Below are 57,671 nucleotides of genomic sequence, written 5' to 3'. Positions count from 1 at the left end.
TACGCTGACAAAAGGAAAACAGCCTGAGAGAGATGGATTTAGAATCCGTCGGGAAGCGGTTGAGAATGGGGTTCCATGCTTAACATCATTAGACACAGCAGATGCTATATTAAAAGTGGTTGAGTCGATGAATTTTTCCGCAGAAGCGATGGGTGCAGCAATTAAGGAGGCGGTCCTTGTATGATTCAAAAAGAATTTTGCTCCATTATCAGCCAAACAGAAATTGCTGAAGATATTTTTGAATTAACGGTGAAAGCAGAATTTGTAAGTCAAATCAAAGCTCCGGGGCAATTTGTCCATATTCGGGTTGCGAGTGCTTTGGACCCGCTGCTTAGGAGACCGATCAGCATTTCATCGTTTAATTCCGAGAAACAGCAGTTTACCATGATTTATCGCAGGGAAGGCAAAGGGACTACCAAACTTGCGGAAATGGTACCAGGAATAGAACTTGATATTCTTGGTCCATTAGGAAACGGCTTTCCAGTTGAAGAAATGGAATTTGGGGAAACCGCACTGTTAGTGGGTGGAGGAATTGGTGTACCGCCTCTTTATGAACTATCCAAGCAGTTAATTGCTAAAGGGGTAAAAGTTATACACGTTCTCGGGTTTCAAACGGAATCAGCTGTTTTCTACGAACGGGAATTTTTACAAAATGGTGAAACATACGTGGCCACGGTTGACGGAACCTATGGAACAAAAGGGTTTGTAACAGATGTAATGAAAAATTTACAGTTTGATTGTATTTATGCCTGCGGCCCGACTCCGATGTTAAGGGCACTTGAACAACAATACTCAGCTAAAAAGATGTTTTTATCATTAGAAGAACGAATGGGCTGCGGCATTGGCGCCTGCTTTGCCTGCGTCTGCCACAAGGCAGATGATCCAACAGGATTATCCTATAAAAAAGTTTGCAGTGACGGCCCTGTTTTCCGTGCCGGGGAGGTAGTAATATGAATCGACTAAATGTTGCATTACCTGGATTAAACCTAAAAAATCCGATTATGCCGGCATCGGGTTGTTTTGGATTTGGCCGTGAATATAGTCAATTTTATGATTTGAGCAGGCTTGGTGCTATCATGATAAAAGCGACAACCGTTGAACCGAGATTTGGAAATCCTACCCCTAGGGTGGCGGAAACGGATGCTGGAATGCTTAATGCCATTGGTCTGCAAAATCCCGGATTAAAAAAGGTTGTATCCGAGGAATTGCCATGGCTTGCGCAATATGATGTCCCGATCATTGCGAATGTTGCCGGTTCCACAGAAGAAGACTATATTGAGGTAGCGCGTGAAATATCGAAGGCAGCGAATGTTCAGGCCTTAGAATTAAATATTTCCTGTCCGAATGTAAAAACAGGCGGAATCGCATTTGGAACGATTCCTGAGGTGGCCAAGCAATTGACCAAAAGTGTAAAAGAGGTGTCCGAAGTTCCGGTTTATGTTAAGCTTTCCCCGAATGTCACAAATATTGTCGAGATGGCAAAGGCTGTGGAAGAGGGCGGTGCAGATGGACTGACGATGATCAATACATTGGTCGGAATGAAATTAGATTTAAAAACAGGAAGGCCGATTTTAGCCAACAGAACTGGCGGCCTTTCCGGCCCGGCAATTAAGCCAGTGGCCATTCGGATGATTTATGAGGTTAGCCAAGCCGTTTCTCTCCCAATTATTGGGATGGGCGGTGTGCAATCAGCGGAGGATGTCATTGAGTATTTTTATGCGGGGGCAAGTGCCGTCGCAGTGGGAACAGCAAACTTCGTCGATCCATTTGTCTGCCCAACCATTATTGAAGAACTGCCGGAGCTTTTAGAAAAATTAGGGTTTGAACATATCAGTGAATGCAAGGGAAGGAGTGGGAAGGAGCATGGACAACTCACTTATCATCGCGCTTGATTTTGCGAACAAAAGTGAAATTGAACGTTTCTTGACACCGTTTGACGATCGAAAACTTTTTTTGAAGGTAGGCATGGAGCTTTTTTACCAGGAAGGCCCTTCTATTATTCATCAATTAAAAGAAAAGGGACATCAGATTTTTCTCGATTTAAAGCTGCATGATATTCCGAACACCGTGAAAAGTGCTATGAAGGGACTGGCACGACTTGAGTGCGACTTAGTCAATGTTCATGCGGCCGGCGGTAAAGAAATGATGGAAGCAGCGGTAGAGGGATTAGATGCAGGAACGGCGGCAGGACAAAAACGTCCATATTGCATCGCCGTTACACAATTGACGAGCACTTCTCAGGAGCAAATGAATAAAGAGCAGCTTATATCTGTCTCGTTGAATGAATCAGTCCTGCATTATGCCGCGCTTTCAAAAGATGCAGGTTTAGACGGGGTTGTATGCTCTGCATGGGAATCTGCAGCCATACATGCTCAAACTGGCAGCGAATTTTTAACGGTATGCCCGGGAATCAGAATGGAGTCTGACCAGGTTGGAGACCAAAAACGCGTGGCTACACCTCAATTTGCAAGAGATGCAGGTGTCAGTTCGATTGTAGTTGGACGTTCGATTACTCGGTCAACGGACCCAGTGAAAAGCTATAAACAATGGATAAATGCATGGAGGGGTTAACATCATGAAACAGAAAATAGCTGAAAAATTATTAGATATCAATGCCGTGGCATTAAGTCCAAGAGAACCATTTACTTGGACATCGGGTCTTAGATCACCAATTTATTGTGATAATCGCCTAACTTTATCGTTCCCTGCAGTAAGAAAAGAAATTGCAGCAGGATTGCAAACTCTTATCGAAGAAAACTTTCCGGAAACAGAAGTCATTGCTGGAACGGCTACAGCAGGAATTCCGCATGCTGCCTGGGTCAGCGAACTCATGGATCTGCCAATGTGCTATGTCCGCTCGAAAGCAAAAGGCCATGGCAAGGGAAACCAGATTGAAGGCAAAGTGGAACAGGGTCAAAAGGTTGTCGTTGTGGAAGACCTTATTTCAACAGGGGGCAGTGTCATCACAGCGGTACAAGCTTTAAGGGAAGCTGGCTGTGAAGTGCTTGGAGTAGTATCTATTTTTACATATGGGTTAGAGAAGGGAAAAGAATTGCTGCAAGGTGAAGAAATTAAGAGTTTTTCACTTACTGATTTTCCAACCTTAATAGAAGTGGCCATCTCAAAGGGGTATGCGGGCGCAGATGATCAGGAAAGTCTATTATTGTGGCGGAAAGATCCTTCTGAATGGAGCAAACAGTTCTAAGAAACTGATTCGCTGATAAATTTCAAAATTCGCCGATACATCATACGTATTCGCTGATAAATTGAAAAAGAGGGTGTCCAAAATAAATCGGACATCCTCTTTTCGCATTATTTCTTCAATTTCAACACTATTTCTTCATCGGGTGTGACATAAACTGTCTGCTGGTTGTCATAAATGACAAAGCCCGGCTTCGCACCGCTAGGTTTTTTCACATGGCGAACCTTTGTAAAATCAACTGGAACTGAGCTTGAATTTCGCGCTTTGCTGTAATAAGCCGCTAATATAGCTGCTTCATTGATTGTTTCATCGGAAGGATCTTTACTGCGAATGACTACATGTGAGCCGGGAATATCTTTCGTATGGAGCCAAATTTCATCCCTTGCCGCCAACTTATTAGTTAAATAATCATTTTGCTTATTATTTTTTCCGACGATGATTTCCGTGCCATCGGAAGATATAAAGTGATCCAGCACCGGCTTCGTATTCTGTGCTTTCTTACTTTTCCGTTTCTGCCGCTCTCTGACATAGCCTTCCTCTACAAGCTCCTCGCGAATTTCCTGTATATCCTTCGGAGAGGCAGACTGTACTTGCTGTATTAAATTTTCAAAATAAATTACTTCCTCACGAGCCTTTTCAATTTGTTCAACCACCACGGCAACCGCATTCTTCGCTTTTTGGTATTTGGAGAAATACTTTTGGGCATTTTCAGATGGTGTTTTCCTTGGGTCAAGCGGAATGATCAGTGAGCCGCCCATTTCATCATAATAATTAAGGACCTCGATTTCCTTCATGCCCTTTTTTGCCGCGTAAAGATTGGCTGTTAACAGTTCCCCAAAACGCTGGTACTGCTCTGCTCGTTCTGCTTCTTTCAGTGTATCCTCAAGCTTAACAATCTTTTTTTCATTTTTTTCCTTTTCATTACTGATAAACCGTTCAATATCATTTCCCTGCTGTTTGACCCGGTCGCGTTCGGCTTTGCCAAAATAATAACGGTCAAGCAGCTCACTTAGGGAAGGGAAGGTCTTGCTTTCTCCCGCTACATGCTCAAGCGGAAAAAGATAGAACGATTCTTTCCCATTTGCAGACATGATAGCTGGGGATATCGTGCCTGCTGCTATTTTTTTAATCAAGTGCACAAATGCCCCAGGCACAGTGGTTCGATTGGCCAGGCCGCTTTGGAAAATAACTTCCTTTGCAAAAAGCGGTGATATCCCGGCAAATTGCTCAACTAGCTGCCTGTCCAGATTACCGCCAATAAAATCAACCGACCGTAATACATCCTCTTCAGTAGCATCAAAAGGATTTAGCTTATTTTGTGCCGGTGGGAAGATATAAGGCTGCCCCGGTAAAATGGCTCTGTGGCTGTTCAGCGCAAATGAAACATGCTTGATGCTATCTAGAATAATATTCCGTGTTTTATCTACTAAAACGATATTGCTGTGCCGGCCCATAATTTCAATGATTAATTGCTTATAACTGATATCCCCAATCTCGTTACGGCCTTTAATTTCTAAAATAATCATCCGGTCGTTGTCAACCTGATATAAATCCTCCAAAATATAACCCTCAATATGCTTTCTCAGCAGCATACAAAACATTGGAGGTTCGTTCGGATTGTCATAGGCTTCGTTTGTGAGCTGCACCCGGGCATAACTGGGATGAGCAGATAAAAGAAGTTTTTGATTCACTCCATTGGCACGGATAGTAAGAATCACTTCATTTTTATAAGGCTGATGAACCTTGTTTATTCTTCCACCCCTCAGGGCAGAAATTAGTTCATCGACCATTGCTTTTGTAAATAAACCATCAAATGACATCGAAAACATCCTTTTCTTCAAACGTATGTAAACTTCATTATATCCTACTATTTTATCATCTGCCTTATTTTACTCTGCAATGACATTTTCAACTAGCATTTTTTTGGACGACCCTGAATAAGCTTTCTTTAGAGCTAGTCTGAATGATTAAAGGGGGAAGTGAGATGGTCGGATGAAATTCCATGAAATGAAGATAGATCAAGTAGAAAAGGCCTTAGAAACCGACTTTTCTTCTGGATTGTCACAGGAAGAAGTAAAAAAAAGGATCAAGCAGCACGGACTAAATGAATTAGAAGAGGGAGAAAAGCAATCTGCTTTACTCTTATTTTTTAGTCAATTTAAAGATTTTATGGTCCTGGTGCTTCTTGCTGCAACTTTGATTTCCGGGTTGCTTGGAGAATATATTGATGCCATCGCAATCATCGCAATCGTCATTATTAACGGCTGTCTTGGCTATTACCAGGAGAGGCGGGCTGAGAAATCACTGCAGGCCTTGAAAGAATTATCTGCACCACAGGTATCCGTACTAAGGGATGGAATATGGTTGAAGATTCCATCAAAAGAAATTGTGATAGGCGATATTTTAAAGTTTACCAGCGGCGACCGGATTGGCGCCGATGTTCGTGTCATTGAATCAATAAGCCTAGAAATTGAAGAATCCGCCTTAACAGGGGAGTCTGTCCCGGTTTCTAAACATATTGACAGTTTAACCAACCCTAACCCAGGAATAGGGGATATGGAGAATATCGCTTTCATGGGCACGATGATAACAAGGGGAAGCGGTATTGGCGTAGTCATCGCAACCGGAATGAAAACGGCAATGGGTCAAATTGCTGATCTGCTTCAAAATGCCGAGTCGCAAGAAACCCCCTTGCAGCGCCGTTTAGAGCAGTTGGGAAAAATTTTAATCACAGTTGCTTTGCTGTTAACCATCCTCGTAGTTGTTGTTGGAGTGTTGCGCGGTCACGAATTATATGAAATGTTTTTAGCGGGAGTTTCACTTGCGGTGGCTGCGATACCTGAAGGGCTGCCTGCGATTGTGACCGTAGCCTTATCCCTTGGTGTTCAGAAAATGATTAGGCAAAATGCAATTGTCAGGAAACTGCCTGCCGTCGAAACGCTTGGTTGTGCCTCGGTTATTTGTTCTGACAAAACAGGGACGATGACACAAAACAAAATGACCGTTACCCACCTTTGGAGTGGCGGTCATACTTGGACAGTCGAGGGGGTGGGATACCAGCCGAAAGGAAAGTTTTTATCAGGGCGAGCGAATAGTTCTTCCGAGAGATGAAAAAGCATTGCAGCAAATGCTGATTTTTGGGATGCTTTGTAACCACTCGGATTTAGTTTTAAAAGAGGATGATTTTATTCTTGACGGTGATCCGACAGAGGGTGCCTTACTAGTTAGTGCAATGAAGGCAGGCTTTAATCGCCAAAAATTATTGGATGAGTTTACTATTATAAATGAATTCCCATTTGACTCTGCCAGAAAAATGATGAGTGTGCATGTGAAAGACAAGCAAGGGAAGCATTTCATTGTAACCAAAGGGGCACCTGACGTTATTTTAGGAATTTGTGAATCGATTCTTTGGGATGAACGGACACAATATATGAATAAGGAAACACATGTAAAGGTTCAGGATGCCGTAAATGGTCTTGCCTCACAGGCGCTCAGAACGATTGCGATTGCCTTTAAGCCAATCCCGGCTAATACCGTTATTTTGAGTGAGCAGGAGGCCGAGAAAAAACTAACCTTTATTGGTGTCCAGGGCATGATTGATCCGCCAAGACCGGAAGTAAAAGCCGCTGTTAAGGAATGTAAAGATGCAGGAATAAAGACCGTAATGATTACCGGGGACCATGTCATTACTGCAAAAGCCATTGCCACACAGCTTGGAATTTTGACGAAAAAAAGCAAGGTGCTTGATGGGAAAGCATTAGCAGATATGTCGGTGGATGAGCTTGAGGAAGTCGTTGAGGATGTTTCTGTTTTTGCCAGGGTTTCACCGGAACATAAGCTGAAAATCGTGAAGGCCTTGCAGAATAGAGGTCATATCGTTGCCATGACGGGTGATGGGGTAAATGATGCCCCTGCCATCAAAGCGGCAGATATTGGTGTGGCGATGGGGATCACCGGCACGGATGTCGCGAAAGAAGCATCGGCCCTTGTCTTGTTAGATGACAATTTTGCCACGATTAAGGCAGCAATTAAAGAGGGCAGGAACATCTATGAAAATATCCGTAAATTCGTCCGCTACCTATTAGCATCCAATGTGGGTGAAATATTAGTTATGTTATTTGCCATGCTGCTCGCCTTGCCGCTGCCGCTAGTTCCAATCCAAATTCTCTGGGTCAATTTAGTAACAGATGGGCTGCCGGCAATGGCGCTTGGCCTTGATCGTCCGGAGGAGAACGTAATGAAACGGGGGCCGCGCAGTCCAAACGAAGGGATCTTTTCCCGCGGTCTCGGCTGGAAGGTGGTATCACGTGGATTCCTGATTGGAATTGTCACGTTATTAGCCTTCATTATTGTCTACCATAACGATCAATCGCAGCTGACATATGCGCAGACTGTTGCCTTTGCAACCCTTGTCATGGCCCAGCTGATTCATGTGTTTGATTGCCGCAGTGAAAAATCGGTCCTTTCTAGAAACCCGTTTGGGAATCCGTATCTTGTATGGGCAGTGATTTCTTCTCTTGCGTTAATGTTTGTGGTTATTTATTATCCGCCATTACAGCCGATTTTCCATACCATGCCGATTGCTGCAAAAGACTGGCTTCTAATTGTCGGACTTTCCTCAATACCAACTTTTTTACTAGCAGGAACATTTTTGTTAAGAAAAACAAAATAAAGTGTGTTATAATCCAAAAGGTAATAGAAACCATTCTATTACCTTTTGTCTTTTTTACATACATTGAAAGCCGATCATTTTTAAAAGATTGGATGTGCACGATATGGTTATTAGTATGACAGGCTTTGGCAGAGGAAAGGCCGTTTCCGGGTTATCCACAGTAAATGTAGAAATAAAAACAGTCAATCATCGATTTTCCGAAATAAATATACGGATGCCGAGAACTCTGTTAAAAATAGAAGATAAAATGAAAAAGAAACTAAACCAGCATATTCGCCGCGGCAGGGTAGAGGTTTATGTAAGTGTTGAGGGAGAAGGTACTGTCACCCGCAATGTTCAAGTAGATTGGAAACTGATTGAAGAATATTATCAATTCATCGAACAGGTACGGAGCAAATATGGGATTGAAGATACCATCACGTTAAAGGATTTGTTGAATCGGACAGACCTTTTACATATTGAAGAAAGTGAATCAGGGAATGAAGAGATTGAGAATCTAGTTCTTACCGCTGTTGAAGAAGCAGTGATCTTATTAAAACAAATGCGGACGGCTGAAGGTGAAGAAATGAAAAAAGATTTGCTGGCTATTTCTTCGCAATTAGAAGCAAATGTTTTTGACCTTCAGAAATATGCCCCACTTGTTGTCCAATCCTTTAAAGAGCGCCTAACGAAAAGGATGCAGGAGTTCGTCAATGGACAATTAGATGAAACGCGAATTTTAACAGAAGTAGCTGTTTTTGCAGATAAAGCAGATATTAATGAAGAAATTACCCGATTAAAGAGTCATATTCAGCAATTCTTGCAAACTTTAAATGACTGTGAGCCAATTGGAAGAAAGCTTGATTTTATCGTTCAAGAAATGAATAGGGAAGCGAATACGATCGGATCCAAAGCAAATGATTCAAACATCGCTAAAAAGGTTGTTGAAATAAAAAGTTTACTTGAAAAGCTGAAGGAACAGGTTCAGAATATCGAGTAGGACTTGTTTAGAAACTGTTTAACACGGTCAAAATATATTATTAATGATTGGATGAGTAACCATGTCGATTAAATTAATTAATATTGGATTTGGAAATATTGTTTCTGCCAATCGAATTATTTCCATTGTCTCCCCGGAATCAGCACCAATTAAAAGAATTATTCAGGATGCCCGGGATCGGGGCTCGTTAATAGATGCTACATACGGACGACGTACCCGTGCAGTGATTGTTATGGATAGCGACCATGTGATTCTCTCAGCTGTACAGCCTGAGACCGTCGCCCATCGCTTGACGGACCGTGATGAAACTATTGATGAAGGGTAGGATTTTTGAATGCAAGAAAAAGGATTGCTGATTGTACTATCCGGGCCATCCGGGGTTGGAAAAGGAACGGTGCGAAAAGAAATATTTTCTCATCCCGATACCGCTTTTGAATACTCGATTTCAATGACAACCCGCGCACCGCGCGCTGGAGAAGTGGATGGGGTCGATTACTTTTTTAAGTCAAGAGGAGAATTTGAACAATTAATCGAGCAAGGCAAGCTCCTGGAGTACGCCGAATTTGTCGGCAACTACTACGGAACCCCTGTAGATTATGTCCGCGAAACCCTTGATGCCGGGAAAGATGTCTTCTTAGAAATAGAAGTAAAAGGCGCCCGTCAAGTTCGTGAAAAATTCCCTGAAGGATTATTTATTTTCCTGATGCCGCCAAGTCTTACCGAATTAAAGAATCGGATTGTGACGAGAGGTACGGAAACGGATGATATTATCCATAATCGGATGTTATCTGCCCGCGAAGAAATAGAAATGATGGAATTATACGATTACGTCGTTGAAAATGACCAAGTAGAGCTGGCCTGTGAGCGTGTCAAGGCAATTGTAACAGCTGAACATTGCCGTAGAGAACGAATAGAACATCGTTATAAAAAATTGCTGGAGGTTGAATAATATGTTATATCCGTCAATTGACTCATTGTTAGAAAAAATTGATTCAAAATATTCACTTGTGTCCGTGGCTGCAAAACGTGCCCGTGTCATGTCACAGGTGCACGATGAAAGATTGCCTAAATATGTTTCCTATAAACATGTTGGGAAAGCATTAGAGGAAATTTATAGCGGTGAGCTAACCTACCGGATTTCACAAAAAGCTGAAATGCAAGAATAATTAACGGTTATAAACAAAAAAATGAAAGAAGGTCTGACAATTGGAAATCATCCTGCATGTCAGCCTTTTTTATTTGGTTTAACAAAATTCGTTGAAAATTGTCGATTCTAGATAGGAAAAAGATGAAAAAATGGTTTTTTTCTAGCATAATAAGAAGATAAGAGTGGTCGAGAAGTGAGGGATAGCAGGTAATGGTGGAGAATAAAAAAATTTTATTATGTGTTACTGGAGGAATTGCCGTTTATAAGGCTGCAGCTTTAACAAGTAAACTAGTTCAAGCTGGAGCACATGTGAAGGTTATATTAAGTGAATCTGCTGGAAAATTTGTTACCCCTTTAACCTTTCAGGCATTATCCCGCAATGAAGTATATACTGATACATTTGATGAAAAGAACCCCCAAGTCATTGCCCATATAGATTTGGCCGATTGGGCTGATTTAATTTTAGTTGCGCCTGCAACGGCGAATACAATTGCCAAGATCGCCGGTGGAATGGCTGATAATATGGTTACAACCACCATGCTGGCTGCAACTGCACCTGTTTGGATTGCACCTGCGATGAATGTACATATGTATGATCATCCTGCTGTGAAAAAAAACATTGCCATCTTGGCTGAGTATGGGTATCAATTCATTGAACCAAGCGAAGGTTATTTAGCCTGCGGGTATGTTGGCAAGGGACGCTTGGAGGAGCCTGAAAAAATAGTCGAATTGATCAAAAGGTTTTTTGCAGGCAGTGGCCGAAAACAGCTTGCAGGAAAAACAGTGTTGGTTACAGCAGGACCAACCAGGGAAAAAATTGATCCGGTCCGATTTATCTCCAATCACTCAACCGGAAAAATGGGATATGCCCTGGCAGAAGAGGCGAAGAGACAGGGGGCGGATGTGATTTTAGTTTCCGGCCCAGTCCAACTGGCTGCACCTGCTGGTGTAGAGCTAGTAAAGGTTGAGAGTGCGGAGGAAATGTATCATGCCGTGCTGAATCGGTATGAAGCAGCGGATGTGGTCATTAAAACAGCAGCAGTCGCTGACTATCGTCCAAAGGTCACCTTTGAACAGAAGGTGAAGAAACAGCCAGGGGATGCAACAATTGAACTCGAAAGGACAAACGATATTTTATTCGAGCTGGGCCAGCGAAAAAAGAACCAAGTGCTGGTTGGGTTTGCTGCTGAGACGGAGAATCTAGAAGAATATGCAAGAAATAAACTAACAAAGAAAAATGCCGATATGATTGTCGCAAACAATGTAAAAACAGAGGGTGCAGGTTTTGGATCAAATACAAATATTGTCACCCTTATTAAGCGTTCAGGCACGGTGACGGAAATGCCGATTATGTCAAAAGCAGATGTTGCCAAAAGAATTATCGAAGAAATTACTTCACTATTGAAGGATATGGGCAAAGATGGAAATAGCTAGTGTGATTGTGGATGTTCCGACGAAACAAACGGATCGGGCTTTCGATTATCTGATTCCGGAACAATGGCGGGGAGTTATTCAGTCGGGAATGAGGGTCATTGTTCCGTTTGGACCTAGAAATATCCAGGGATTTGTCAGCGAGTTAAAGGCAGAGTCAGAATTTAAGAAGTTAAGAGAGATCATAGAGCCAATGGATTTAGAGCCCGTTTTAAACCCTGAATTATTGGAGCTTGGCTCCTGGCTAACTGAAAATACACTCTGTTTTAAAATTTTTGCATATCAAGTGATGCTCCCAGCCGCATTAAAAGCTAAATACGAAAAAAAGGTGAAGCTTGCCTCCCAATTCACAGCGGACGATTTGCCATTGCCGCTGCAACCATATTTTAAACACGCTGATTCCCTTAATTGGGAAGACGCTTTAAAAAATAATATAGTCCCACAGCTACAAAGAGAAGCAGCCAAAGGACATCTTGAAGCGCTTTATTATGTCAAGGAACGTGTCAAGAAAAGACAGAGAAAATATGTCCGCCCCGCTGTAACACGAGATAAATTAATAGAAGAAATAGAGCGCATGCCGGTAAATGCGGAAAAGCAAAGGCAAATATTACAGTATTTTTCCGATAACTACCAGGAGATTGAAGTAAAGAAGCTGGTATCAGACGTACAAACATCCACTTCAACCGTTAAATCCCTTATTGGAAAAAAGCTGCTGACAGAATTCAATATGGAGGTTTATCGGGATCCGTTCGAAAATCGAACATTCGAACGAACGAAGCCATTACCTTTAACGGAGGCACAGCAATCCGCAATCGGACCTATTCTTAATGCAATTGAACAGGATCAACATGAGGTGTTTTTACTTTATGGTGTCACGGGAAGCGGAAAGACGGAAATCTATTTACAATCAATCCAAGAGGTAATTGAAAAAGGTCAGGAAGCCATTGTTCTGGTGCCGGAAATTTCGCTTACGCCGCAGATGGTCAATCGTTTTAAAGGAAGATTTGGAGACTTAGTGGCTGTATTGCACAGCGGCTTGTCAGCGGGGAAAAATATGATGAATGGCGGAAAATTCAGCGCAAGGAAGTAAAAGTCGCGGTAGGAGCCAGGTCTGCGATTTTTGCTCCCTTCGAGAATATCGGCATCATTATTATCGATGAGGAACATGAAACAAGTTATAAGCAAGAAGAAATGCCCCGCTATCATGCAAAAGATGTGGCGGTTGAACGGGCGATTACCTATAACTGTCCCGTAGTACTTGGCAGTGCCACCCCATCGCTTGAGTCATTTGCCAGAGCACAAAAAGAGGTGTACCATCTATTATCACTGCCGAACCGGATGAATAATCAGGCCCTGCCTTCCGTGGAGATTATTGATATGCGAGAGGAGCTCCGTGAAGGAAATCGCTCCATGTTTTCGCGGAAGCTGTTTGAAATGTTAAAAGATCGAATTGAGAAAAAACAGCAGTCGGTTTTATTCCTGAATAAGCGCGGCCACTCCTCCTTTGTGATGTGCAGAGATTGTGGTTACGTAGTGAATTGCCCGAACTGTGACATCTCACTTACCTATCACCGTATAAATGAACAGATGAAATGCCATTATTGCGGTTATGAAAACATTGTCCCGAAGCATTGCCCTGAGTGTAACAGCGAATATATCCGCTATTTTGGAACAGGAACGCAAAAGGTGGAGGAAGAGCTGGGGAAAATTCTCCCGGAGGCTAGAGTGATTCGAATGGATGTTGATACAACAGGACGTAAGGGCTCGCACGAAAGATTATTAACTGATTTTAAGGATGGAAAAGCAGATATATTATTGGGGACGCAAATGATCGCTAAGGGACTGGATTTCCCAAACATTACGTTGGTGGGAGTGCTTTCGGCTGACACGATGCTTCATTTACCTGATTTCCGGGCATCTGAGAAAACCTTTCAATTATTGACACAAGTCTCAGGCAGAGCGGGGCGTCACCAACTGCCGGGAGAGGTTATCATTCAAACGTACACACCGGAGCATTATAGTATTGAACTTGCCGGTCATCATGATTATGATCAATTTTATCAGCGGGAAATGATGATGCGAAAAACGCATCATTATCCACCATTCTATTATCTATCTTTAATTACGGTTAGTCATGAGGATCTTATTAAGGTCGTGTCGGCTACCGAGAAAATTGTCAGCTATGTCCGTACACAGGTCTCAAATAGGGCAGTAGTATTGGGACCCGCTGCCTCACCAATCCCTAGGATTAATAATAGATATCGCTACCAATGTCTGATAAAATACAAACGGGAACCGAACCTGACAAAGACATTAAAGACAATCCTTGATCAATATCAAAAGGATACGAAAAGTGGTTTGCAGGTTTCCATCGACGTAAATCCATTTATTTTAATGTAATTTCATAATGATCAAGCTGTATAAAAGGTTATGATTACAATTTTTGGGTGAAAATAATAAGATAAAAATAAAAAATTACGCAGCTAACTAGTATTGGCATAATGGAGGAACAGATTTGGCGATCAGAAAAATAGTCATATACCCTGCTGAGATTCTCGAACAGACTTGTAAGGCAGTGGTAAAATTTGATAGAAAGCTTGCAAAAATTCTCGATGATATGTACGACACAATGATTGAATATGATGGGGTAGGGCTTGCTGCCCCGCAAATCGGACTGGATGCACGTATTGCCATCGTGGATATAGATGATGAACACGGAACAATTGAAATGATGAATCCCCGTATTTTAGAATCATCAGGGGAACAAACTGGACCGGAAGGATGTTTAAGTTTTCCTGATCTTTTTGGTGAAGTAACACGCCCCGATTTTGTAAAAATAGAAGCCTTTGATCGGAAAGGGCGAAAATATTCCCTCGAAGCGGAAGGATTCTTGGCCAGAGCGATTCAGCATGAAATAGATCATCTTGATGGGGTTTTATTTACTGCCAAAGTATCAAGATACCTAGAGGAAGATGAGTTAAAAGGAGTAGAAAGTGAATGACGAAAATTGTTTTTATGGGAACCCCTGATTTTTCCGTACCTGTGTTACGGCAAATTATTGATGATGGCTATGAGGTCATTGGCGTCGTAACCCAGCCTGACAGACCGGTAGGAAGAAAAAAAGTGTTAACACCGCCGCCGGTAAAAGTGGAGGCAATGAAACATGGGATCCCCGTCTTTCAGCCTGAAAAAATCCGCCAAGAAGAAGAGCTTGCGAAAATCCTTTCATTACAGCCGGATTTAATTATTACTGCCGCATTCGGGCAAATTTTGCCAAAAAGGCTGTTGGATGCACCTAAATTCGGCTGCATAAATGTTCACGCTTCTCTTTTGCCGGAGCTGCGCGGGGGTGCTCCAATCCATTACGCTATCATGCAAGGAAAAGAGAAAACCGGTGTCACCATCATGTATATGGTAGAAAAATTAGATGCAGGTGATATGTTAACAAGTGTGGAAATACCCATTACCGAAGATGATAATGTTGGTTCACTTCATGAAAAGTTAAGTGCAGCCGGGTCAAAATTATTATCAGAAACCTTACCGCAGTTATTGGCTGGCCGTCTGACACCAATCCCGCAAGATGAAGCTAAAGCAACATTTGCAGCCAATATTAAGCGTGAGCAGGAAAAGATTATCTGGGAGAAAACCGGGGAAGAAATCTATAACCAGATTCGCGGGTTAAACCCATGGCCCGTTGCGTTTACGACGATGGAGGGTCAGGTCATCAAAATATGGCAGGCTGAAAAGACCGCTGGATCAAAGGGGCAGGAGCCGGGAACCATTTTAAGGATAGAATCAGATGGGTTTACGGTGAACACCGGTAATGAAACGGCCATTAAAATCATCGAGCTCCAGCCGTCCGGGAAAACTAAAATGCTGAGTGAACAATATTTACGTGGTGCAGGTTCAAAAATTTTAGCTGGCAGCAGGCTGGGAGAATAACATGACTTCAACAAAAAAAAACGTACGTGCCATTGCTATGGATCTGCTCGTACAGATTGAGAAAAACCAATCGTACAGCAATTTGCTCTTAAACAACGTAATAGAAAAAAATGAATTGTCCCCAATTGATGTAGGCTTACTGACAGAATTAACATATGGAACACTGCAAAGACGAATGGCCTTGGACTTCTATTTAAAGCCATTTCTTAAAGATAATAAGAAACTAGCGAATTGGATACACCATTTACTAAGGCTCACACTATATCAAATGGTATATCTTGACCGGATTCCAGACCGGGCAGCCATTTACGAAGCGGTGGAAATTGCCAAAATCCGCGGACATAAGGGAATTGCAAGTTTGGTAAACGGTGTATTAAGAAGCATTCAAAGAGAAGGACTTCCTTTGATGAGTGAGGTATCGGATCCGAACGAGAGATTATCCCTTGAAACGAGTCACCCTTTATGGCTAGTGACCAGATGGGTGAAACAATTCGGATTTGAGAAGACGAAAGAAATGTGTGAAGTAAACTTAACAGCACCAATGCAAACTGCCAGGGTGAATCTCACAAAGATTTCAAGAGATGAATGTGTGGCGATTTTAGAAGAAGATGGTTATCAAATTGAAAAAAGTCCCATCATTCCTGAGGCAATTAGGTCATTAAAGGGGAACTTAGCTTCAACGATTGCCTTTAAATATGGAATGTTAACGATACAAGATGAAAGTTCGATGCTTGCCGCCTATGCATTAGGTGCAAAGGAAGGCAAATTTGTTTTGGATGCTTGTGCAGCTCCTGGAGGGAAAAGCACGCATATTGCTGAAAAAATGCAAAATACGGGTGAAGTGATTTCCGTTGACCTTCATCAGCACAAAGTGAAATTAATCAACGATAATGCCCGGCGTTTAGGGTTATCGAATATAAAAACAAATGTATCTGATTCAAGACTTATACAGGAAAAGTTCAAAGATGAATCATTCAATCGAATTCTGCTCGACGCCCCTTGTTCAGGCCTTGGTGTAATGCGAAGAAAACCTGACATGAAGTACACAAAAACAGAGCAGGATGTAGAGCGGCTAAGCGTTATTCAACAAGACCTGTTGAATTCTGTTGCCCCATTATTAAAAAAGGGCGGTATTCTTGTCTATAGTACGTGTACAGTTGATAAACAAGAAAATGAACAGACAGTAAAGAAATTTTTAGAAAATCATCCTGAGTACGAAGGGGATGTATCCTTCAAGCAGCGAATGCCAGAAGCAATTCAACCATTAGTAACAGGTTATGACCTGCAAATATTCCCGCAGGATTTAGGCTCAGACGGATTTTATATAGCAGCAATAAGAAAGAAGGTGTGACAGTTGGAACAAACAAATACAACTGAGAAAAACACAACAATAGAGAAAAAACTACGTTCAATTTATTCCCTGGAGTTACACGAACTTAAGGAGTGGCTGGGGGAGAATGGTGAAAAACCATTCCGTGCAGAGCAAATTTACGATTGGTTGTACAAAAAAAGAATTACTTCATTTGAAGACATGAGCAACCTATCTAAAGGTTTGAGGGAAAAGCTCGAATTACATTTTCAAATTACCACATTAAATACGATTATCCAACAAACATCTGCTGATGGTACAATTAAATTTTTATTCGAGCTGCAGGATGGGTATTCGATTGAAACAGTGCTGATGCGGCATGATTATGGAAATTCCATTTGTGTAACAACCCAGGTTGGCTGCCGGATTGGCTGTACCTTCTGTGCTTCCACTTTAGGGGGGCTGAAAAGACATCTGGAAGCAGGCGAAATTGTTGCACAAGTAGTTAAGGTTCAACAAGCGCTTGATGTAACAGATGAGCGGGTTGACTCGGTAGTAATCATGGGTATTGGTGAGCCATTTGATAACTATGAAAACATGCTGGCATTTTTAAAAATCATCAATCACGACAAAGCGTTAAATATTGGAGCACGCCATATTACGGTTTCTACAAGCGGTATTGTTCCGAAAATATATCAATTTGCTGATGAAAATACGCAAATCAATTTTGCCATATCACTTCACGCACCAAATACGGAACTGCGATCAAGATTAATGCCAATTAATAAAGCCTATAAACTAGATGACTTAATGAAGGCAGTGCGATATTATATCGATAAGACAGGTCGTAGAATCAGCTTTGAATATGGTCTGTTTGGAAATGTAAATGATTCAATCGAGCATGCGGAAGAGTTGGCAGAACTGCTGAAAGGCCTCAAATGTCATGTGAATTTGATCCCGGTTAATTATGTTCCAGAACGGGATTACGTGCGTACACCAAAAGACAAAATTTTTGCCTTCGAAAAAACATTGAAAAAACGTGGAATTAATGTGACCATTCGCCGAGAACAGGGTCATGATATTGATGCAGCATGTGGACAACTTCGTGCGAAGGAGCGAAAAGAAGAGACGAGGTGAAGGGATGAAAGCGGTATTTCAAACAGACCGAGGGAAAGTCCGTCTTCATAATGAAGATGCCGGCGGTGTATTTCCCAATCAGGACGGTAACCGCCTAGCCATTGTTGCTGATGGCATGGGCGGTCACCGTGCAGGTGATGTAGCAAGTGATATGACATTGACTCATTTAAAAAATCAATGGGAAGCTTCTACGGGAGTTGTTACGGCGGAAGAGGTGGAGGAGTGGCTTAAACACCAAATAACAAAGGTGAATCAATTATTATTGGAACATGCCACAACCCACTCAGAATGTGATGGCATGGGGACGACTGTTGTCGCCGCCATTACGACGGACCGATTTGCAACGATTGCGAATATCGGCGATAGCCGCGGGTATTTATTAAATGAATCAGGCTTCAAACAAATTACTGAAGACCATTCACTTGTCAATGAACTGGTAAGGTCAGGACAGATTTCTAAAGAAGATGCCGAGCATCACCCAAGGAAAAACGTTTTACTGAGGGCCTTAGGAACAGAAAAAACGGTGGAAGTGGATATTAAAACCATTATTTTTGAAGAAGGTGACATCCTATTATTGTGTTCTGATGGGCTTTCTAACAAAGTCACTGAAAAAGAAATGATGGAGATTCTCTTAAATGAAGATAGCTTAGAGCAAAAGGCAGGTTCCCTTATCTCATTAGCAAATGAAAATGGCGGAGAGGACAACATTACACTGGCGATTGTAGCGTTTTCTGATGTCAGCGAGGGTGATGTATAGATGATGATTGGGAAAAGATTAAGCGGCCGCTATAAAATACTAGATATGATTGGCGGAGGCGGCATGGCCAATGTCTACCTTGCACATGACATGATTCTTGACCGCGATGTAGCAGTAAAAATGCTTCGCCTGGATTTTGCAAATGATGAAGAGTTCATCCGTAGATTTCATAGGGAAGCACAATCAGCAACAAGTCTCGCACATCCCAATATCGTTAATATATTTGATGTTGGTGAGGAAAATGATCTTTATTATATTGTCATGGAATTTGTCGATGGCCAAACCCTAAAACAGTACATACAGCAGAATTCCCCATTAAAAGTGGAAGATTCAATTGGTATTATGAGGCAGCTAACTTCAGCTATTTCACATGCCCATCAAAACCAAATTATCCATCGCGACATAAAGCCGCATAATATCTTGGTCGACCATGATGGTAATGTGAAAATTACTGACTTTGGAATTGCTATGGCTTTAAGTGCTACAAGTATTACCCAAACCAATTCTGTCCTGGGCTCTGTGCATTATTTATCACCAGAGCAAGCTAGAGGCGGAATGGCAAATAGGAAGTCTGATATTTATTCTTTAGGAATTGTGATGTTCGAGTTATTGACCGGAAGGCTGCCTTTTTCAGGGGAGTCAGCAGTGTCTATAGCCTTGAAACATCTCCAATCGGAAACTCCTTCTCTAAGAAGATGGAACCCTGCTATTCCTCAAAGTGTTGAAAATATTGTTCTTAAGGCTACCGCCAAAGATCCATTTCATCGGTATAATAGTGTGGAGGAAATGGAAGAAGATTTACGGACAGCTCTAGATCCGGAACGACTGGATGAACCTAGGTTTGCCCTCCCAATCGATAATGAGGCGACCAAGGCAATCCCTGTTATTACCGATAACCAGCCATTTAAAAATCTGGATGAAACATTAGTTCATAGTAATGAAAAGCCTTCAGCTAACGCGAAAGAAAAGGGTAAAAAGGGGAAAACGAAGAAAAAAAGAAAAAAATGGCCTATAGTCTTACTATCTACCTTCCTAGTACTTGTTATTCTTGGAATGTTATCTTTTGCCTTCTTACCAGGATTATTGTCTGCCAAAGAAGTAAGAATCCCGGATATTAGCGGAATGAATGAAGATGATGCTATTTCCAAGCTGAAGCTAAAAGGAATAGCGGTCGGGAAAAAAGTTAAGATGACGGATGAGAGAGTAAAAAAGGGAAGTGTAATTAAGACGATCCCGGAAATTGGCACACCCGTAAAAGAGAATACCAAAATTACCCTCTATATCAGTACAGGAAAAGAAAAATATGAACTTTCTGACTATGTAGGCCGGCAGTATGAAGATGTCCTAAGGCTGCTTGATAATCAGAATTTTAAAGATATAAAAAAATCCGAAATAACTGATGACAGTGACCCTGGAACTATCATTGAACAAACTCCAGCTGGGGGAAAAAAGGTAGTACCGGAAGAAACTGTTTTAGAGTTTAAAGTCAGTAAAGGACCGGAAAAAATTGTTTTAAAGGACTTAACCCAATATACTTTAAAAAGTGCGCAGGATTATGCGTCATTAGTCGGGCTTAATTTAGATGCCTCACAAGAACAATATCATGATACAATTCCGGCTGGAATGGTCATTTCCCAATCACCTGAGAAAGACACAGTCATGAAAAAGGGCGACAAGGTTACGGTCATCATTTCAAAAGGAATAGAGCAAAAACCACCTAGAGAGTTAATTATAGAACTGACCATTCCATATGAACCAGCTGTTCCAGGAGAACCAGGTCAAAAACAATCGGTTGCAATCCTGATTGAGGATATGGAACACAGTATGACAGAACCAGCTGAAACCTTTTATATTACAGAAAACACGAAGAAAGAAATTAAATTATTAATCCCCTATGATGGAAAAGCGGGATACAAGGTTTTACGTGATGACAAGGTGATTATTGATGAGACGAAATACTATTCCGAGTCTCAATAATAAAATGGCTGGAATTCGTTCAGACTTTAAAGGGGTAAATGGTTGAGTTGGTAAGTAAATGGGCAAGGAGTGTGGCTATGCCTGAAGGGAAAATTGTCAAAGCATTAAGCGGTTTTTATTATGTTTTACATGATGAAAGCATAATCCAATGTCGCGGAAGAGGCGTTTTTCGAAAGAACAAAATAACCCCGCTTGTCGGGGATGAAGTGGTTTTTCAGGCTGAAAATGATTTGGAAGGTTACATTCTCGAAGTGAAAAAACGTAAAAATGAATTAATTCGGCCGCCGATTGCGAACGTCGATCAGGCTATCCTTGTATTTTCAGCAGTGGAGCCAGACTTCAGCACGGTTTTATTGGATCGTTTTCTGGTGTTGGTCGAATTTAATCATATTGAACCATTAATCTGTATTACCAAGATGGACCTGACAAATCATGTGCAAACCCAGAAAATTTCAGAGTATGCAGAGCAATACAAAAGAGCGGGTTATGAAGTGATTCTCACTTCTTCAGAAACAGAAGTCGGTATTGAGCGTTTAAGTCCGCATATTGAAAATAAGATTTCTGTCTTTGCCGGGCAATCAGGTGTAGGAAAGTCCTCCCTGCTAAATGTTTTAAGGCCGGATCTCGAATTAAAAACAAATGATATTTCTTCCCATCTTGGAAGAGGAAAGCACACGACCAGACATGTAGAACTTATTAAGATTGGAAATGGACTTATTGCTGATACACCAGGCTTCAGTTCATTAGAATTCACAAACATTGAAACGGAAGACTTAACATTTTGTTTTCCGGAATTACAAGAGGCGAGTAAGAACTGTAAATTTCGTGGCTGCTTACATGTAACTGAGCCAAAATGCGGTGTGAAAGAGGCAGTTGATGCTGGTGAAATTCCAGCCTATCGGTATGAACATTATGTAGATTTTCTGCAGGAAATTAAAGATAGAAAGCCGAGGTATTAAAAAATGGTGAAAATTGCACCTTCGATACTTTCAGCCGATTTTTCAAAATTGGGGGAAGAGATTTTAGCTGTTGAAAAAGGGGGAGCGGACTACATCCATATTGATGTCATGGACGGTCATTTTGTTCCTAATATTACAATTGGACCACTTATTGTTGAGGCGATTCGTCCGTTGACAAAGCTTCCGCTGGATGTGCACTTAATGATTGAAAACCCAGATCAATATATTGAGGCCTTTGTAAAAGCAGGGGCCGATTATATTACTGTACACGTGGAGGCATGCCGGCATCTTCACCGCACAATTCAAAATATCAAATCTTTCGGTATTAAAGCGGGTGTGGTTTTAAATCCGGCCACTCCAGTGGAAACAATTCAACATATAATCGGGGATATTGATATGGTGTTATTAATGTCAGTCAATCCTGGTTTTGGAGGACAAGCATTCATTCCCGAGATCCTTCCAAAAATAAGAAAAGTAAAAGAAATGGCTGAACAAAAAGGAATAAATCTAGAGATTGAAATTGATGGCGGTGTGAATCCAGAAACGGCAAAACAGTGTAAGGAAGCAGGTGCAAATGTACTTGTTGCAGGCTCCGCAATTTATAACCAACCAGATTATGCGAAGGCCATTTCGCTAATTAGAGGGTAAGGCCGGCTATTTCAGCTGGCTTTTTCTTATTTCGCTCAAAAGGAGAATGTCTAATGATAATAAATATACTTGCCGGGGGGCCTGAAGAACTGCTGCCAGATTTGATAGACTTTACAGAGGAAAATGCCATCTGGGTTGGGGTTGACCGTGGCGTATTTCATCTGTTAACAAGAAATATTATTCCTGACATTGCCTTCGGAGATTTCGATTCAGTCTCTCCAGAGGAATTACTGTTCATTGAAAGCCAAGTATCAGAATTAAAGCGATATAATCCGGAAAAGGATGAAACGGATATGGAGCTTGCCCTTAATTGGGCATTGGAGCAAAAACCATCGATTGTTCGTTTGTTCGGGGCGACTGGAGGCAGGCTTGATCATTTATTTGCAAATGTGCATCTTTTGTTGAATCCACTCAAAGAAAAACACCCGGCTGATGTCTATTTAATTGATCGTCATAACATCGTCTTTTTGAAGGAACCAGGCAGTTATTTCATTGAAAAAATGAAATCAAAAAAATATATATCCTTTGTGCCCTTAACACTTGATGTGAGTGGAATCACCTTAAACGGCTTTAAATTTCCACTTAAAAATCAGCATATTTCACTCGGGTCTACACTATGTATTAGTAATGAACTTATTAATGATTATGGTACTTTTTCATTTTCAGAAGGCATATTAATAGTGATAAGAAGTCACGATTAATAGGCGTTACTAATTGGTACTGATTTCGTTCGCCTGAATAAAATGGATAGCGTACGAAAAAGGTAAGTGGAATATGCTGGGGAGATTTGTGAGGAGGGACAGTATGAAATTTTATACGATTAAACTGCCAAAGTTTTTAGGCGGACTTGTCCGGGCAATGATTGGTGCATTTAAGAAAAACGAATAGAAGAAGAAATCGTATGGCACCCGTTACCATTTGGGTGCTTTTTATTTTTGGTTCGTTGGGGGATAATAAAAAAGAAAGAGCACCCCAACAAGGGTGCCCTGGTCTTTATTATACGCGCTCTACTTTACCGGCTCTTAACGCTCTTGCAGAAACCCAAACACGCTTAGGCTTTCCATCAACAAGAATTCGTACTTTTTGTAGGTTAGCACCCCATGTACGCTTATTAGCGTTCATAGCGTGAGAACGTGCGTTACCAGTAGTGGTTTTCTTTCCAGTTACTACACATTTACGTGGCATAATGATTTCCCTCCTTAACTACCAAAAGCTTATACAGCAATCCTAAATTTCATCTGCTTGAGATACCTTAATAATTTACCATACAACGTTTATGAATGCAATACTTGTCTATAAACCTTTCAAGAAAAAAACCTTGACATGCAAGTATGACTTTCAATATTGGATTGACTATAGTAAAATGACAATAGTCAAGGAGCAATTTTCCAAAGGGGGAACGATTCATGTCCATTGAATTAAAAACAAAGTACGGACAAATTGATATTTCAAATGAAGTAATTGCGACGATTGCTGGTGGAGCGGCAATCGAATGTTACGGAATCGTCGGTATGGCCTCTAAAAATCAAATTAAAGATGGTATTACGGAAATACTACGAAAAGAAAACTTCACTCGCGGCGTGATCGTGCGCCAGGAAAATGAAGCATTACATATTGATATGTATATTATTGTCAGCTATGGAACGAAAATTTCCGAAATTGCCCACAACGTGCAATCAAAGGTTAAATACACCCTCGATAAGACAGTTGGACTTGCCGTTGACTCGGTCAATATTTACGTTCAGGGAGTTCGTGTGACGAACCCGTAGTGAGGAGGAAAGTTTGTGTCAATAACAGCATTAGATGGAAAACGTTTTGCCGAGATGGTAATTCAAGGTGCAAATCATTTGGCTGCAAATGCAAAAATGGTTGATGCGTTAAACGTTTTTCCTGTGCCCGACGGTGATACTGGAACAAATATGAATTTATCAATGACCTCTGGGGCGAAGGAAGTAAAGAATAACATTCAAGAAAATATAGGTAAAGTGGGAGTAGCTCTTTCAAAAGGCTTGCTTATGGGAGCACGAGGAAATTCAGGGGTTATTCTCTCCCAGTTATTCCGTGGCTTTTCCAAGGCTGTAGAATCGAAGGCGAACATTTCCGGAAAAGACTTTGCCGGGGCCTTGGAAGCAGGGGTTGAAACCGCTTATAAAGCTGTCATGAAACCTGTCGAAGGAACGATTTTAACTGTAGCAAAAGATTCTGCCAAGAAGGGTGTTCAGGCTGCTGAACTATCAGACGATATTATTGTCATTATGGAAGAAGTCCTAAAGGAAGCGAAGGCATCCCTTAAGCGTACGCCCGATCTGCTGCCGGTTTTAAAGGAAGTTGGCGTAGTTGACAGCGGCGGTCAAGGACTTGTATTTGTCTATGAAGGCTTTCTTGCTGTATTAAAAGGAGAGGAGCTTCCTGAATCATCAGACCTGCTTCCTTCCATGTCGGAATTGGTAAGTGCTGAACACCATAAAAGTGTTCAAAGTCATATCAATACGGAAGATATAGAGTTTGGCTATTGCACAGAATTCATGGTTAGATTTGAACGGGAAAAGACAGTGGAACATCCATTCGATGAAGGCGTATTTCGGAATGATCTCAGTCAATTAGGCGACTCATTATTGGTTATTGCGGATGAAGATGTGGTCAAGGTTCATATTCACTCCGAACAGCCAGGAGAAGTTTTAACATACGGTCAACGTTATGGCAATTTAATTAATATGAAGATTGAAAATATGCGCCAGCAACATTCCAATATCGTCGGAGAATCACAATCAGTACTGATCGCCGACCGTCATGAGGCACCAAAGGAACTCCAAGAATATGGAATCGTTACGGTTTCAATGGGGTCTGGAATTGCGGAATTATTTAAAAGCATTGGCGCCCATGCCGTCATTGAAGGCGGACAAACGATGAATCCTAGTACGGAAGATATCGTGAAAGCGGTAAAAGAGGTCCATGCCAAAAAGGTCTTTATTTTACCAAATAATAAAAACATCATTATGGCAGCAGAACAGGCAAAAGATGTTTCAGAAGAAGAAATTTACGTCATTCCATCTAAAACGGTTCCACAAGGACTTTCGGCCCTGCTTGCATTCAATCCGTCAGCAGCGGTGGAAGCAAATGAAACAGCGATGAAGGAAGCATTACAGCATGTGAAAACAGGACAAATTACCTTTGCTGTCCGTGATACCTCCATTGATGGCTTAGAAATTGAGAAAGACGATTTCATGGGCATTTCTGAAGGGAAAATCGTTGTAAAAAACAAAGATAAAGGTCAAGCAGCTAAGGACCTTTTAACCGGTATGCTTGATGAGGATTCCGAAATTTTAACGATTCTCTATGGTGAAGACGTGAATGAAGCAGAGGTAAACAATCTAGTACAATTTATCGAAGAAACTTATCCTGATATAGAAATTGAAATTCATAATGGCGGCCAGCCATTGTATTCATTTATCTTTTCAATTGAATAAAGAACGGCTAAAATAGAAGGGGGGGCCTATAGGGTCACACCCTTTTTATTTGTTGAAAACCAGTTTTTCAGACTGCTTCGCAAAGGGAGAGAGTAGTGTGTTCGATAATCTAAACCAATCAGTAACGGCATTAAAAGGAATTGGGGACGAAACGGCTGAAGCCTTTGCGGAAATGAAAATTTTTACGATTCAAGATTTATTGGAATATTTTCCTTACCGCTATGAAGACTATTCGCTTAAGGACTTAACGCAAGTGCAGCACGAAGAGAAAGTGACGGTAGAGGGGAAGGTTCATAGTGAGCCTTCTCTTACCTATTATGGCAGGAGGAAATCAAAGCTTACGATTAGGCTTTTCGTCGGAAATTATTTGATTAAAGTAGTGTTTTTTAACCAACCCTATTTGAAAAATAAAATCAATATGAATGAAACCATCACAGTAACTGGCAAATGGGACGCCCATCGTCAAACCATTACAGCGAATGAAATGCAGGCAGGTCCTAACACAAAAGCTAACGATTTTGAACCAGTTTACTCGGTCAAAGGCAAAATTACGACTAGAGGAATGCGAAAATTTATTCATCTTGCTTTTGGGCAGTATGGTCATTTCCTCGAAGAAACACTTCCAGTATCTTTTTTGCAAAAATATCGTCTGCTTGGCAGGAAAAATGCCATTCAAATCATGCATTTTCCCGGCAATCCTGAAGAGGTAAAACAAGCAAGACGACGCTTTGTCTATGAGGAATTCCTATTGTTTCAATTAAAAATGCAGGCTTTAAGGAAGTTTGAACGCGAGCATTCTCCCGGAATCAAGCAAACGTATCATTTGACGAAAGTAAAGGGATTTATCAACAGCCTTCCGTTTCCGCTAACAAATGCCCAAAAAAGGGTTGTTAATGAGGTATTAGCAGAACTAAAATCACCATACCGCATGAATCGTTTATTACAAGGAGATGTAGGTTCAGGGAAAACAGTTGTCGCGGCGATTGGATTGTACGCCAGTGTGACGGCAGGCTACCAAGGGGCGCTTATGGTCCCAACGGAAATTTTGGCTGAGCAGCATGCGGATTCATTAAAAAGGTTATTAGAACCATTTAACGTGAGATGTGAGCTATTAACAAGTTCGATAAAAGGAAAACGGAGACGGGAAATCCTTCAAGAGCTTGCCGATGGAAAAGTAGATATTTTAATTGGTACACATGCCCTGATTCAGGATGAGGTTACGTTTAAAAAATGCGGTTTTGTAATAACCGATGAGCAGCATCGCTTCGGTGTAGAGCAGAGGAGAGTGCTGCGGGAAAAAGGAGAAAATCCTGATGTCCTGTTTATGACTGCAACTCCTATTCCAAGAACTCTTGCGATTACTGTTTTCGGTGAAATGGATGTCTCAATCATCGATGAGATGCCTGCAGGCAGGAAATCGATTGAAACCTATTGGGCAAAACCAGAAATGCTTGAGCGCGTTCTAGCCTTTGTCGAAAAAGAATTAAATAAGGGGCATCAGGCATATGTCATTTGCCCGTTAATAGAGGAGTCAGAGAAGCTCGATGTCCAAAATGCGATTGATGTGCATACAACACTTAGCCACTTTTTCCAAGATCGCTATCAGATAGGACTTATGCACGGCCGTTTACCGACTGAGGAAAAGGATTCGGTTATGAAGGCATTTAGTGCAAATGAAATTCAAGTTCTAGTTTCTACGACTGTTGTGGAAGTAGGGGTGAACGTACCGAATGCAACGATGATGGTGATTTATGATGCCGAGCGGTTTGGGCTTTCACAGCTGCACCAGCTGCGTGGACGAGTTGGCCGCGGTAGTGATCAATCGTATTGTATTTTACTGGCAAGTCCCAAATCAGAGGTAGGTCAGGAAAGAATGAGAATCATGACTGAAACAAATGATGGGTTTGTTTTAAGTGAAAAGGATTTGGAGCTTAGAGGACCGGGTGACTTTTTTGGAAAAAAACAAAGCGGGGTTCCGGAATTTAAGGTTGCAGATATGGTTCATGATTATCGTGCACTTGAAACAGCAAGAAGTGATGCGGCTATGCTGATTGGGTCGAGGAACTTTTGGACAGACCCTGAATATCAATACTTACGATCCAAGCTCGACGAATCAGGTGTTTTAGAAGGAGAAAAGCTGGATTAACGAGAAGCAGATAGCGGATAGGGAAATTTATCTTGCAATCTGCTTTTTTAAATTTTATACTACTCTTAGTACCTAGTCATAAGAAACGCGGACGGTGTGTAAAAATCATGAGAAGAAGTAAAAAGGAACGTCAACATTTATTAACTACTACAATAAAAGAGAATCCCTTTATCACCGATGAGGAGCTGGCGGAAAAATTTCAGGTTAGTGTCCAAACCATTCGTCTAGACCGCTTGGAATTGTCGATTCCGGAACTGCGTGAACGGATTAAAACGGTAGCAGAGAAACGGTTCGAAGATGAAGTTCGCTCATTACCGCTCGAAGAAGTCATTGGAGAAATTATCGATATTGAATTAGACAAAAGCGCGATTTCGATTTTTGACGTGAAGGCAGAGCATGTCTTTAAACGCAATAATATTGCCCGCGGACACCATGTTTTTGCCCAGGCAAATTCTCTGGCTGTTGCTGTTATTAATGATGAATTGGCACTAACGGCAAAAGCGAATATTCAATTTAAACGTTCGGTAAAATTGCATGAGCGGGTCATTGCCAAAGCGCGTGTGACAAAAATAGATGAGAATACCGGCAGAACGTTTGTCGAAGTGAAAAGTTATGTGAATAATGAGCTTGTTTTTATCGGAGAATTGGAAATGTATCACCGTTCGAAAAACGTTAAAGGATGAGGTAAATGAAACTAGCAATCGATGCTATGGGCGGAGACAATGCCCCAAAAGAAATTGTGTCAGGCGCGATGAAAGCTGTTCAGGCATTTTCTGATATACATATTACACTTGTCGGCGACGAAAATAAAATAAAGGAAACGCTGACGAGCCATGAGAGGATTTCTATTTTACATACGACGGAAGTTATACTGGGGACAGATGAGCCTGTTAGGGCGGTTCGCAGAAAAAAGTCTGCCTCAATGGTATTAGCGGCCCAACAAGTAGCAGATGGTACAGCAGATGCCTGTATTTCTGCAGGAAATACAGGGGCATTGATGGCAGCGGGGCTGTTTGTTATCGGCAGGATTGATGGGATTGATCGGCCTGCATTAGCACCTACCCTGCCTACCATTGGCGGTGAAGGATTCCTGCTCCTGGATGTTGGGGCAAATGCCGATGCCAAACCGGAACACCTTGTGCAAAATGCCCTTATGGGTTCCATCTACAGTGAAAAGGTAAGAGGGATTGCGAAGCCTAGAGTAGGACTGTTGAACATTGGCACAGAAGAAAAAAAAGGCAATGAGTTGACAAAGCATGCCTTTGACCTATTAAAAAATGCCGATATTCATTTTGTAGGCAACGTAGAGGCAAGGGATTTACTAGAGGGTGTTGCCGATGTGGTTGTTACCGATGGGTTTACGGGTAATATGGTATTAAAAACGATTGAAGGAACTGCCCTAGCGATGTTTAAAATGTTAAAAACAGCGTTAATGAGCAGTTTTACAAGTAAATTGGCCGCTGCTGTGTTAAAACCGAATTTAAAAACCTTGAAAAATACCTTGGATTACTCAGAATATGGAGGTGCCGCCCTTTTTGGCTTAAAAGCACCGGTGATTAAGGCCCATGGTTCGTCTGATGCACAAGCCATATACAGTGCGATAAAACAAACAAGGGAAATGGTCAGGTATGATGTCGCTGACTTGATCAAACAAGCAGCAGGAGAGTCTACTATTGCTAAAATAGAACAATAAAAGGGGTGTAAACATGGGGAAAATAGCATTTGTTTTTCCAGGACAGGGGTCACAAACTGTTGGAATGGGTAAGGAACTTGCAGAAAAACACTCCGAGGTAATGGACTACTTTACGAAGGCAGACAGTAGGTTAAATGTGCCTCTGAGCAAGTTAATATTTGAAGGACCTAAAGAAGAATTAACAATAACTTATAATACCCAGCCTGCCCTGTTAACGACAAGTATGGCTATTTTGGAATACTTCAGCAAATCGGGAGTAAAAGCGGATTTTGCCGCAGGGCACAGCCTTGGTGAATATACGGCTCTTGTTGCTGCTGGCGTATTTTCTTTTGAAGATGGTGTGTACGCTGTCAGAAAGCGTGGAGAGTTCATGGAAAACGCCGTACCAAATGGCGAAGGTTCCATGGCAGCAGTACTAGGCCTTGACCGTGAACCGCTTGCGGCGGTTACGAATGAAGTAAGTGAATCAGGTCCTACCGTTTCTTTGGCAAATTTAAACTGCCCAGGTCAAATTGTGATTTCAGGATCACGCGAAGGGGTAGAGCTTGCAGGCGTAAAAGCAAAAGAAGCTGGAGCAAAAAGGGTACTGCCACTGGATGTAAGTGGACCTTTTCATTCAACACTAATGAAACCGGCGGCGGATCAACTTCGTGAGGTTTTAGATGGGGTTGAAATGAAGGATGCAGCCATCCCGGTTGTTGTGAATGTCAGCGCTGAACCAATCCAATCCGCTTCAGACATAAAGGATAAACTAATCGAACAATTATATTCCCCTGTTTTATGGGAAGATTCTGTTGCGAAAATGATTGAATTGGGTGTTGACACCTTTATAGAAATTGGTCCAGGGAAAGTTCTTTCAGGTTTAATTAAAAAGATTGATAAAACAGTAAAAATATATTCCGTTTCCGATGAAGAGAGTGCCAATGCTGTCATCGAGGCGTTAAAGGAGGAAAACCTATGAGTTTAGCTGGGAAGTCTGTTCTTGTGACAGGAGCATCTCGAGGAATCGGCAGAGAAATTGCCCTGGAACTAGCAAAACAAGGTGCGAATGTAGCCGTTAATTTCGCAGGCAGTGAAGCGAAAGCAAATGAAGTGGTTGATGAAATTAAAGCGCTTGGACGGGATGCAATTGCTATAAAATGTAATGTTGCAAATGCCGAGGAAGTCGCTGAAATGGTGAAGGGAACGATTGACCGTTTCGGTAAGCTTGACATCCTCGTCAATAATGCGGGAATTACGAAGGATAATTTATTGATGAGAATGAAGGAAGAGGAATGGGATGATGTTATTAACATCAACTTGAAAGGTGTTTTCCTCTGTACAAAAGCAGTTACCCGGCAAATGATGAAGCAGCGCGTGGGCCGAATCATTAATATTGCCTCTGTTGTTGGAGTAAGCGGCAACCCAGGCCAAGCGAACTATGTAGCAGCGAAAGCAGGTGTCATTGGACTTACCAAAACGACAGCCAAAGAATTGGCCTCAAGAAATATAACGGTAAATGCCATTGCACCAGGATTCATTACCACAGATATGACAGATCAATTAACGGATGAAGTAAAGGCGGAGATGTTAAAACAGATTCCTTTAGCAAGATTAGGGGAGCCTAAAGATATTGCCAAAATCACCGCATTTTTAGCATCAGATGACTCATCCTATATAACAGGACAGACCTTCCATGTTAATGGTGGTATGGTAATGTAATTGTAATAAAAAACATGGTGTATTATTTTAGTGAAATACTCTATAATAGCTTGAGGGGAGGTGAACAAGCATGGCAGAGGTATTAGAACGTGTTACAAAAATCATCGTTGACCGCTTAGGCGTTGATGAGTCTCAAGTTACGCTTGAAGCTTCATTTAAAGATGATCTTGGTGCTGATTCCCTTGACGTAGTTGAACTAGTAATGGAATTAGAAGATGAGTTCGATATGGAGATTTCTGACGATGATGCTGAAAAAATCGGCACTGTTGGTGATGCTGTTAATTACATAAATAGCAGTAAGTAATCACGTTAGATTTATTCGAAAAGCTCCGTTTTCAAACGGAGCTTTATTCTGTATGATAGAACTTGGCAGAGTAGCTATCTGCCAAGTTTCTTTGCGTTTTGTATGAAACTTTTTTAAACTAGTAGCAGAGTATTTTGTAAATTTGATGCAAGGTGGAGACTTTATGCGCAAGAATAGTAAGGGAAAAGAGTTTAACAATCGCGCAAAAGAAAATCAATTTAAAGATTTTCATGATATGATCGGTATAAAAATTGAAAATGAGAAATTATTAAAACAAGCTTTTACCCATTCATCCTATGTGAATGAGCATCGCAGAAAGCCTTTCGAAGATAATGAAAGACTTGAATTTTTAGGAGATGCTGTCCTTGAGTTGACAGTTTCACAATTCCTTTTTAAAAAATATCCAACGATGACTGAAGGAGAATTGACGAAACTGCGGGCAGCCATTGTTTGTGAGCCGTCACTTGTCTCTTTTGCCAATGAGCTCGAATTTGGTAAATTCATTTTGCTCGGCAAAGGAGAAGAAATGACTGGCGGACGCGAGCGTCCCGCCCTGCTTGCTGATGTTTTTGAAGCATTCATTGGAGCTCTTTATTTGGACCAAGGAATTGAAACTGTTACTGGATTTCTTGAAAAAATTGTTTTTCCTAAAATAAATGCCGGTGCTTTTTCTCATGTGATGGATTTTAAAAGCCAGCTGCAGGAACTTATTCAACGGGATGGTACAGGAACGATTGAATATCGTGTCCTTCAGGAAAAAGGACCTGCCCATAATAAGGAATTTGTTTCCAAAGTGTCCTTAAATGGGGAAGAACTTGGATGTGGAACAGGAAAATCTAAGAAGGAAGCGGAACAGCATGCTGCGCAAATGGCATTAAGCGTACTAAAAGCAAAGACAACCTAGAAATATCAAAATGTTTGCAGGAGAAATCCTCGCGCAACATAGGGAGGATAAAGAAATGTTTTTAAAACGGTTGGACATTATCGGCTTTAAATCTTTCGCTGAACGTATTGAAGTTGATTTTGTTCCTGGAGTAACGGCTGTCGTAGGTCCGAATGGCAGTGGCAAAAGTAATATTACTGATGCCATTCGCTGGGTTTTGGGTGAACAGTCTGCAAAGTCTCTAAGAGGCAGTAAGATGGAAGATATCATTTTTGCCGGAAGCGATTCAAGAAGGGCCCTTAATTTTGCTGAAGTAACGCTTTCATTGGACAATACTGACCAAGGATTAGGAATTGATTTTAATGAGGTAAGTGTGACGAGAAGAGTTTCACGCTCGGGTGAAAGTGAATTTTTCATCAATAAACAGCCATGCCGGCTTAAGGACATTATCGATTTATTTATGGATTCAGGACTTGGCAGGGAAGCATTTTCGATTATTAGCCAAGGAAAGGTTGAAGAAATATTAAATAGCAAAGCAGAGGACCGCCGAACCATCTTTGAAGAGGCTGCCGGGGTGCTAAATATAAAAACCGCAAGAAAAAAGCAGAGGGTAAACTATTTGAAACACAGGATAATTTAAACCGTGTGAATGATATTTTACATGAGCTGGAAAGTCAAGTGGAGCCGTTGAAAATACAAGCATCCATGGCAAAGGACTTTTTAGAGAAGAAAGAGGAGCTAGAAAAAATAGAGGTTGCACTAACGGTTTTTGAAATTGAAGACCTGCATCAAAAATGGGAACAACTTTCTAAGCAGTTAGAGGAGCATCAACAGGAAGAGCTGAAGCTATCTTCAGAACTTCAAGTAAAAGAAGCAAAAATTGTGGAAACAAGAGACAAGATTTCTGCATTAGATGAATCGATTACCGATTTGCAAAATGTCTTGCTGCATGCAAGTGAGGAACTTGAAAAGCTTGCAGGAAGAAAAGAAGTTTTAAAGGAACGGAAGAAAAATGCCGCCCAGAATAAAGATCAGTTAAAAGCGAATATTTCAGAACTGACAGAACGGATCAGCCAGCTGAAGAAAAATCGTGACTTGGCTGCTGAATCATTTAAAGCCCTGGGTGACCAAGTAAAAAAATTGCAATCAGGACTCAAAGAAAAACAGGAGAAACTGCAATTATTTACTGAAAATATCGAGGAAAAAATTGAAGGCTTGAAAGGTGAATATATTGAGCTGCTGAATGATCAGGCTGGAGCGAAAAATGAAATAAAATATATTGACCAGCAATTGGAGCAGCAGGAGCGCAAGAGTTCCCGCCTTGATGCAGAAAATGAAAAATATATCGATGAACGGCAAATTGCCCAATCGAAGAAGCAAGAAATTCTAGAAGCGTTAGGAGAAATAGGGCAGCAGTTAGCGGGTCAGGTCGTGGCCTTTCGTGAACAGCAGCGGAAGCTTGAATCCGTTAAAGACAACTACCAAAAACAAGAAAAGACTTTATATCAAGCATATCAAATTCTTCAGCAAGCGAAATCGAGAAAAGAATTGCTTGAGGAGATGGATGAAGACTATGCTGGTTTTTTCCAAGGGGTAAAAGAAGTTCTTAAGGCCCGAGGGAATAAGCTAGAGGGAATCGAAGGTGCCGTTGCTGAGCTTGTCACCGTGCCAAAAGAGTATGAAACGGCACTGGAAACAGCATTTGGCGGTGCGCTGCAGCATATTGTCGTTGATACTGAACAAAATGCCCGAACAGCGATTCAATATTTAAAACAGAATTCATATGGACGAGCGACCTTTTTACCATTAAGTGTTATCAAAGGAAAGACCGTTAACCTCGGCACAGTTGTCAGCCATTCAAAATCATCCATCGTTAATTGGCCCGGCCGTCAATCTGGTTACGTTTGAGCAAAAGTATACTGAGGTCATGACAAACCTGCTAGGGAATGTTGTTGTAACAAAAGACCTTAAAGGGGCTAATGAATTAGCAAAAATTCTTCAGTACCGTGCAAGACTGGTGACATTAGATGGTGATCTTGTTAATCCGGGCGGTTCGATGACGGGCGGTGCGCTGAAACAGAAATCATCCTCCTTGCTAACGAGAAAAGGGGAGCTTGAAAATTTAAAGGAAAAGCTTGTGATGATGGAAGAAAAAACAGCGGGCTTGGAAAGTGCTGTTAAAACCGGAAAACATGAAGTGCAAAAGTCAGAGCAGAGACTTGATGAGATTCGGCAGGCAGGTGAGGAACTTAGACTCCGGGAGCAAACGGTGAAGGGAGATCTTCGCGAGGCAGAACTGCGTGAAAAGAATATTAATGACCGATTGGCAATTTATGATCTTGAAAAAGGCCAATTCTCGGAAGAAAAAGAAATGTTAATGAAGCGAAAGCTGGAATTATCAAAGGGAATCGAAACCTATGGGGTTACGATTGCTGAACTTGATGCGCAAATTATCAAATTAACTGAACAAAAGACAAATGATATGACCTCTAAAGAGACCCTTTTAATTGAAATAAATGAGTTAAAGGTTGAGTTTGCTTCTAAAAATGAACAATTTGCAAATGCAAACGATCGATTAGCCCTTATTAGCGAAGATCTCACGGAAAGCGAACAAAAGCTGACTATCTTTTCGGAAGACCTTGACTTGTTAACATCGGAAATGACAAACAGCTCATCAGGTGAAGAGCAAATTGAAGCAGCGGCTATAAAAAAACAACAGGACAAGGAAGCAACTTTACAGCTAATAACAACGAGAAGGCAAGAACGTTTATCCTTGCAAGATTTCTTGGAAAACCTGGAGCTGGAAACAAAAGAGTTAAAAAGGCTCCATAAAGGTATGGTTGTGGTCTTAAAGGATGAGGAAGTCAAAATTAACCGCTTAGATGTTGAACTAGAAAACCGACTTGGCCACTTAAGAGAAGAGTACCTTTTGTCGTTTGAAGGGGCTAAGGAACAGTATCCATTGACGGTTCCGGTAGAGGAAGCAGCGAAAAAGGTCAAATTAATCAAGCTTGCTATCGAGGAGCTTGGAAATGTCAACATTGGTGCAATTGAAGAATATGAACGTGTCTCTGAGCGCTATGAGTTTTTAAATGAACAAAAGACAGACCTCCAGCAAGCAAAAGATACCCTTTTCCAGGTGATAGAGGAAATGGACATAGAAATGAAGCGGCGCTTTGAACATACGTTTGAGGGAATTCGTGAATATTTTGAACCTACCTTTCGAACCCTTTTTGGCGGCGGAAGAGCTGATCTGGTTCTGACGGTCCCAGAGGATTTATTGAATACCGGTGTGGAAATTGTAGCCCAGCCGCCGGGTAAAAAGCTGCAAAACCTTGGTTTATTATCAGGCGGAGAGCGTGCATTAACAGCCATTGCTCTGTTATTTTCCATTTTAAAAGTACGTCCAGTCCCTTTCTGTATTCTTGATGAGGTCGAAGCGGCATTGGATGAAGCTAACGTCTACCGTTTCAGTCAATATTTAAAGCGCTATAGTGCGGAGACGCAATTTATTGTCATTACCCACCGTAAAGGGACAATGGAGGAAGCAGATGTTCTATACGGGATTACCATGCAGGAATCTGGTGTATCAAAACTTGTATCCGTCCGCTTAGAGGATACAAAGGAACTTGTTGAATCATAATCGATGAGGAAGTGAAATCATGAGTTTTTTTAAAAAATTGAAAGAAAAAATTACAAAACAGACGGATACTGTCACAGAGAAATTTAAGGAAGGTCTTACAAAAACAAGAGACAACTTTTCCGGAAAAGTAAACGACCTTGTTGCCAGGTATCGTAAAGTCGATGAAGATTTCTTCGAAGAATTAGAGGAAATTTTAATTCAGGCAGATGTGGGCTTTGATACGGTTATGCAGCTGATTGAAGAGCTTAAGATGGAGGTTAAACGCCGAAACATCCAAGACCCTGGGGAGGTCCAAAGTGTTATTTCTGAGAAGCTGGTTGAAATTTACAATGCAGGTGAGGGGCAATCCTCAAACTTGAACATACAGGAGGATGGCCTGACAGTCATATTATTTGTTGGGGTAAACGGTGTTGGAAAGACAACTACCATTGGGAAACTTGGACATAAGTTTAAGAGTGAAGGGAAGAAGGTTTTAATGGCCGCAGGTGATACCTTCCGTGCAGGGGCCATCGAACAACTGGAAGTCTGGGGCGATCGAGTGGGTGTCGAGGTAATTAAGCAGGCAGAAGGCTCAGACCCTGCTGCAGTCATGTATGATGCCATCCAAGCAGCTAAATCACGTAAAGCTGATATTCTACTGTGTGATACAGCGGGCCGTTTGCAAAATAAAGTGAACTTGATGAAAGAGCTTGAGAAGGTAAAGCGTGTGATTGAAAGAGAAATTCCGGATGCTCCTCATGAAGTCATCCTTGTCCTAGATGCAACAACTGGGCAAAATGCACTGATTCAGGCAAAGACCTTTAAGGAGGCGACCAACGTAAGCGGTATCGTATTATCTAAATTAGACGGAACGGCAAAAGGCGGTATCGTTCTTGCCATCCGTAACGAACTGAAAATCCCGGTCAAATTCGTCGGTCTTGGTGAAAAGATGGATGACCTGCAAGAATTTGATGCTGAAAAATACGTATACGGATTGTTTGCCGACCAAGTAGAGAAAAGCGAATAATACAGAGATAGAATCATTCAAACAGCAGCGATGTCGCTGCTGTTTTTTTCGCATATCTAAAAAAATATTGCATTTATTTGCCAAAAGTGTAAAATTACACAAAAGGATATATGGAAAGGATGGGTAGGATAATTTGATGTTTTTTTTGAATATTGTAGTGTAATAGACAAGCTTTTACGTCTATTAAATAGACAGATCTGAGAGGTTTTTAGGGGGAATCTTTTTGTTAAAGAAAAGGCTGTGTTTTATTTTACTCATGTGTGTGTTTTTCTTGTGTCAAGCAGCAGTTCCAGCTGAAGCAGAAGCTGGTTTTATTAAAATTTCTGTAAAAGAAGGATTCGATGGAAAAGTGAAAAGCGACCGCGGCTTTCCTGTTCAAGTAACAGTTGAAAATAGCGGGGCAGATTTCACCGGCGAACTTCTTTTCAATTTTGCGTCAACATATAATTCCAGCGGGGCAAAGGTATTGTCCATTGATGTACCAAAGGGAAGCAAAAAAACTTATACGATGTCATTACCAGGTTTTTCAGAAGAATATTTCAATAATTGGCAAATAAAGCAGACGATCTTTTTATATAAAGGCAGCTGGAAAGATGGGAATGAGCAAGCCTTCGCCGGAGATAAAATCCTAAAGCCCAAATATCTGGATCCGGATGGCAGAACATTAGGGATGTTAAGTGAGAATGCCGACCGTTTAAAAGAATTAAAGGTGATGGCAACAACAAATCATCTTGAATCAATCGTATTAACTGAAGAGATGATTCCTGAAGACGAACTAGGCTTAGCATTGTTTGATTACATATTAATTGATGAGTTTAGCGTTTCTAAACTGAAAAAATCACAACAGCAAGCAATCCTCAAGTGGATTCAAAATGGCGGGATATTGATTGCCGGTGCTGCGCCTGATGCAGCGGGTTCTTATGGCAGCCTTTACGAGGAATTGCCAATGAAATCTAATAAAGAGGAACTCGCAGATACAAAAATGTTCCAAGTGGCGTCGGCACAACCGGCATTTCCGAACATTCCAGTATTTATTGGCGAGTTGGATCGGGGAGCGGAAGTCGCACTCAAAAGCGGCGAGATACCAATGGTTGTTCATAAAGGATACGGTGCCGGAGAAATATGGCAGACGGCCTTTTCGTTAGGTGATGAACCACTCTCTTCCTGGAACGAATATGGTCAATGGTTTGCTTTAAGTCCGATTCTAAATACGGTCACCCCGGTTCAATTTCAAAAAGGCGGCCCAAATCGCTATGACATGTTGTTTAATGAATTTGCCGAAATGAATGAATACTTTGCGGGATCACAATTTTCCGTTGGGCAAATCAGCCTGTTCCTGTTCATTTATCTCATGGTACTCGCACCGTTATTGTATTTCATGTTAAAAAGACTGGATAAACGGGAGCATGCTTGGTGGATTATTGCCGCTGTTGCCCTTGTTTCCTCAGTAGGAATCTTTGCAATTGGGGCAAAAGACAGAATCGCTAACCCGCAGATGAACCAAACCGGCATCTATAGGGCAGAACATGGTCAGTTAAATGGTTATGAGGCTTTTAGCTTTCTTTCGAATACAAGCGGCGATTATGACCTGAATTTTTCGCAAGGAACCTTCAACGGTGTGCCGGGGTCATCTTCCATTGCAGTGGAGGATGGAAAGCGATATGCCGTATTGGAAAATAGCAGAAACGCTAATCGTGTCACTTTTCCAAATGTCGAATATTGGTCTTTAAGAACCTTTTATGGCCAGGCTTCAAAGAAAGATGCCGGCCAATTTGAGATAAAACTAACCAATGAAAATAAGAAGTTAACAGGGAATATTATCAATCATTTTCCCTATGACTTTGAAGAGTTGACTATATGGTCGGGCAGCAAAAAGATTCGAGCTTGGCCCGTTGAAAAGCGGGGAGAGTCTTACGGTAAATAAAACATTGGAGCAGGATTATCTAGCCGGACCGTATAGTCAGGGGAATTCCTACCAGATGCCAAGTTCTCCGCAAGATGTGGATAAAATAAAAAGGGAAAGAATGGAATCCGGTGCAGTGGAATTTTTATATGACGATTCCCAAACAGAAAATCAGCCTATTCTTTATGGCTATACAAAGGATTCTGTTATTAAAGCTGATTTAAAAGGAAAGAACGCGGTTAAGAATGGATTAACGCTAATCTATCAATCCTTAGATATCCAAACAAACATTAGCGGCTCTTTCACCATTAAGGATGATATGTTTCGAAACTATATCAACACCATCCGCGGCGGTGTGTTCAATGAAATGACAGGAACCCGCAACGAAAAGGAACTTGATGACGGCGAATATGACTATGTTTTGGAGCTTCCGAAGCAGCTGATGAACGGAAAAGCGAGTTTTCAAGAACTTGATATTACTTGGTATGGCGGGAATGTTACGTATTCACTCCTAAATCATACAACGGGAACCTTTTTGCCTTTACCTGATTCCCATACAACCATCAAGGAACAACTCGATCAATATATATCGGAGGACGGGACAATTACTATCAAATTGATAAAAACCGGACAAGGTGACCCTCTCGTCAGGATGCCGGCGCTTGCGATAAAGGGGGGAATCAGCTCATGATTGAAATTATTAACTTAACGAAAAGGTATGGAAAATTTACCGCGCTTGATTCTTTAAATCTTACTATTGACAAAGGCTCCGTGTTTGGTTTTGTCGGTCAAAATGGTGCCGGGAAATCGACGACCTTTTCGATATTAGCAACATTGCTTTCCCCAAGCTCCGGAACGGCTTATATTAATGGCTATAATATTTCGAAAGAGCCGAAAGCTGTCCGTAGTCAAATTGGCTATATGCCTGATTTCTTCGGTGTTTACGATCAATTAAAGGCCGTTGAGTATTTGGATTTTTACGGTGCAAGTTATGGAATCAGCCAGAGCGAAAGAAAGAAATTAATCCCTCAGCTTCTTGAATTAGTTAATTTGACACATAAACAGGATTCGTATGTTGACGTCCTTTCGAGAGGAATGAAGCAAAGACTTTGCCTGGCAAGATCATTGATTCATGATCCCGAGGTCCTGATACTAGATGAGCCTGCCTCTGGCCTTGATCCGAGGGCACGGGTTGAAATGAGAGAAATCCTGAAAGAATTAAAGAATATGGGCAAAACGATTTTAATATCTTCACATATCCTGCCAGAACTTGCAGAAATGTGTGATGTAATTGGGATTATTGACCAAGGACGATTGGTGGCAGAGGGCTCTGTCGCTGAAATTCAACAACGCCTTCAAGGGGAGAAGTTAATTATTGTCAGGCTGTATCGTGAGTGGGAAAAAGCGGTGCTTTTCTTCGAGGATCAACCGCATGTGAGTCAAGTAGCAAGAAGGGATGACGGGGAATCGCTCCAATTCATGTTTGGCGGAAATGTGGAAGAGCAGGTACTGCTGTTGAAAGCAGCCCTGTCACACGATATCCCTATTATCAGTTTTTCAGAAACTGAAACAAACCTTGAGGATGTATTTATGGAGATTACGAAAGGAGTGGAACTATCGTGAGAAATCTTTTCCTCAATCCTGTTTTAAATAAGGAATTTAAGCTGAGGTTCCGCTCTTTTAAAAGTTTTCTCGGTTTAGCTTTTTATTTATTGGCACTCTCCATCCTAATCATTGGGTTTATCTATTTACAAACTCAAAACTCACCGATGGGGCTGTTCCGTCCGGATCAAAGCAGGGAGATGTTTATGCTGCTGACTTTTATCCAAATGGGGTTAATTCTATTTATTACACCCGGTTTAACCGCAGGGGTCATTAGCGGGGAAAGGGAGAAGCAAACATTAAATATTTTATTAACCACAAATCAGAGTTCCACCAGTATTATTCTTGGGAAGTTAATTTCATCTGTTTCATTTTTATTATTGATGATTGTCGCTAGCATGCCGATATACAGCATAGTCTTCTTGTTTGGCGGAATTTCACCCGGACAAGTCGTAACGATTCTTGGCTTTTATATTTTTACGATCCTTGTCTATGGCAGCATCGGCATCTTTCTCTCCACACTGGTTCGAAAGACCATTATTGCGATGGTAAGTACGTATGGTGTTACTTTATTCTTAACAGCCGGAACGGCTTTCCTGTTCACGGTTACAATGTCTGTCAATCAAATGGGGATCACGGCCAATAACCCGATCCCATACTTCTTTGTTATGCTGAATCCGCTCATGATTCTGTTTGGTATTCTGGAACCGACTGCTTTCATCGAATTGTCCAGTCAAGCAGGGATGGGAATCCATTTCCCATTATGGGCAGCCTATTTGATTTCGTATACCATCATCTTTCTTATTATGATTTTTGTTAGTATTCGAAAACTCCGTCCAAATATGAAAGTTAAATCAAATGGATAAGGATTGAGGCAGATGGAGGATAAACAGCTTTATTTTCAGCTGCTAAAGCCAATACGAAGGCAGTTGTTACGAAAAAGAATCATTACCGAGCTTCATTACTGGCTGCTAACTGTTTTGGCTTTCTCGGTTCTCATTTTATCCGCGGCACGATTAGTTGTCATCCCTTACTATCATGAAATGATTTGGTATGGCGGTTTCTTCATGCTTCTTGTATTTGTCTTTCGTTGTTGGCGGTCTCAGCCGGGATATAGGGAGGCGGCAAGTCTTTTTAATGACTATATACCGGATGACCGTGTAATCACAGCCTTTTCGTTTATAGACGATGATGGCATGCTGCAGAAATTGCAGCTTGCCGAAGCACTTACTTTTATGAAAAAAGAACAGCATCATGTTTTATCAAGGAAAAAACATGAGGTTAGGCCCAAATGGCTTTTGATGGCTGCACTGCTGTTAGGTCTGGCAATCCTTCTTCAGTATTTTCCAAATCAAAACCTGCAATTGGCTGTGGTCAAAGAAACGGAATCGAAAATAGTAAAGAAGGCCGTAAAGAAACTGGGAGAAAAGATTGATAAGGAAAAGAACGAGGAAAAGAAAAAAGCGCTCCAACAGGCGCAGGAGATCATTGCCAAGAGTCCTGAACTCAAGAAAGCAGTTGAGGAATTGGAAAAGCAAAAAAAGGAACTTGAATTAAAAGCACTGAAGCAAAAAGAACAACTGGACAAGCTTCATTCATTGCAGCAAGAATTAAAAAATACGGATGTAAGTCAATTGGCAGCTGCTCTTGAAGAGGGGGATAGAAAAAAATTAAAAGAGGAACTTGAACGGTTTAACCATAAATATGATTCCTTGTCTGAAAGCGAGAAGCAGGCATTCAGCAAGCTCTCGGGTTTGAACCGCCAGCTTTCTGAAAAAGAATTAGCTGAATTGACCAAGAAGATATCTGAAGCTTTAAACTCGGAAAATGTAATGAATCAGCTTGCTGATGCACAAGCGGCCCTTGGAGAAGCAGCAGACAGTCTGCAAACTGAAATGCTTAGAAACGGATTGCAGCCCCAACAAGTAGCCCTTAATTCCCCCACTCAGTCTAATGGAGGTCAAACAAACAAGCAAAATGGCAAAAACGGCAGATCTAAAACAGGCTCACAAGGCGGAGGTCAAGGAAAGCAATCAGCCGGAAATGGCTCACAAGGAAATGGCAATGCCACAGGAAGTGGAAATGGATCAGGCCAGGGCACTGGCAGTGGGAATGGCAATGGATCAGGTCAGGGTACAGGAAGCGGAAAGGGAACGGGTTCCGGAAGTGGTGCCGGACTCGGGCAGGGTTCGCGCCAGCTTCTTACAATTCCGGAGAAAGCAGTCAGTAAAGACAATCTTGAGACTGATACAGGTGCCATTGGCAATGGCAGCCCCTCGGAACAGTATGAGGGAAACGGGCCTATTTTAAAAGGCCAGCTTCGCTCCTATCAAGAAGTATACGGAACCTATGCAGAAGCCTATCGCAATAGTACCGATCGGGTAAAGCTGCCTTCTGATTTAGAAGAAATCGTTAAAAACTATTTTTTATTGCTTGATCCGAATAAGGAGTGACAGACAATTGTCCCAATTAAAAGAGAAAGAAAATCAATTTATTTCGGCAGCACAACAGCTAAAAATGGTAAAAGAAGAGTTACAGAATTTTATCGTTGGTCAAGAAGAAGTGATTGATCAAGTACTGTGGAGTATTTTTTCGGGCGGACATGCGTTATTAGAGGGGCTGCCGGGCCTTGGAAAAACCATGCTGGTCCGCTCGATTTCAGCATGCCTGGATTTATCGTTTAATCGGATTCAATTTACGCCGGATTTAATGCCGTCAGATATTACCGGCACGATGATTCTGCAGCCGGGATTAGACGGCAGGCAGGAGTTTGTTTTTCATGAGGGACCATTGTTTGGCCATATTATTTTGGCCGATGAAATTAATCGGGCCACGCCAAAGACCCAAAGTTCACTGTTAGAGGCGATGGCGGAGCAGACGGTAACGGTGATGGGCACTACTAAACAGCTTTCCAAGCCATTTTTTGTGCTGGCTACCCAGAACCCGATTGATATGGAAGGCACCTATCCGCTCCCTGAGGCGCAAATGGACCGTTTTATTTGTAAAATACAAGTGGATTATCCAACAAAAGCGGATCTAAAAGAGATTGCTTTACGAACGACAGGTATTGCGGTGCCGCAATTAAAGAAAATATTAAGCGCCTCCGACGTATTAGCCTTACAGCAGCTTTCAAAGGAAATATTAGTCTCAGATGATTTATTAAATATTGCGGTCTCCATCATAGATGCGACCAACCCTGCTTCGGGAGATGCCCCTGAAAGGGTTAAACAATACGTTCAATTCGGCAGCGGGCCGAGAGGATTACAGGGTCTGATTCAAATGGCAAAAACGAGAGCATTAGTTGCCGGAAGATTCCATATTTCTATGGGAGACTTAAAACAGACGGCCATCCCGGTTTTAAGACACCGTTTATTATTGAATTTTGAGGGAGAAGCAAACGGTGTAACAGCAGACGACTTGATTAAAGATGTATTGGAACAAGCAGGAAAGGCAGAACGCCAAGCATGACAGCTCATATGCATTCCATGCTTCCAAGACTGGCGAAACTAAGATTGATGGCAAAGACACGAAGGCTTGGCGCTCATAAAGGAAGAAGACAGGCGAATAAGTTTGGTACTTCACTTGAATTTTCGGATTATCGACTTTATCAGCCCGGGGATGATGTCCGGCAAATTGACTGGAATATTTATGGCAGGACGCACAAGCATTATATCAAAAGGTTTTTAGATGAACAGGAATTAGCGATAACGGTCTTTTTAGATGTCTCTGGTTCAATGCAGGCAATAGAAACAAAGTGGGCTCGGGCAAAAGAACTTGCAGCCTCCTTTAGCTTTATTGCCCTATCAGGTGAAGACCGCTTGTCGTTTGTCCCGGTTTCTTCGGAGCCATTTGTAAAGGTTAGCAGAAAAGGGTCCGTGTACGCAAAGAAAGTGTTTTTTGATATTCTTCAGTTCCCATTGCATGAGGGTTCCGGAACATTTACCGAAAACCTTCACAAAAATTCGTTAAAGAATAACCAGCTGGCCATTCTCATTACGGACGGCCTTGAGCCGCTTGAGTCCTTTGAGTCATTATTCCGTTCCATCGCCGCTAGAAAACAAGAAGTTACATTGATCCAATTATTAAGCGGGGAAGAATTAAATCCGATTTATACAGGGGATGTAAAGCTGATTGATAGTGAATCAAAAGAAAGTGTACAGGTATCAATGAATGAATTTATTTTAGGAAACTATCAAAGGCAATTGAACATGCATAATCACAAACTTGAACTTTTATGCCGCCGGTTCGGCTTCAGTTATCTAATGACAACAGATCATGCTGACCTCCCAGCGTTTTTATTTCATGAGTGTTCGGCGAAAAGGATGCTTTATTAACAGAGGTGATTGAAATGTATTTTGCTAACCCATTGTTTTTTCTACTCGTCATTTTCGTCGCCTTTGTTGTGTTATTATATTTTTTTCGGAAACAGTATAAGGAAATCATTAATCCTTCAAATCTCCTATGGCAGCAGGCAATGAATGAGTGGAAAGCATCACCGTGGATTCAAAAATTACAGCAAAATCTCATCTTTTGGCTGCAAATCGCGGCCCTTATATTGTTAATGCTTGCCTTAACAAAACCGATCTGGCACTCGAAGGGGGTTAGGGGAGATCAGCTCATTTGGATTGTTGATACATCAGCAACTATGTCAGCACAAAAAGGTGACAAGCCGCTCTTTGAACAGTCAAAGCAAGAGATGAAACAGATGGCTAAACGGTTAAATAATCAGGAAGTCACCATCATTATTGCTGGAACTAAACCCAAAATAGTATTGAACCGGGAAACAAATCCAAATGTCATTCTTAAGATGATTGATGAGCTGCAAGTAACCTATGAACATGAAAATATCAAAAAGAGTGTGAAGCTCGCGGAATCACTTATTTCACAGCAGAATACGGTCATCCATCTATTTTCAGATGCGATAAAGAAGGAGGACCTTGCTGAAGTAAAAGAAAATGGTTCATATGAAATCCATAATGCAAAGGGGGTTCAAGATAATATCGCGATTCTTTCATTTGGGGTCGCGGGAAAGGACAATCGAATTTCCGGCCTCGCAGTAGTAGAAAATCAAATGGAAGAGTCGAAAACAATCCCATTTGTCATCACAAGTGAAAATCAAACAATCTTTCAGCAAGAGGTAACCATTCCTTCAGGTAAACAAGTGGTAATTAATATGCCTGACCTGCCGCTGCACAGGTTCTATCAAGCGGAGATCAAATCCGGGGACCATTATATCGCTGATAACGAACTAACCGCAGTGTACAGTAACTTAAATCCAAACGTTTATGCACTGGGGGAAACAAATCCTTTTTTCATAAAAGCACTGGAAACGTTGGGCATCCATGCGATGCAGCGAGATCAAAACAATGCTGCGGGATTAATAGAAGGCGGGATTATTCTTGCGGAAGGGCTTCCGGTTGATGAGTTGCCGAAATTGCCGGTGATATATGTCAATAAATCAGGCGAACCAATTGAGCTAAAGGAGCCGATTCAAAGCACTAATTCAAGTCTCACTGAATTCGTAGATATGGAAAAAACATACATAAAATATGCTGTTATGCCAATAAAGGGGGAATGGGAAACGATTGTAACCAGCGGCAATCACCCGTTAATTCAAACAGGAACAAGACAAGGACAGCCGATCATTATTTTTAACTTCGCACTTGAGAATACGGATTGGCCGCTGCATCCTGGTTTTCCGATCTTTCTTTATAACAGCTATCAGTGGTTATCAAATCAATCAGGATTTCTAGGCTACTTTCAGCCAAGGGAGGAAAAGTGGCTTCAGCTTGAAAATCATCAAGCGGGGATGGAAATTTTTAATGCTTCGGGAAAAAGTTTATCAACCCTGGACCTAGCTAGTGAGAATTTTAAAGCCCCATATAAACCGGGAATCTATCAAGCTATATCAGAAGGTCAAGTATATTATTTTTCTGTTCTTCTTGATGATCGTGAAAAAAGTCCGCATTCGGAAGCTTCATTTATATTGCAGGGTCTGAAGGAAAATAAAAAAGAGCTTACAGTCAAATCGAATGAATCGTTGTGGATTTGGCTGACGGCAGTGGTTCTGCTCTTGCTCATTGCAGAATGGGAGGTATTTAGACGTGGATTTAGAGCTTAAGTATCCAATGCTTCTCATTCTATTGCTCCCGGTTTTTTTCTTAATGACTCTTTATTTTAGACAAATGAGAAAATCATTCACTCCGGAAAAGGTGTGGATTGGCTGTCTGAGGACCCTGTTATTTTTCTTGCTTGTTTTTGCTCTTACAATTCCGCAACTATTGCTGCCAATCAAAGAGGAATCGATCGTTTTTCTCGTTGACCGATCGGCAAGTTTCGAAAATGTAGAAGATGATGCGCTCGGGTGGCTTGATGACAGCCTTCTTGCGAAAAAGGAAAACCAATCCTTCGCCATTGCCTCGTTTGCAGATGGAGCGATGGTCGAACAATCGCTTACAACAAAAAAAACAACAGCAGTACCTTTTAGCGGGAAGATGAAAACGGGAGAAACAAATCTGGAAGAAGGAATTGGATTTGCTGCCTCGTTGTTCAAAAAGGGACAAGGCGGAAGAATTGTGTTATTAACTGATGGTAATGAGACAACGGGTACCAGTAAAGATGCGGCAAGGCTGATAAAAAATCAAAACCTTGAGGTGGATTATGTCCATTTTAAGCAAAAGTTTCGCGAGGATATGGCTCTTACAAAGCTGGAAGTTCCCCCTGCAATCTACGAAGGTGAAAAAGCAAACATCACATTATCGATTGTAAGTAATAGTGAAAAAAAAGCCGATGTAAGGATTTCGTTAAATGATAAAGATATTCTTCACGAGCGGGTAACCGTAAAGGAAGGTCAAAATGAATTTTCATTTTCAAATATTGCAACTGAGACAGGCATGGCGATTTATAAGGCTGAAATTGCGGCTGAAAAGGATACTTTTATCGAAAATAATTCTCTTTATGCGGTAACAAATGTAAAAGGAACACCAAGAGTGTTAGTTGTTCAGGGCAATCAGGAAGATCCATTGGCAGATATACTGAAATCCTCTGGGTTAAGGGTTGATAAGCTGATCCCTGAGAAGCTTCCAACAACCTTAGCTGGTTTTTTACAGTATCAGTCCATTATTTTTAATAATGTTCCGGGCATAAAGGTCAGTGAACAGCAAATGAATTTGATTGAAAAAGCAGTCAAGGAATTTGGAACTGGTTTTGTCATGCTGGGCGGTGAAGATAGCTTTGGCCTCGGTGGTTATTTTAAGACACCAATTGAGAAATTACTGCCCGTTGATATGGATATAAAGGGAAAGAATGAGATGCCATCACTTGGATTGATGATAGTCATTGACCGTTCCGGCAGTATGAGCGGGAATAAACTGACCTTAGCGAAGGAGGCTGCGGCCCGTTCCGTCGATTTATTGCGAGAAAAAGATACCCTCGGCTTTATTGCTTTTGATGACCGCCCATGGGTGATTGTCGAAACCGCCCCGCTCAAAAACAAAAAAAAGGTAATGGAACAAATCCGTTCTGTTTCTGTCGGTGGAGGAACAAACATTTATCCTTCACTAGAAAAGGCTTATCAAGAGTTAAAAGATTTAAAGCTGCAACGAAAGCACATAATTTTGTTAACGGATGGGCAGTCAGCTGCAGGCGGAGACTATCAAGCTCTGATTGAAGAAGGAAAAAAGAATAACGTTACATTGTCAACCGTCGCTCTCGGAAGTGACGCCGACAGAAACCTTTTAGAAGGGCTTGCAGGACAAGGAAGCGGACGGTTTTATGATGTCACGGATGCATCTGTCATCCCCAGCATCCTCTCGAGGGAAACGGTCATGACAACAAGAACCTATATTGAGGACAAACCGTTTTACCCTGCCGTAAAGCCATATCCAAAGTGGACACCCATGTTTGAAAAGGGTATCCCAAAAATGAATGCCTATATCGCGGTAACAGCGAAAAACAGAGCGAAAGTGCCATTGATAAGTGAGAAAAAGGATCCTATTTTGGCTGAATGGCAATATGGTTTGGGTACCACACTTGCCTTTACCTCCGATATGACAGGAAAATGGTCCGGAGATTGGTCAAAATGGGACAACTGGCCGCAATTTATTAATATGCTTGCCGCCGAATCACTGCCGCAATATGACAGTGAACCGTTCCGATTAACCGTGGAAAAAGAGAATGGCAATACGATAGTCCGCTTAAAAGCGGCTGACGGTCAATTTTTACCCCTTGATGTATCAGTTGTCTCGCAAAATGGTTCGGTAATGGATACAAATGCTAAGCCGGTTGCACCAGGAGAATTTGAAGTGACTTTCCCCAATAATCCCGGGATGTATTTTTTACGGGTGAAACAAACAGCTGGGGATGGGCGTGACCAATTGTTCCAAACGGGGTTCACTGTCCCTTATTCGGAAGAATTTTTGTTAAAGGGGACGAATAAGGAGCTGCTAAAAGAACTGGCAGCAATCACCGGAGGTAAAGAATTAAAAACGGCGAAAGAAGCATTCAGGCCTTTAAAGGATAGGCAAAAAAAGAAAGAGTCCATCAGCCAGCAGCTATTATTAGCAGCCTTCCTGCTGCTTGTGCTAGAAATTATGATTAGAAGATTAGGTTTGCAGCCATTTTATTTCTTCGTCCGGCTTTTCCGGAAACCACTAAAGAATGTTGAGGGAAGGGCGGACAACAGCTCTTCACCGGCTTACTAAAGCTAAAGAAAAAAATAAGTCAAGTACGGAGAAACCAAGGAAAATAATTAAGGATCAATGGAACGAAGAAACAACAAATGGAGACCAGCCAAAACAAGAACAAAACCTTTTAAATCATAGAAAGAGAAACATACCAAAAGTCAGCCAATTAGAAAAAGAAGACAGGATGAAACGGCTGCTCGAAGCGAAGAAAAGAAAAAATCTCTGAGAAATCCGCTTTTCGTTATTGTAAAGATATTTTCTTGACAGAAAGGGTAAGATTGTATAAACTTACTTTCGTAAAGGCTTTTCACTTAACAATGGCATTGGAGGGAATCTGGGCATGATGCTTGAAAAGACAACGCGAATGAACTTTCTTTATGATTTCTATTATTCGTTGTTAACGCCAAAGCAGCAAAGCTATATGTCTCTCTATTACTTAGATGATTACTCATTGGGTGAAATTGCCGAAGAGTATGATGTAAGCCGTCAGGCCGTTTATGATAATATAAAGCGGACGGAAGCGATGCTCGAGGAATATGAGGAAAAGCTGTTATTATTTCAGAAATTTCAAGAGCGTTCAAAACTAATAAGGCAAGTGAAGGAATTACTTCAAGAGGAGAACCCTTCAAAACAGGCAATGTTAGATATGGTTACTGAGCTTGAGAAATTAGATTAGGAGGCGGCATGAATGGCGTTTGAAGGATTAGCCGACCGACTGCAGAATACAATCCAAAAAATCCGCGGAAAAGGAAAGGTCTCGGAAGCGGATGTAAAAGAAATGATGCGTGAGGTGCGTCTTGCCTTACTAGAAGCAGACGTTAACTTTAAAGTCGTCAAAGATTTTGTGAAAAAAGTCAGTGAACGCGCCGTAGGGCAGGAAGTTCTGAAAAGCTTAACTCCAGGTCAGCAGATCATCAAAATCGTTAATGAGGAATTGACTGCGCTAATGGGGGGAGAGCAAAGTAAGATTGCTGCCTCGAATCGTCCGCCAACCGTTATCATGATGGTTGGGCTGCAGGGTGCCGGTAAAACAACAACAACAGGTAAGCTTTCGCTTTTACTTCGAAAGAAGTATAACCGCAAACCGCTGCTGGTTGCTGCGGACATTTATCGTCCAGCTGCCATTAAGCAGCTTCAAACTCTTGGTAAGCAATTAGATATGCCTGTTTTCTCTCTTGGTGATCAAGTGAGCCCGGTTGAAATCGCCAAGCAGGCAATCGCGAAAGCGAAAGAAGACCATAATGACTATGTCCTGATTGATACGGCTGGTCGACTACACGTTGATGAGACCTTAATGGACGAATTAAAGGATATTAAAGAGCTTACAAAACCAGATGAAATCTTCCTTGTTGTCGATGCGATGACAGGACAAGATGCCGTCAATGTGGCCCAAAGTTTTAATGAACAGCTCGGTTTAACCGGAGTTGTTCTTACAAAGCTTGATGGTGACACAAGGGGCGGGGCCGCATTGTCTATCCGTGCCGTCACCCAAACTCCGATTAAATTTGTCGGTTTGGGCGAGAAAATGGATGCTTTGGAACCATTCCATCCTGAACGAATGGCCTCAAGGATCTTAGGTATGGGTGATGTGTTGACACTGATTGAAAAAGCCCAAGCAAATGTCGACGAACAAAAGGCAAAAGAGTTAGAACAGAAGATGCGGACAGCATCATTTACATTGGAAGACTTTTTGGATCAGCTAGGCCAAGTGCGAAATTTAGGCCCGCTTGATGAATTATTAAAAATGATGCCAGGGGCAAACAAAATCAAAGGTTTGAATAATCTTCAAATTGATGAGAAACAAATTGCCCATGTGGAAGCGATTATTCAATCCATGACAAAGGCAGAAAAAAACAATCCCGAGATCCTGAATGCGAACCGCAAACGTAGAATTGCCAAAGGAAGCGGGCGTCCTGTCACCGAAATTAACCGCTTATTAAAGCAATTTGAAGATATGAAAAAAATGATGAAGCAAATGACGGGAATGCAGCAAAAGGGAAAGAAAAAGGGCGGCTTCAAATTTCCATTTAAACCGTTCTAGGATGTTTCGGTTTGGCTGAAATTGGTAATACTGCTTGTAAAGAAAAAACACTTTACAAACAATAAAAGAATTGATATTATACTATCTTGTGTGAAACTATTCGGAGGTGCTTATTTAAAATGGCAGTAAAAATTCGCTTAAAACGTATGGGAGCTAAGAAAACTCCTTTCTATCGTATCGTAGTTGCAGATTCTCGTTCACCACGTGATGGACGTTACATTGAAATCGTAGGAACTTACAATCCTGTTACGCAACCAGCTAAAGTAGAAATTAACGAAGAGTTAGTTCTTAAATGGTTAAAAGACGGTGCGAAACCATCTGATACCGTTCGTAACCTTTTCTCAAACCAAGGCATCATGGAAAAATTCCATAACGCTAAATTAGGCAAGTAATAGCAGTCAGCTATGAAAGATCTAATTGAAACGATTGTTAAGCCCCTTGTTGATTTTCCGGAAGACGTTTACGTCCGTGCCGATGAAGAGGATAACCGCATTACCTATCACCTTACTGTGAATAAGACAGATATGGGAAAAGTGATCGGGAAACAAGGGCGTGTTGCAAAGGCCATTAGAACTGTTGTTTATGCAGCAGGATCATCACAACAGAAGAAAATTTTTCTAGAAATTGGTGAATAGCTTTTTGCATCTAGATAAAAGGGAGGGATTATTTCCTCTCTTTTTTGCTATATAAATGCAAAAGGAGGTCCCTACATGCAAATAATCCAAACAGTTGTGGTAAAGCAATTACTAACAGAAAATAGTAAACAACTGCTATTTAACAAGTATCAGTCCGAAAAATTACAGCTGCAGAAAGAATGTGATCAGCTGCAATTTGAACAGAAACGGCTGGAGAAAACAAAAAACTTTTCACCAGGACCATTAAAACAGCAGTTTGAAAAAGAAATTCAAATGCGTAAAGAAAAAATAAAGCTTATTGAGTTTCAAGTGGAACAATTACATATCCTACCATTAGGCAGTGAGTTAAAAGAAAAGGAAGTTCAGGCTCTCGTTGAGGTGAATGTTGGCGATGTTTGGGACGAGAGACAAGGGCAGCGTACAATCATCATTAAAGATGGAATTATTGAAGAAATTAGGTGAAAATGGACAATGGATAAATGGTTCAACGTTGGGAAAATCGTCAATACACAAGGAATTAAGGGTGAAGTCCGTGTGATCTCGAAAACGGATTTCCCTGAAAAACGCTATAAACCAGGAAATGTTTTATATTTATTTATGCCAAAATCAAATCAGTCTATTGAACTAACCGTGAAGAGCCATCGCACACATAAAAATTTTGAATTACTTACTTTTGAAGGATTCACAAACATCAACGAAGTGGAAAAGTTTAAAGAGGGGATTCTGAAAGTTCCGGAATCACAGCTGGATGAATTAGAAGAAGATGAATTTTATTACCATGAAATCATCGGCTGCCTTGTTGCTACTGTAGATGGCGAAGAAATCGGCAAGGTTACCGAAATTCTCTCACCTGGTGCTAATGACGTTTGGGTTGTGAAAGGAAAAGGCGGCAAAGAAGTACTAATCCCTTATATTCATGATGTCGTAAAAAAAGTGGATGTCAAAGAGAAAGTGGTTTTAATTAAACCAATGGAAGGATTACTTTCATGATGCAGATTGATATCCTTACATTGTTTCCGGAAATGTTTACCGGAGTACTGGGACAATCGATCCTACAAAAAGCAGCAGAAAAAGCGGCAGTTAATTATAATGTAGTCAATTTTCGTGAGTTTGCTGACAATAAGCATTCTACTGTTGATGATTATCCTTATGGCGGCGGTGCTGGGATGGTATTAAAGCCCCAGCCCATTTTTGATGCTGTAGCCGCTCTGAAGAAAAATGGTCATGGTAAACAGCCAAGAGTGATTCTGCTATGCCCGCAGGGTGAGCGATATGAACAGCGGAAAGCTGAAGAATTAGCAAAAGAAGATCATTTGATCTTCATCTGCGGTCATTATGAAGGCTATGACGAACGAATTCGCGAGCATGTGGTAACAGATGAAATATCGATTGGTGATTATGTCTTGACCGGCGGCGAGCTTGGAGCAATGGTAGTGGTTGACAGCGTTGTCCGCCTCTTGCCGGAGGTGCTAGGCAATCAAGAATCCCACATGAAGGATTCATTTAGTACCGGTCTCTTAGAACATCCGCACTATACAAGACCGGCAGATTTCAGAGGACTGAAAGTACCCGATGTCCTTCTGTCAGGAAATCATAAATTAATCGAGGAGTGGCGTAATAAAGAAGCATTAAGACGGACCCTCCATAGACGGCCGGATTTATTTGATAAAATTGAACTAACTCCGGAACAGGAAAAATGGTTACAAGAAGTAAAAAAAGATGCCGAGTAATATTGCGAGCCCACAATAAATATGGTATGATACTTCTTGTGACTTGAACTGATCCGTTTCAGTTGTGGTCTTATAACGATGTTCCGCTGCAAGATAAAGGTATGTTAGTGTGCATGAGCATCTGTTGGAAGGAGTTGAAAACGATGCATAAATTAATCGAAGAAATCACAAAAGAACAACTTCGTTCTGATCTGCCTGCGTTCCGTCCTGGTGACACTGTACGTGTTCACGTTAAAGTTGTCGAGGGTACTCGCGAGCGTATTCAGTTATTTGAAGGTGTTGTGATTAAGCGTCGTGGTGGTGGAATTAGCGAAACTTTTACAGTTCGTAAAATTTCTTACGGAGTAGGCGTTGAGCGTACTTTCCCTGTTCATACACCAAAAATTGCGAAGCTTGAAGTAATTCGCCGCGGTAAAGTTCGCCGTGCTAAGCTTTACTACTTGCGCAGCCTTCGCGGTAAAAAAGCAAGAATTAAAGAGATCCGCTAATATGAAAAGAAAAGAGCTTGCCCGGGAGCAGGCTCTTTTTTTATACTCATATTTGATTTTTCTTTTACTGCTTCCATTTATTGCGAATTTATAAAGGAAATATTAAAGTTTGATTAAAAAGTTTTATCCCATCGTGTTAAATAGGTGCAAGTTATGTAAAATAGTCTTTATAAGACATTTTTTTAAAGTGATTGGTGGGGATTGTATGACAAAAAAGAAGAATGAACTATGGGAATGGACGAAAGCCCTATTGATTGCGGTAGCACTGGCAGCAGTTATCCGTTATTTTCTATTTGCACCGATAGTGGTGGATGGCTTATCGATGATGCCGACATTAAAGGATCAGGATCGCATGATCGTCAATAAATTCAGTTATGAAATTGGTGAGCCAAAGCGATTTGATATTATCGTCTTTCATGCCCCGGAGAAAAAGGATTACATAAAGCGCGTGATTGGTCTCCCAGGTGACACGATTGAATATAAGGATGATACGTTATACGTAAATGGTAAAGCGTATAAAGAGCCTTATTTAGATGAATATAAGAAGCAAGTAGAGGATGGGCCATTAACCGGTGCATTTACATTAGAAGAAAAAATTGGCCGTCAGACCGTTCCTAAGGGTGAGCTGTTTGTCATGGGGGATAACCGCCGCTTCAGTAAAGACAGCCGGCATATTGGAACCGTCCCTATGAGTAAAGTAATCGGTAAAACAAGCGTCGTTTACTGGCCGATAAAAGATGCACATATTGTAACAGTGAAATAGAGCACCATGGCGCTTACGCTTTTAGAAGGAGGTGACTTATTTGACGATCCAATGGTTTCCAGGCCATATGGCTAAGGCTCGCAGAGAGGTCACGGAAAAATTAAAACTTGTTGATATTATTTTTGAATTAGTGGATGCGCGAATACCGTATTCCTCCAGAAATCCGATGATTGATGAAATTATTCAGCATAAACCACGGCTAGTCTTATTAAATAAAGCGGATATGGCAGACCAGACTGTGACGAAAGAATGGATTGCCTTTTTTGCGGAAAAAGGAATCAAGGCACTGGCAATCAATTCACAGGCTGGAGAAGGAATGAAACAAATTGTCCAAGCCTCAAACGAAATTCTTAAAGAGAAATTTGACCGTTTAAGAGCAAGAGGTGTAAAACCAAGAGCTATCCGCGCCATGATCGTTGGGATCCCAAATGCGGGTAAATCGACTCTTATCAATCGACTGGCCAAAAAAAACATCGCTAAGACAGGAAATACACCTGGAGTCACAAAAGCACAACAGTGGATTAAAGTAGGCAAAGAAATGGAATTACTGGATACCCCGGGAATTTTATGGCCGAAATTTGAGGATCAAGAGGTAGGCATGAAACTGGCCATTACAGGGGCGATTAAAGACACTTTATTAAACCTGCAGGACTTAACGGTCTACACGTTAAGATTTTTAGAACGCGCCTATCCAGAACGGTTGAAGGAACGCTATCAGTTAGACGCGCTACCCGAAAACGTTGTCGAAATGTTTGATCATATTGGAGAATTGCGCGGGTGTCTGATGTCGGGCGGTATCGTCGATTATGATAAAGTGTCAGAATTGGTGATCAGAGAAATACGGTCAGAAAAATTTGGCAGGATTACCTTTGAACGACCTTCAGATTTAATGGTTGATAAAGAATAATAATTGCTCAGGGGCTCTCCAAACGGGGAGCTTCTTATGTTCATCCGAATGTACAAATGATAAAATAGTTTGCTGCTAGTAAAATGTTATTTTAAATCTAGTAAATCTTTGATATTATTTTTAATGGCTGTATATTGTAATCGTTTTCATTGTTATTGGCGAGAAAGCGCAGAATAAGGACTTTTACCAGCAATTATTACTGGTTACTTTGAAGCAATTCTCGTAAAATGAATGGAGAAGATATCGGCGGTAAAAAATAACAGGTTAAATAAATGGGGGTACATCAATGAAATATCGCTCAGCTTTTGATATTATCGGGCCGGTCATGATCGGACCGTCCAGCTCACATACAGCAGGAGCAGCAAGGATTGGAAGGGTTGCCAGGACCCTGTTTGGGAAACTGCCCAAGAAAGCGATTATCTCCCTATATGGTTCCTTTGCTAAAACCTATAAAGGTCATGGAACAGATTTTGCTATTGTTGCAGGCCTTCTCGATTTAGATACATTTGATGAAAGAATGCCTAAAGCCCTGTCTATTGCAAAAGAGATGGGATTAGAGGTAGTTTTTCAAACGGAAGAGGCAGTAACGGATCACCCAAATACTGTAAAAATAAATTTATATGATGAGAAAGACGAGCTTGAAATGGTGGGAATTTCAATTGGAGGGGGAACAATTGAAATTACGGAATTAAATTCATTTCCGTTAAAGCTTTCTGGCGAGCATCCGGCCATATTAGTTGTACACCAAGACCGCTTTGGTATTATTTCTGCGGTAACAAGTATTTTATCAAAATATGAAATTAACATCGGCCATATGGAAGTTTCACGGTTAGAAAAAGGTGAAATGGCGTTAATGGTGATAGAGGTCGACCAGAAAATTGAGGGGACCGTAATAGAGGAATTGGAACAACTTGCGAATGTAAAGCAAGTCATTCGCATGGTTGAATAGATCGATGAAAAAACATCAGGGGGTGTGGTCATGTTTCGAAATGTAGCAGAGCTTGTTCAGCTTGCAGAAAGCAATCATGTTAAAATAGCTGAAATTATGATTCGGCAGGAAATAGAAGTATCTGGGCTTAAAAGGGATGAAGTAATCGCAAAAATGGACACGAATTTAACTGTTATGGAACAAGCGGTTGAAAGAGGCCTTAACGGTGTTCACTCCCATACCGGACTAACCGGTGGAGACGCAGTCCTGTTGCAAAACTATATTAAAAGCGGCAAAGCCTTAGGCGGTACGATTTTACTGGATGCTGTTAGTAAAGCAGTCGCTACGAATGAAGTAAATGCTGCAATGGGCGTAATTTGCGCCACGCCGACAGCAGGGTCAGCAGGTGTTGTACCTGGTACTTTATTTGCTGTAAAAGAAAAATTGAATCCAACTCGTTCGGAGATGATTGAATTTTTGTTTACGGCAGCAGCATTTGGCTTTGTTATCGCAAATAACGCCTCCATTTCCGGCGCTGCAGGCGGATGTCAAGCGGAAGTAGGCTCTGCAAGCGGCATGGCGGCGGCAGCCATTGTAGAAATGGCAGGCGGCACGCCACAGCAGGCTGCAGAGGCAATGGCGATCACATTAAAGAATATGCTAGGCTTAGTATGTGACCCTGTTGCAGGTTTAGTTGAAGTTCCGTGTGTGAAACGAAACGCCATGGGTGCCTCAAATGCCATAACAGCAGCAGACATGGCGCTTGCCGGAATTACAAGCAGAATCCCTTGTGATGAAGTCATACACGCCATGTTCTTGATTGGCCAATCGATGCCATCTGCTCTCCGGGAAACTGCTGAAGGCGGTCTTGCGGCAACACCAACTGGAAAAAGGCTGGAGCAAGAAATCTTTGGTACCGGCAGTACAGTTAAACTTAAAGACTTAGTAATCTCGTAAAAAAAAGCACACGAATTCTTTTTGAAATGA

At 41.4% G+C, this 57,671-nt stretch carries 53 protein-coding genes and 4 pseudogenes (1 of these 57 running past the window's edge); 55 read left to right on the top strand and 2 right to left on the bottom strand.

Going from position 1 to position 57,671, the window contains the following annotated elements; genetic code table 11:
- The 5 genes and pseudogenes from carB to pyrE form a co-directional block, all read left to right on the top strand.
- Positions 1-184: pseudogene (gene carB, locus ACO1D1_RS24580) on the top strand (carbamoyl-phosphate synthase large subunit); it begins 3,024 nt to the left of the window's first position.
- Complete coding sequence (locus ACO1D1_RS24575) at positions 181-954, top strand: dihydroorotate dehydrogenase electron transfer subunit (protein WP_423337469.1); 774 nt, start codon at positions 181-183, stop codon at positions 952-954. Before carB ends, ACO1D1_RS24575 begins: the two are co-directional and overlap by 4 nt.
- Positions 951-1,892 (top strand): dihydroorotate dehydrogenase, encoded by a 942-nt coding sequence (locus tag ACO1D1_RS24570; protein WP_423337468.1) that lies wholly within the window; start codon positions 951-953, stop codon positions 1,890-1,892. Before ACO1D1_RS24575 ends, ACO1D1_RS24570 begins: the two co-directional genes overlap by 4 nt.
- Positions 1,864-2,571, top strand: a complete 708-nt coding sequence (pyrF, locus tag ACO1D1_RS24565; RefSeq protein WP_423337467.1) for an orotidine-5'-phosphate decarboxylase — start codon at positions 1,864-1,866, stop codon at positions 2,569-2,571. The genes ACO1D1_RS24570 and pyrF overlap by 29 nt, the downstream gene beginning before the upstream one ends.
- 4 nt (positions 2,572-2,575) lie before the next feature.
- Complete coding sequence (gene pyrE, locus ACO1D1_RS24560; RefSeq protein WP_423337466.1) at positions 2,576-3,205, top strand: orotate phosphoribosyltransferase; 630 nt, start codon at positions 2,576-2,578, stop codon at positions 3,203-3,205.
- 107 nt (positions 3,206-3,312) lie between these two features.
- On the opposite strand, the gene ACO1D1_RS24555 is transcribed toward pyrE, so the two are convergent.
- Positions 3,313-5,022: an Rqc2 family fibronectin-binding protein gene (locus tag ACO1D1_RS24555; RefSeq protein ID WP_423337465.1), complete on the bottom strand. Its 1,710-nt coding sequence runs from the start codon at positions 5,020-5,022 to the stop codon at positions 3,313-3,315.
- A 172-nt stretch (positions 5,023-5,194) separates the two neighbouring features.
- Between ACO1D1_RS24555 and ACO1D1_RS24550 the strand changes: the two are divergent.
- The 17 genes and pseudogenes from ACO1D1_RS24550 (at position 5,195) to spoVM (ending at position 23,048) form a co-directional block, all read left to right on the top strand.
- Positions 5,195-7,874: pseudogene (locus ACO1D1_RS24550) on the top strand (calcium-translocating P-type ATPase, SERCA-type).
- A 103-nt stretch (positions 7,875-7,977) separates the two neighbouring features.
- Complete coding sequence (locus tag ACO1D1_RS24545) at positions 7,978-8,853, top strand: YicC/YloC family endoribonuclease (protein WP_423337464.1); 876 nt, start codon at positions 7,978-7,980, stop codon at positions 8,851-8,853.
- Positions 8,854-8,914: 61 nt separating this feature from the next.
- Entirely contained in the window at positions 8,915-9,178 is a 264-nt protein-coding gene (remA, locus tag ACO1D1_RS24540; RefSeq protein WP_149869541.1) for an extracellular matrix/biofilm regulator RemA, read from the top strand.
- A 9-nt stretch (positions 9,179-9,187) separates the two neighbouring features.
- Positions 9,188-9,802: a guanylate kinase gene (gene gmk / locus ACO1D1_RS24535; protein WP_423337463.1), complete on the top strand. Its 615-nt coding sequence runs from the start codon at positions 9,188-9,190 to the stop codon at positions 9,800-9,802.
- Position 9,803: 1 nt separating this feature from the next.
- Positions 9,804-10,019: a DNA-directed RNA polymerase subunit omega gene (gene rpoZ, locus ACO1D1_RS24530; protein ID WP_149869543.1), complete on the top strand. Its 216-nt coding sequence runs from the start codon at positions 9,804-9,806 to the stop codon at positions 10,017-10,019.
- A 191-nt stretch (positions 10,020-10,210) separates the two neighbouring features.
- Entirely contained in the window at positions 10,211-11,434 is a 1,224-nt protein-coding gene (gene coaBC / locus ACO1D1_RS24525; RefSeq protein ID WP_423337462.1) for a bifunctional phosphopantothenoylcysteine decarboxylase/phosphopantothenate--cysteine ligase CoaBC, read from the top strand.
- Positions 11,421-13,831, top strand: a pseudogene (priA, locus tag ACO1D1_RS24520) (primosomal protein N'). The gene coaBC and the pseudogene priA overlap by 14 nt, the downstream one beginning before the upstream one ends.
- Before the next feature lie 115 nt (positions 13,832-13,946).
- Positions 13,947-14,432: a peptide deformylase gene (gene def / locus ACO1D1_RS24515; RefSeq protein WP_423337461.1), complete on the top strand. Its 486-nt coding sequence runs from the start codon at positions 13,947-13,949 to the stop codon at positions 14,430-14,432.
- Entirely contained in the window at positions 14,429-15,373 is a 945-nt protein-coding gene (gene fmt, locus ACO1D1_RS24510; protein ID WP_423337460.1) for a methionyl-tRNA formyltransferase, read from the top strand. The genes def and fmt overlap by 4 nt, the downstream gene beginning before the upstream one ends.
- 1 nt (position 15,374) lies before the next feature.
- Positions 15,375-16,724, top strand: a complete 1,350-nt coding sequence (gene rsmB / locus ACO1D1_RS24505; RefSeq protein WP_423337459.1) for a 16S rRNA (cytosine(967)-C(5))-methyltransferase RsmB — start codon at positions 15,375-15,377, stop codon at positions 16,722-16,724.
- A gap of 3 nt (positions 16,725-16,727) precedes the next feature.
- A complete protein-coding gene (gene rlmN / locus ACO1D1_RS24500) occupies positions 16,728-17,819 on the top strand; it encodes a 23S rRNA (adenine(2503)-C(2))-methyltransferase RlmN (protein ID WP_423337458.1) in 1,092 nt (363 codons plus the stop codon).
- Positions 17,820-17,823: 4 nt separating this feature from the next.
- Entirely contained in the window at positions 17,824-18,576 is a 753-nt protein-coding gene (locus ACO1D1_RS24495) for a Stp1/IreP family PP2C-type Ser/Thr phosphatase (RefSeq protein ID WP_423337457.1), read from the top strand.
- Positions 18,577-20,553: a Stk1 family PASTA domain-containing Ser/Thr kinase gene (gene pknB / locus ACO1D1_RS24490; protein WP_423337456.1), complete on the top strand. Its 1,977-nt coding sequence runs from the start codon at positions 18,577-18,579 to the stop codon at positions 20,551-20,553.
- Between the two features lie 77 nt (positions 20,554-20,630).
- Complete coding sequence (gene rsgA, locus ACO1D1_RS24485) at positions 20,631-21,512, top strand: ribosome small subunit-dependent GTPase A (RefSeq protein WP_423337455.1); 882 nt, start codon at positions 20,631-20,633, stop codon at positions 21,510-21,512.
- Between the two features lie 3 nt (positions 21,513-21,515).
- Positions 21,516-22,160 carry a ribulose-phosphate 3-epimerase gene (rpe, locus tag ACO1D1_RS24480; RefSeq protein ID WP_423337454.1) on the top strand — a complete coding sequence of 215 codons (645 nt, stop codon included), beginning with the start codon at positions 21,516-21,518 and terminating at the stop codon, positions 22,158-22,160.
- 53 nt (positions 22,161-22,213) lie between these two features.
- Positions 22,214-22,861 carry a thiamine diphosphokinase gene (locus ACO1D1_RS24475; RefSeq protein WP_423337453.1) on the top strand — a complete coding sequence of 216 codons (648 nt, stop codon included), beginning with the start codon at positions 22,214-22,216 and terminating at the stop codon, positions 22,859-22,861.
- A gap of 103 nt (positions 22,862-22,964) precedes the next feature.
- The gene (gene spoVM / locus ACO1D1_RS24470) at positions 22,965-23,048 is read left to right on the top strand and encodes a stage V sporulation protein SpoVM (protein WP_035445740.1); all 84 of its coding nucleotides are present in this window, start codon (positions 22,965-22,967) and stop codon (positions 23,046-23,048) included.
- A gap of 108 nt (positions 23,049-23,156) precedes the next feature.
- On the opposite strand, the gene rpmB is transcribed toward spoVM, so the two are convergent.
- Complete coding sequence (rpmB, locus tag ACO1D1_RS24465) at positions 23,157-23,345, bottom strand: 50S ribosomal protein L28 (RefSeq protein ID WP_149869555.1); 189 nt, start codon at positions 23,343-23,345, stop codon at positions 23,157-23,159.
- Between the two features lie 221 nt (positions 23,346-23,566).
- On the opposite strand from rpmB, the gene ACO1D1_RS24460 reads away from it, so the two are divergent.
- The 33 genes and pseudogenes from ACO1D1_RS24460 (at position 23,567) to sdaAA (ending at position 57,641) form a co-directional block, all read left to right on the top strand.
- Complete coding sequence (locus tag ACO1D1_RS24460; protein WP_144548976.1) at positions 23,567-23,929, top strand: Asp23/Gls24 family envelope stress response protein; 363 nt, start codon at positions 23,567-23,569, stop codon at positions 23,927-23,929.
- A gap of 15 nt (positions 23,930-23,944) precedes the next feature.
- Positions 23,945-25,627, top strand: a complete 1,683-nt coding sequence (locus ACO1D1_RS24455) for a DAK2 domain-containing protein (RefSeq protein ID WP_423337452.1) — start codon at positions 23,945-23,947, stop codon at positions 25,625-25,627.
- A 97-nt stretch (positions 25,628-25,724) separates the two neighbouring features.
- Positions 25,725-27,773 (top strand): ATP-dependent DNA helicase RecG, encoded by a 2,049-nt coding sequence (gene recG, locus ACO1D1_RS24450; protein WP_423337451.1) that lies wholly within the window; start codon positions 25,725-25,727, stop codon positions 27,771-27,773.
- Positions 27,774-27,880: 107 nt separating this feature from the next.
- A complete protein-coding gene (fapR, locus tag ACO1D1_RS24445) occupies positions 27,881-28,456 on the top strand; it encodes a transcription factor FapR (RefSeq protein ID WP_423337450.1) in 576 nt (191 codons plus the stop codon).
- Positions 28,457-28,461: 5 nt separating this feature from the next.
- Positions 28,462-29,466 carry a phosphate acyltransferase PlsX gene (gene plsX, locus ACO1D1_RS24440; RefSeq protein WP_423337449.1) on the top strand — a complete coding sequence of 335 codons (1,005 nt, stop codon included), beginning with the start codon at positions 28,462-28,464 and terminating at the stop codon, positions 29,464-29,466.
- A gap of 13 nt (positions 29,467-29,479) precedes the next feature.
- On the top strand, positions 29,480-30,427 hold the full coding sequence (gene fabD / locus ACO1D1_RS24435) for an ACP S-malonyltransferase (RefSeq protein ID WP_423337448.1): 948 nt from the start codon (positions 29,480-29,482) through the stop codon (positions 30,425-30,427).
- Complete coding sequence (gene fabG / locus ACO1D1_RS24430; RefSeq protein ID WP_423337447.1) at positions 30,424-31,167, top strand: 3-oxoacyl-[acyl-carrier-protein] reductase; 744 nt, start codon at positions 30,424-30,426, stop codon at positions 31,165-31,167. The genes fabD and fabG overlap by 4 nt, the downstream gene beginning before the upstream one ends.
- A gap of 70 nt (positions 31,168-31,237) precedes the next feature.
- Entirely contained in the window at positions 31,238-31,471 is a 234-nt protein-coding gene (locus tag ACO1D1_RS24425) for an acyl carrier protein (protein WP_040204957.1), read from the top strand.
- Positions 31,472-31,634: 163 nt separating this feature from the next.
- Entirely contained in the window at positions 31,635-32,375 is a 741-nt protein-coding gene (gene rnc, locus ACO1D1_RS24420; RefSeq protein WP_423337446.1) for a ribonuclease III, read from the top strand.
- A gap of 55 nt (positions 32,376-32,430) precedes the next feature.
- Positions 32,431-35,997, top strand: a pseudogene (gene smc, locus ACO1D1_RS24415) (chromosome segregation protein SMC).
- Between the two features lie 19 nt (positions 35,998-36,016).
- The gene (gene ftsY / locus ACO1D1_RS24410; RefSeq protein ID WP_423337445.1) at positions 36,017-37,003 is read left to right on the top strand and encodes a signal recognition particle-docking protein FtsY; all 987 of its coding nucleotides are present in this window, start codon (positions 36,017-36,019) and stop codon (positions 37,001-37,003) included.
- Positions 37,004-37,226: 223 nt separating this feature from the next.
- Positions 37,227-38,927, top strand: a complete 1,701-nt coding sequence (locus ACO1D1_RS24405) for a hypothetical protein (RefSeq protein ID WP_423337444.1) — start codon at positions 37,227-37,229, stop codon at positions 38,925-38,927.
- Between the two features lie 4 nt (positions 38,928-38,931).
- A complete protein-coding gene (locus ACO1D1_RS24400; RefSeq protein WP_423337443.1) occupies positions 38,932-39,597 on the top strand; it encodes a hypothetical protein in 666 nt (221 codons plus the stop codon).
- Positions 39,594-40,529: an ATP-binding cassette domain-containing protein gene (locus ACO1D1_RS24395; RefSeq protein ID WP_423337442.1), complete on the top strand. Its 936-nt coding sequence runs from the start codon at positions 39,594-39,596 to the stop codon at positions 40,527-40,529. Before ACO1D1_RS24400 ends, ACO1D1_RS24395 begins: the two co-directional genes overlap by 4 nt.
- Positions 40,526-41,374 carry an ABC transporter permease gene (locus ACO1D1_RS24390; RefSeq protein WP_149869567.1) on the top strand — a complete coding sequence of 283 codons (849 nt, stop codon included), beginning with the start codon at positions 40,526-40,528 and terminating at the stop codon, positions 41,372-41,374. The genes ACO1D1_RS24395 and ACO1D1_RS24390 overlap by 4 nt, the downstream gene beginning before the upstream one ends.
- Before the next feature lie 12 nt (positions 41,375-41,386).
- Positions 41,387-42,961, top strand: coding sequence for a hypothetical protein (locus tag ACO1D1_RS24385; RefSeq protein WP_423337441.1), 1,575 nt, complete (start codon positions 41,387-41,389; stop codon positions 42,959-42,961).
- Positions 42,962-42,968: 7 nt separating this feature from the next.
- Positions 42,969-43,976, top strand: coding sequence for an AAA family ATPase (locus ACO1D1_RS24380; protein ID WP_423337440.1), 1,008 nt, complete (start codon positions 42,969-42,971; stop codon positions 43,974-43,976).
- Positions 43,973-44,842 carry a DUF58 domain-containing protein gene (locus ACO1D1_RS24375; RefSeq protein ID WP_423337439.1) on the top strand — a complete coding sequence of 290 codons (870 nt, stop codon included), beginning with the start codon at positions 43,973-43,975 and terminating at the stop codon, positions 44,840-44,842. The genes ACO1D1_RS24380 and ACO1D1_RS24375 overlap by 4 nt, the downstream gene beginning before the upstream one ends.
- On the top strand, positions 44,815-46,629 hold the full coding sequence (locus ACO1D1_RS24370) for a vWA domain-containing protein (protein ID WP_423337438.1): 1,815 nt from the start codon (positions 44,815-44,817) through the stop codon (positions 46,627-46,629). The genes ACO1D1_RS24375 and ACO1D1_RS24370 overlap by 28 nt, the downstream gene beginning before the upstream one ends.
- Positions 46,613-49,210 (top strand): VWA domain-containing protein, encoded by a 2,598-nt coding sequence (locus ACO1D1_RS24365; RefSeq protein WP_423337437.1) that lies wholly within the window; start codon positions 46,613-46,615, stop codon positions 49,208-49,210. The genes ACO1D1_RS24370 and ACO1D1_RS24365 overlap by 17 nt, the downstream gene beginning before the upstream one ends.
- On the top strand, positions 49,167-49,418 hold the full coding sequence (locus ACO1D1_RS24360; protein WP_423337436.1) for a hypothetical protein: 252 nt from the start codon (positions 49,167-49,169) through the stop codon (positions 49,416-49,418). The genes ACO1D1_RS24365 and ACO1D1_RS24360 overlap by 44 nt, the downstream gene beginning before the upstream one ends.
- Positions 49,419-49,535: 117 nt before the next feature.
- Positions 49,536-49,868: a putative DNA-binding protein gene (locus ACO1D1_RS24355; protein ID WP_149872647.1), complete on the top strand. Its 333-nt coding sequence runs from the start codon at positions 49,536-49,538 to the stop codon at positions 49,866-49,868.
- A 12-nt stretch (positions 49,869-49,880) separates the two neighbouring features.
- Positions 49,881-51,233 (top strand): signal recognition particle protein, encoded by a 1,353-nt coding sequence (gene ffh / locus ACO1D1_RS24350; RefSeq protein WP_149869573.1) that lies wholly within the window; start codon positions 49,881-49,883, stop codon positions 51,231-51,233.
- A 119-nt stretch (positions 51,234-51,352) separates the two neighbouring features.
- Positions 51,353-51,625 (top strand): 30S ribosomal protein S16, encoded by a 273-nt coding sequence (gene rpsP, locus ACO1D1_RS24345; protein ID WP_007087771.1) that lies wholly within the window; start codon positions 51,353-51,355, stop codon positions 51,623-51,625.
- A gap of 12 nt (positions 51,626-51,637) precedes the next feature.
- Positions 51,638-51,868, top strand: a complete 231-nt coding sequence (locus ACO1D1_RS24340; RefSeq protein WP_149869574.1) for a KH domain-containing protein — start codon at positions 51,638-51,640, stop codon at positions 51,866-51,868.
- A gap of 75 nt (positions 51,869-51,943) precedes the next feature.
- Positions 51,944-52,330, top strand: a complete 387-nt coding sequence (locus ACO1D1_RS24335; RefSeq protein WP_149869575.1) for a YlqD family protein — start codon at positions 51,944-51,946, stop codon at positions 52,328-52,330.
- Positions 52,331-52,339: 9 nt separating this feature from the next.
- Positions 52,340-52,858 (top strand): ribosome maturation factor RimM, encoded by a 519-nt coding sequence (gene rimM / locus ACO1D1_RS24330; RefSeq protein ID WP_149869576.1) that lies wholly within the window; start codon positions 52,340-52,342, stop codon positions 52,856-52,858.
- Positions 52,855-53,598 carry a tRNA (guanosine(37)-N1)-methyltransferase TrmD gene (gene trmD, locus ACO1D1_RS24325; RefSeq protein WP_149869577.1) on the top strand — a complete coding sequence of 248 codons (744 nt, stop codon included), beginning with the start codon at positions 52,855-52,857 and terminating at the stop codon, positions 53,596-53,598. The genes rimM and trmD overlap by 4 nt, the downstream gene beginning before the upstream one ends.
- A 143-nt stretch (positions 53,599-53,741) precedes the next feature.
- Positions 53,742-54,086: a 50S ribosomal protein L19 gene (gene rplS, locus ACO1D1_RS24320; protein WP_149869578.1), complete on the top strand. Its 345-nt coding sequence runs from the start codon at positions 53,742-53,744 to the stop codon at positions 54,084-54,086.
- A 205-nt stretch (positions 54,087-54,291) separates the two neighbouring features.
- Entirely contained in the window at positions 54,292-54,849 is a 558-nt protein-coding gene (gene lepB, locus ACO1D1_RS24315; protein ID WP_149869579.1) for a signal peptidase I, read from the top strand.
- Positions 54,850-54,889: 40 nt separating this feature from the next.
- Positions 54,890-55,756, top strand: a complete 867-nt coding sequence (gene ylqF, locus ACO1D1_RS24310; RefSeq protein WP_423337435.1) for a ribosome biogenesis GTPase YlqF — start codon at positions 54,890-54,892, stop codon at positions 55,754-55,756.
- A gap of 286 nt (positions 55,757-56,042) precedes the next feature.
- A complete protein-coding gene (gene sdaAB / locus ACO1D1_RS24305; protein WP_149869581.1) occupies positions 56,043-56,705 on the top strand; it encodes an L-serine ammonia-lyase, iron-sulfur-dependent subunit beta in 663 nt (220 codons plus the stop codon).
- Positions 56,706-56,735: 30 nt separating this feature from the next.
- Positions 56,736-57,641 carry an L-serine ammonia-lyase, iron-sulfur-dependent, subunit alpha gene (gene sdaAA, locus ACO1D1_RS24300; protein WP_149869582.1) on the top strand — a complete coding sequence of 302 codons (906 nt, stop codon included), beginning with the start codon at positions 56,736-56,738 and terminating at the stop codon, positions 57,639-57,641.
- Positions 57,642-57,671: the final 30 nt, after the last annotated feature.

Source organism: Neobacillus sp. 19, from assembly GCF_049463095.1.
In the GTDB taxonomy this organism is placed as follows: domain Bacteria; phylum Bacillota; class Bacilli; order Bacillales; family Cytobacillaceae; genus Neobacillus.
The sequence above is the reverse complement of the archived record's forward strand: the minus strand, read 5'-3'. Positions and strand labels throughout refer to the sequence as shown.

What these genes read in the sequence shown, in the direction of transcription:
- ACO1D1_RS24375 (WP_423337439.1), top strand. Translation starts at nt 43,973, where the DNA reads ATGACAGCTCATATGCATTCCATGCTTCCAAGACTGGCGAAACTAAGA.
- gmk (WP_423337463.1), top strand. Translation starts at nt 9,188, where the DNA reads ATGCAAGAAAAAGGATTGCTGATTGTACTATCCGGGCCATCCGGGGTT.
- lepB (WP_149869579.1), top strand. Translation starts at nt 54,292, where the DNA reads ATGACAAAAAAGAAGAATGAACTATGGGAATGGACGAAAGCCCTATTG.
- pknB (WP_423337456.1), top strand. Translation starts at nt 18,577, where the DNA reads ATGATGATTGGGAAAAGATTAAGCGGCCGCTATAAAATACTAGATATG.
- rplS (WP_149869578.1), top strand. Translation starts at nt 53,742, where the DNA reads ATGCATAAATTAATCGAAGAAATCACAAAAGAACAACTTCGTTCTGAT.
- sdaAA (WP_149869582.1), top strand. Translation starts at nt 56,736, where the DNA reads ATGTTTCGAAATGTAGCAGAGCTTGTTCAGCTTGCAGAAAGCAATCAT.
- ACO1D1_RS24460 (WP_144548976.1), top strand. Translation starts at nt 23,567, where the DNA reads ATGTCCATTGAATTAAAAACAAAGTACGGACAAATTGATATTTCAAAT.
- rpsP (WP_007087771.1), top strand. Translation starts at nt 51,353, where the DNA reads ATGGCAGTAAAAATTCGCTTAAAACGTATGGGAGCTAAGAAAACTCCT.
- ACO1D1_RS24495 (WP_423337457.1), top strand. Translation starts at nt 17,824, where the DNA reads ATGAAAGCGGTATTTCAAACAGACCGAGGGAAAGTCCGTCTTCATAAT.
- rsmB (WP_423337459.1), top strand. Translation starts at nt 15,375, where the DNA reads ATGACTTCAACAAAAAAAAACGTACGTGCCATTGCTATGGATCTGCTC.
- pyrF (WP_423337467.1), top strand. Translation starts at nt 1,864, where the DNA reads ATGGACAACTCACTTATCATCGCGCTTGATTTTGCGAACAAAAGTGAA.
- rsgA (WP_423337455.1), top strand. Translation starts at nt 20,631, where the DNA reads ATGCCTGAAGGGAAAATTGTCAAAGCATTAAGCGGTTTTTATTATGTT.
- ACO1D1_RS24360 (WP_423337436.1), top strand. Translation starts at nt 49,167, where the DNA reads ATGTTGAGGGAAGGGCGGACAACAGCTCTTCACCGGCTTACTAAAGCT.
- plsX (WP_423337449.1), top strand. Translation starts at nt 28,462, where the DNA reads ATGAAACTAGCAATCGATGCTATGGGCGGAGACAATGCCCCAAAAGAA.
- ACO1D1_RS24555 (WP_423337465.1), bottom strand. Translation starts at nt 5,022, where the DNA reads ATGTCATTTGATGGTTTATTTACAAAAGCAATGGTCGATGAACTAATT.
- ACO1D1_RS24335 (WP_149869575.1), top strand. Translation starts at nt 51,944, where the DNA reads ATGCAAATAATCCAAACAGTTGTGGTAAAGCAATTACTAACAGAAAAT.
- trmD (WP_149869577.1), top strand. Translation starts at nt 52,855, where the DNA reads ATGATGCAGATTGATATCCTTACATTGTTTCCGGAAATGTTTACCGGA.
- ACO1D1_RS24545 (WP_423337464.1), top strand. Translation starts at nt 7,978, where the DNA reads ATGGTTATTAGTATGACAGGCTTTGGCAGAGGAAAGGCCGTTTCCGGG.
- coaBC (WP_423337462.1), top strand. Translation starts at nt 10,211, where the DNA reads ATGGTGGAGAATAAAAAAATTTTATTATGTGTTACTGGAGGAATTGCC.
- rimM (WP_149869576.1), top strand. Translation starts at nt 52,340, where the DNA reads ATGGATAAATGGTTCAACGTTGGGAAAATCGTCAATACACAAGGAATT.
- ACO1D1_RS24570 (WP_423337468.1), top strand. Translation starts at nt 951, where the DNA reads ATGAATCGACTAAATGTTGCATTACCTGGATTAAACCTAAAAAATCCG.
- remA (WP_149869541.1), top strand. Translation starts at nt 8,915, where the DNA reads ATGTCGATTAAATTAATTAATATTGGATTTGGAAATATTGTTTCTGCC.
- ACO1D1_RS24475 (WP_423337453.1), top strand. Translation starts at nt 22,214, where the DNA reads ATGATAATAAATATACTTGCCGGGGGGCCTGAAGAACTGCTGCCAGAT.
- fapR (WP_423337450.1), top strand. Translation starts at nt 27,881, where the DNA reads ATGAGAAGAAGTAAAAAGGAACGTCAACATTTATTAACTACTACAATA.
- ffh (WP_149869573.1), top strand. Translation starts at nt 49,881, where the DNA reads ATGGCGTTTGAAGGATTAGCCGACCGACTGCAGAATACAATCCAAAAA.
- rnc (WP_423337446.1), top strand. Translation starts at nt 31,635, where the DNA reads ATGCGCAAGAATAGTAAGGGAAAAGAGTTTAACAATCGCGCAAAAGAA.
- ftsY (WP_423337445.1), top strand. Translation starts at nt 36,017, where the DNA reads ATGAGTTTTTTTAAAAAATTGAAAGAAAAAATTACAAAACAGACGGAT.
- fabD (WP_423337448.1), top strand. Translation starts at nt 29,480, where the DNA reads ATGGGGAAAATAGCATTTGTTTTTCCAGGACAGGGGTCACAAACTGTT.
- ACO1D1_RS24355 (WP_149872647.1), top strand. Translation starts at nt 49,536, where the DNA reads ATGCTTGAAAAGACAACGCGAATGAACTTTCTTTATGATTTCTATTAT.
- pyrE (WP_423337466.1), top strand. Translation starts at nt 2,576, where the DNA reads ATGAAACAGAAAATAGCTGAAAAATTATTAGATATCAATGCCGTGGCA.
- fabG (WP_423337447.1), top strand. Translation starts at nt 30,424, where the DNA reads ATGAGTTTAGCTGGGAAGTCTGTTCTTGTGACAGGAGCATCTCGAGGA.
- rpoZ (WP_149869543.1), top strand. Translation starts at nt 9,804, where the DNA reads ATGTTATATCCGTCAATTGACTCATTGTTAGAAAAAATTGATTCAAAA.
- ACO1D1_RS24385 (WP_423337441.1), top strand. Translation starts at nt 41,387, where the DNA reads ATGGAGGATAAACAGCTTTATTTTCAGCTGCTAAAGCCAATACGAAGG.
- ACO1D1_RS24340 (WP_149869574.1), top strand. Translation starts at nt 51,638, where the DNA reads ATGAAAGATCTAATTGAAACGATTGTTAAGCCCCTTGTTGATTTTCCG.
- rpmB (WP_149869555.1), bottom strand. Translation starts at nt 23,345, where the DNA reads ATGCCACGTAAATGTGTAGTAACTGGAAAGAAAACCACTACTGGTAAC.
- ACO1D1_RS24395 (WP_423337442.1), top strand. Translation starts at nt 39,594, where the DNA reads ATGATTGAAATTATTAACTTAACGAAAAGGTATGGAAAATTTACCGCG.
- rpe (WP_423337454.1), top strand. Translation starts at nt 21,516, where the DNA reads ATGGTGAAAATTGCACCTTCGATACTTTCAGCCGATTTTTCAAAATTG.
- ACO1D1_RS24425 (WP_040204957.1), top strand. Translation starts at nt 31,238, where the DNA reads ATGGCAGAGGTATTAGAACGTGTTACAAAAATCATCGTTGACCGCTTA.
- fmt (WP_423337460.1), top strand. Translation starts at nt 14,429, where the DNA reads ATGACGAAAATTGTTTTTATGGGAACCCCTGATTTTTCCGTACCTGTG.
- ACO1D1_RS24575 (WP_423337469.1), top strand. Translation starts at nt 181, where the DNA reads ATGATTCAAAAAGAATTTTGCTCCATTATCAGCCAAACAGAAATTGCT.
- sdaAB (WP_149869581.1), top strand. Translation starts at nt 56,043, where the DNA reads ATGAAATATCGCTCAGCTTTTGATATTATCGGGCCGGTCATGATCGGA.
- spoVM (WP_035445740.1), top strand. Translation starts at nt 22,965, where the DNA reads ATGAAATTTTATACGATTAAACTGCCAAAGTTTTTAGGCGGACTTGTC.